Below are 56,299 nucleotides of genomic sequence, written 5' to 3'. Positions count from 1 at the left end.
CGCAACGGCTGGCGATTGCCGAGTCGCTGGTCGCGGCGGTCGACCTGCGGGCCGAACCCGATTCCCCCCCGACCCGCGCCATCGCCGTCGCCCGCATCCTGTCGCGCCTTCTGGACAGTTGGAACATGACCGACATCGCGTCATTGCCAAGGGACCTGACCCTTGCCCTCACGCTGCTGGAGCGGTGCCTGAACGCCGAGCCCGGTGAGGCGGGGCGGATCGCCCAGATGTTTCAGCGTCCCGACGTGGTGCTCGGCCTGCGTCAGGAAATCGACGCCATTGCCCAAACCCGCGCCACATACGACCGCGCCTTCGCCGCCTTTCAGGCGACGCGGGTGGTGCAGGCCGCCGACCCGGTGCCCCGCAATCTTGTCGAAGCCTTGCAAAGCCTGAACACGCCTGACGTTGATCTGTGGCATCGCATCATGACCGACCACGACCCGGCGGACCCGGCCCAGCGGGACGCCGCGCTGTGGTGCGCCGCGCAGCCCGATTGCGACAAGGCAAGCGTGGCCGTCTTCCTGTCGCGCCTTGCCGATGGTGCACAGCTTCAGAACGCGTATATCGACGGCGACTCGGCGTTCCTTGATCGGGTCCGCCGGATCATCGCCAATTGCAACGCGGGCGTTTACCGGCACCACGGGCTTGCTTTTGTCCCCGCCCCGGACGCGGCCCGGCGGCTGACTGTCGAACTGGATGCGCTGGCCAGCCTCAGCGACACCGCCCGCTGGCCCGATCCGCAATGTGTGTTCACGGTGCTGGAGGGCCACAAGCCCCGCCCGCGCCCGGCCTGGGATCTTGCCAAGGGGCACCCCGTCGCGGCCCCCAACCGCTCTGACTATCTCTGACGCCGTCTGCTTGCCCCCCGCCCTTGCCTCGCGGTAACAGGGGCGGAACAGCAGGACTTCGCATGTCAGACAAGACACCTCCCAGCCGGTCACACGGCCGCAAGACCATCCGCCCCACGCTGCAACCGCGCGATCTGATGGATCAGGATCCGGAACTGGCGCGCGCCTTTCGGGCGCAGATCATCACGCTTTTCCCTGAGGCGTTTCCCGGCACGCTAGGCCTGTCGCTGACCGGCAAGGCACTGAAGGAAGGCAAATGGCAGCTGAATACCGTGCCGCTGCGCACCTTTGGTGAGGGCAAGCACAGGAACGTCGACGACACCCCTGCCGGTGGCGGGGCGGGCATGGTCCTGCGCCCCGACGTCATGGCAGCCGCCATCGCCACCGCCCGCGCCAGTCAGCGCGCGGGCGCGCCGCTGATCTACCTGTCCCCGCGCGGGCGCCCGTTCACGCAGGACATGGCGCGCGATCTGGCCACCCGGCCCGGTGTCACGCTGATCTGCGGGCGCTTCGAAGGGCTGGACCAGCGCGTGATCGATCATTTCGGCATCGCCGAGGTGTCGATCGGGGACTATGTCCTGACCGGCGGCGAACTGGCCGCGCAGGTCCTGCTGGACTCGGTGGTGCGGCTGTTGCCCGGCGTGCTCGGGAATGCGGACTCGACCGAAGAGGAAAGCTTTTCCGACGGTCTGCTGGAGCATCCGCAATACACCCGTCCCGCCGAATGGCAGGGCCTGCCGATCCCGCCGGTCCTGATGTCTGGCAATCATGGCGCGGTGGCCGACTGGCGCCGCGACCAGAGTGAGGCGCTGACGCGCGAGCGGCGCCCCGATCTTTGGCAGGCGTACAAGGACCGCAAGGACTGACCCCGCATTTCCGACAAGAAGGATTTTCCCGAATGGCCATTCTCAGAAAGTTGCTGTGTGCGCTGACCCTCTGTTTGCCAGTCTGTTTGCCAGTCGCCGCCGCCGCGATGGACGCCGAAAAACGCCCCGACCTGATCCCGCGCCTGATGCAGTTGAAGTCGATCTATTCGGGCAACTGGGGACCGGACAGATTAAACGAGGGCATTCGCGACGCGACAGTTTTTCACCTTTCGGGGCGGATCAATCCCGGCGACACCGACCGCATCCGCGCGGCGCTGGAAACCACATGGGGCAAGCTGATCGTGATCGACAGCCCCGGCGGCAGTTTTGTCGAGGGCATCGCCCTTGGGCACTACCTCAAAGGCATTCTCGAAAGTCAGGACCCGGATCTCTACGGCATATTCGTGCTGCGCGACGCACCGTGCCTGTCCGCCTGCGCGCTGGCGGTGGCGCTGGCGACCTCGACCCGCGACATCGCCTATGGCGACGACGCCCGCTTTATCGAACATGGCGCAGAACTAGGCTTTCACATGGGGCTGTTGCCAGAGGCGCAGGCCACGCAGGCCGTCGAGGCGCGGCAGATGATGAACGTCACCTACGACATCGTGCAGGCGTATACCTCGTTGATCATGGGCGGCGTCGCCCCGCCGATCCTGCTGTCCGAGGCGCTGGAGCATCGCGACGCCAACAGTTTCTTCTACCTGCGCGGCGGTATCCGCACCCATGCCATGCGCCTGACCCCGGTGGGCCCGCCGATCCTGTCGCGCCCGATCCACAAGTCGGCACTGATGATGGATACGGTGGCCGGGCTGTGCCGCACCGCCTTTGTGGCCGCGCCGGACATCCGGCGGTCCTTTGTCGATTATGAATTCGGCTACATTGACGGCATCACTCCGGACCCGGCCAAAACCAGCCTGGAGGACATGACCGCCCTGCTGGGCAGCCGCCGCATCGCGGGCAGCCTGAACGGGGCCGCGCATTGCGTGGTGGAATTGTTCGATGACGGCACCATCGGGCTCGACATGCGGGCAGGGTCGCCGCCCTGTCAGGCCGATGGGCGGCAGTTCTGCGCCGTGCCGGTGGACAGGTTCCGGCCGCCCGCCGCGCCGGTGGCGCTGCTGGCCGACACCTATGGCTGCCATTCCGGCAGCCTGACCAAGCAGGGGCAGTTCTGGTCCGGCGATCTGAACGGGGCCTCCGACTATGTCGATGACAACGACCTGACCCAAACCGCTGTCCGCGAAGTCAACATGCGGGCGCAACCCTCGTTGAATGCCGCCATTGCCGGGCGGCTCCGCGCCGAGCAAAAGATCGAGATCAGCGACTGCCGCATCGTCGACGACGTTCAGGGCGTCTGGATGCAGGTGCGCGCGGACGGTCAGACAGGATGGGTCAGCGCGCGCTTTCTGTCCTCATATTTTTGGTCCGACATGCGCCCGCGGGTCGACGGCCCCGCCCGCTGACGCCGGGGCGGGACACGGCCACAGGCCGCCTCTGCCGGGCGCGGCCTGTGGCGCGTTGCGGGTCTGGCCCGCCGTGCGGCGCGCTATACACGGGTGTCCCCGTGTGCAACGCTTGCCCACCTCAAACGGAGCAAAAGCGTCATGAAGCCGATCCTTCCCCTTTGCCTTGCGGTCCTGATGACCGCCACCCCTGCCCTCGCGTGGGAGCGCGCCACTCAGGGCAGTTATGTGACATGGACCTTTCAGGGGCATGAAATCGTTTCATATTCTGTCACAGAGCCGGCCTTCGACGAAGACCCCGAGGTCCTGAATGTCTCTTTGTCAGACCCTCAATCCGGGTCCGTCATCGTTATGATCGAGGCAGATCTGGGCGTTGGGGACTGCCTCCGAAAACTCGGGTCTGCTATGGGCAATACCCGGACAAACGTGACGCTTGTGGCCAATCTGAACGCCACCACGCTGAACGGCGTCACGCTGGATGCGTGTTCGACCCACTAAAGGCGCGCCGTCTTGCGAACGGTCCACCGCCGCGTGGGCGGGCAAGGCGGGGCCAGAGCCAATGGATACAGGCGAATGACGGCTGATCCGCCCCCGTCTTTGCCCTTGATTTGCGGCGCGCCCACCCGTACACACGCGCATCTTTCGGTGCCGGGGCGACTCGGTGCCGATTGAGTTTGTGGGACCGTTCACGGGACCATCTAAGAACAAACAAAAGCTGGCGCATCTCTTTTCCCGGTTGGGAGGAAAGCAATCGCCAGACATCTCCGCGGGAAAACCGCGACGCACATAGGAGAAGGTCAGATGAACCTGATCGCACAGCTCGAGGCCGAACAGATCGCCTCGCTCGGGAAGACCATTCCCGATTTCAAACCCGGCGACACCGTTCGCGTGGGTTACAAAGTGACCGAAGGCACCCGCACACGGGTCCAGATGTACGAAGGCGTCTGCATCAGCCGCAAGAACGGCAAGGGCATCGCTGCCTCGTTCACGGTCCGCAAGATTTCCTTCGGTGAAGGCGTGGAACGTGTGTTCCCGCTGTTCTCGACCAACATCGAAAGCATCGAAGTCGTCCGTCGTGGCCGCGTCCGCCGCGCCAAGATGTACTACCTGCGCGCGCGCCGTGGCAAATCGGCCCGGATCGCAGAGGACACAACCTACAAGGCGCTCAAGACCAAGACCGCCGGCGCAGACGCGTAAGGAACCCGTGACATGAAAAAGAACCTGCACCCCGAATACCACATCATCAACGTCAAGATGACCGACGGGACCGAATACCAGACACGTTCGACCTGGGGCAAGGAAGGCGACACGCTCGTCCTCGACATCGACCCCACGGTGCACCCGGCATGGACCGGCGGCACCGGTCGCATCCTTGACCAAGGTGGCCGCGTTTCGAAGTTCAAGAAAAAATACGAAGGCCTGGGTTTCTGATCCAACGCCTTTCGGTATCGAAACGCCGCCCCTCGGGGCGGCGTTTTTCGTTTGCGCTGCCGGTTTCGTGCCAGATCAGCGACAGGTCGCGCGCGGCGCGTCCAGCATCCCGAAAAGTGCCGCGTCACTGACCTCAGGCTGCGCCACCACCCCCCGGTTGCCCTTGCTGAAGGCGCGCAGGGCGCGACGACTTTTCGGCCCCCATTTTCCGTTGGGCGTGTCGTTCAGACAGCCCCGCGCCACCAGTTCCGCCTGAAGGCTGTAGTGCCGGACCATCTCCTGCAAGGCCCCCGCTTCTTTCAGGATATGCGTGCCGGGGCAGGAGGTGGCGGCGTGGTGTTTGTGTGGCTGGATCTGCGCGGTCGGCACCCGGTAGGCGCGCTGCGCCTCTGACATGACCCGCACATAGGCCAGCCGCCCCGCCGGGGTCAGGGTTTCGTAGTTGAAATCGCCCAGCGCCATCACCGCGAAATGCCCGTCGAAATCCGCCAGTTTGCGCGATCCGATCTCTGTCGACCGGGTCGAGGGTTTCAGCGACACGGGCCGCCCCTTGGCGATATTGCCCGCCTTGTCGACCGCGTAGTGATAGGCAAACATCCCCAGCCCCGCCTCGCCGGCGTGATAGGCATGAATGTTGCGGACCCGCTGGTCGATGGTCTGCCGGTCGCGCGCGGCACTGGCCCGGCGGAACAGATCGGCATCCGCCCCGGCAAAGCCTTCGTGATGAAAGGTGATATGCGTGATCCGGTCCTGCGCAAACCCGCGCAATGCGGACTGATCCACGCCTTTGAATGGCACGACGATCTCTCCGGGGACAGAGAGCGGCGCGGGCTCGGCCAGTGCCGCGGCCGACCCTGCCAGCACCGAGAGAAACGCAAGAACAAGGCGCATGAGGTCACTCCTGAAAGCCTGTGCAGGGCGACCCTAACACGGCACCTGTTCATTCGCCCAAACCGTTTGCCATCCGGTTCGCGCCATTTCCCCGCCGCCCTCTGGACAGCCCCCGCCTGCCCTGCCAGATTTGATCAAAATTCTCAGCGGAGTCGCGCCATGAAGGACGAGAACTTTCTCAAGGAAAACAATGCCCGTCAGCTATGGCACCCGATGGGACATCCCGGCGATGCGCAGGTCACCCCGCCCAAGATCATCAAGGGCGCGGCAGGCAGCACCATCACCGATATCGACGGCCACAGTGCGGTGGACGCGGTGGGCGGGCTCTGGTGTGTCAACCTTGGCTATTCCAACGACAAAGTTAAGCAGGCCATCGCGGATCAGCTGTTTGAACTGCCGTATTACTCGGCCTTTGCGGGCACCTCGAACCCGCCCGCGATTGAAGCGGCCTACAAGGTGCAGGAGTTCTTTGCCCCCGACGGGATCGAACGGGTGTTTTTCACCTCCGGCGGGTCGGATTCGGTTGAAACCTGCCTGCGGCTGTCGCGGCAATATCACCGGCTACGGGGCGAACCGACGCGCACCAAGTTCCTCAGCCTGAAAAAGGGCTATCACGGCACCCATTTCGGCGGCGCATCGGTCAACGGCAACAATCGCTTTCGCATTGGCTATGAGCCGCTGTTGCCCGGCTGTTTCCATCTGCCCGCGCCTTACACCTATCGCAACCCGTTCAATGAGACGGACCCCGCGCGGCTGGCGCAACTCATCGCCCAGTCGATGGAGGACGAGATCCAGTTTCAGGGCGCAAACACCATCGCCGCCTTCATCATGGAGCCGATACAGGGTGCGGGCGGCGTGATCGTGCCGGATGCCAGCTTTATGCCGCTGATGCGTGAGATCTGCGACCGTCACGGTATCCTGATGATCTCGGACGAGGTCATCACCGGTTTTGGCCGCACCGGCGACTGGTCGGGCGCGCGGCATTGGGGCGTCAAGCCGGACATGATGTGCACCGCCAAGGGCATCACCTCGGGGTATTTCCCTGTTGGGGCCGCGCTGATTTCCGGCAAGGTGGCGGAGGTGTTCGAGACCTCCGGCGCGGAGGGGGCCATTTACCACGGCTACACCTATTCCGCGCATCCGGTGGGCGCGGCGGCGGTCATCGCCTGCCTTGAAGAGACCCTGCGGCTCGATACGAAAACCAATGCCGCCGCGCGGGGCACGCAACTGCATGAAGGCGTTTTGAAACTGGCCGAGACACACGACATCGTCGGCGATGTGCGCGGCGGGCACGGGCTGATGACCGGGATCGAGATTGTCAGCGACCGGACCGCCAAGACGCCGATGGACAACGACACCATGAAGCGCATTCACCAGACCGCCTATGAGGCCGGCGCGATGGTCCGCCTTGGCGCGCACAACATCCTGATGTCCCCGCCGCTGACCATCACCGCAGAAGAGATCGACACCATCCTGAGCGCGCTGGACAAGGGGTTTGCGGCGGCCTGATCACGCTTGAAGCTCCGGGCAAGACCGGGGCCTCACATTCCCCTCAGACGCAACCACCTTCCGTTTTCAAGCCGCGTCTGAACGCGCCGCCTGTAGCTTAGCGGATCGAGCGGGTTATGCGCCGAATGGCGCGTCCGATTGCAGTAAAGGCAGGCGGCGACGATGTTGGCAGCAGCATCGCTGCCTCCCTCCGACCGGGCTTTCAGATGCTCTGCGGTGCTCTGAAACTTTTTGGCCAGCCCGGGAGTCACGCCGTGTTCCCGCTGAAAGGCGTCCGCGTCGGTCTCCCACATGGGTTGCCCACAATAATAGCACCGCCCTTTCTGGGCCGCCCACTTCTGCTTTCGTAGTCTCTTGATCGTGTTTTTCATCCAAACGCATCCTTGTTTTGGGTTTCATTCCAAAACGAATGCGCACCGGACTAATCCCGGCCCCGGATAGGAGGCAAACGCCCGCGCAGGAGAATGGTCGAGTTGAACTCTTTCCACCGCCCCGCATTTCCATGGTTGGACCTGACAATTCCTGCCAAGACCATCGCGACACCTACCGCCGCGACCGTGCCTTACATCAATGAAGGCACCACCTTCTTCAAGCTTAGCAAGACCCGGATCGCATTGCCAAGCCGAATTTCCACAAAAAAAGGGCCACCCAACAGGCGGCCCCTTTCCGTTTCACATGACCCCGATCATCACTCGGTGAACTTCTTGATCTCGCCCGACTTCAGCCGCGACAGGTAGCTGTCGACCTCACGCTTGACGATTGGCATCAGGAAATACAGGCCAAAGACGTTCACAACCGCCATGGCAAAGATCGCCGCGTCCGAGAAGTCAATCACCGGGCCAAGGTTGGCCGAGGCACCGATCACGACGAAGACGCAGAAGATGACCTTGAAGGTGATTTCCTTGGTCTTGCCCTCACCGAACAGGTAGGTCCAGGCCTTCAGCCCGTAGTAGGACCAGCTGATCATGGTCGAGAAAGCAAAGAGGATCACCGCAACGGCAAGCACCGTCGGGAACCAGCTGAAGGCACTGCCAAAGGCCGCCGCCGTCAGACCAACGCCGGACGTGTCGCCAACTGTCCTGATCGCCGTTCCGGCCTCGTTCAGCAGGTAGATGCCCGTGGCCTCATCGATCACCAGTTGCTGGGTGATGATGATGACCAGCGCCGTCATGGTGCAGATCACAACCGTATCGATGAACGGCTCCAGCAGGGACACAAAGCCCTCTGTGATCGGCTCTTTGGTGCGCACGGCAGAGTGCGCGATCGCCGCCGAGCCGACGCCCGCCTCGTTCGAAAAGGCCGCCCGCTTGAACCCCTGGATCAGCGCGCCGACCATACCGCCCGCGACGCCCAGCCCGGTAAAGGCCCCGGCAAAGATCTGGCCAAAGGCCCAGCCGATCATGTTGGCGTTCATGATCAGGATGATCACCGCCGAACCGACATAGATCACGGCCATGAAGGGCACGACCTTTTCCGTCACCGAGGCGATGGACTTCAAACCGCCCACGATCACGACAAAGACGATGACCGCAAAGATCAGCCCGGTAACGAAACCGGGGTATTCGCCGACGACACCGGTGATCGCCTGATGCGCCTGGTTGGCCTGGAACATGTTGCCGCCGCCAAAGGCCCCGAGGATACAGAAGATCGAGAACAGCACGGCGAGGATCTTGCCCCCCGGCAGACCGCGCTCTGCAAAACCCTTGGTCAGGTAATACATCGGACCGCCCGACACGGTGCCGTCCGGGTATTCATTGCGGTATTTCACGCCCAGCGTACATTCGGTGAACTTTGACGCCATGCCCATCAGCCCGGCGAGGATCATCCAGAACGTCGCCCCCGGTCCGCCGATGCCGACGGCCACCGCGACCCCGGCGATATTGCCCAGACCCACGGTGCCCGACAGCGCCGTTGCCAGCGCCTGAAAGTGGCTGACCTCACCCGCGTCGTTCGGGTCGGAATAGTCGCCTTTGACCAGTGCGATGGAATGCCCGAAGCCGCGGAACTGGATAAACCCGAAATACAGGGTGAAAACCGTTGCCGCGACCACCAGCCAGGCCACGATCCACGGAAAACTGGTGCCCGGAAACGGGCTGAAGATGAAATTCACGAACCAGCCGGTCGCCCCGGCAAAGATGTCGTTGACCTTCTGGTCGATCGAGGTTTCCTGCGCGGAGGCTGCGCCTGCCAGCAGGATCGGGGCCAGAGCGGCAAGCGTCAGGCGAGATGTAAATCGTTTCATGAGATTGTCCTGTTCTGGTCGGCGCTTCAGGGGACGATGGTGCAGGGCACCGGCGCGGTCTGTACCAGCGATCCGGCGACCGATCCAAACACCCGGCTGCCCAAGGGCGAATGGCCGTTGCGTCCGATGAACAGCTGCGCGGCCCCCTGTTTTTTGGCGACATCACACAGCGTGTCGGCGATGTGGCCATAGCGCAGAACCGTCTCGACCGGGACACCCCGACCCTCGACAGCCGCCTTGGCCGGCGCGATCAGCGATTTTTCGGCGCGGTCCAGTTCCTCTGTTCGGCGCTTGTGGCGCTCTTCGAGTTCTGTCGGCGTCAAAAACGAATAGGGCGACCATTCCAGCACATGAACGATGACCACCATGGCCCCCTGTGCCGCCGCGCGTTCCAAAGCGAAATCCAGCGCGCGTTGCGCCGCTTCGCTGCCGTCGAATCCGACGACAAACCTGTCCGTCATTCCTGATTATCCTTCTTCCCTGTTCCGCCTTTCGGCTGGAAGAAGGCTAGCAGCAGCGTCGCGGGCAATTTTACCGAATTGCCCCGGCTGACCTCCCGGTTTTCCCGGATTTCCGCATGAGATGTAATATTTTCGTCAAAATTGCACAAAGGTGCGGAAATTCGCGCTTAACGGAAACCTCCCGCGCGCCTCCGGCTTATGACGCGTTCAGCCGCTGGAATGCTTCTTTTCGCCGACACTGGGTCCTGCCTGCCGGTGGGGCGCGGCTGCGCGGCGAGGAATGGATGGCCGAACCCGGAAATCTTTGCGCCCGCCGATCCAATGAGATGGCGGCGGCCGGGTCTGCGTGGAAACGGGTCTTTCAAATTCCGATTTGTGAATATATAAAGCGCTCAACCGCGACTCGGGGGCCCTCCCCGAGCCTGATCCAGGATACGCCATGCCCCGCATTTCGGCCCAGACCCTTACGCAGTACCTGCCCATCCTGACATGGGCAAAAGCGTACACCCGCGACACCGCCTCGTCCGACATCCTTGCCGCCGTGATTGTCACCATCATGCTGATCCCGCAGTCGCTGGCCTATGCGCTGCTGGCCGGGCTGCCCGCCGAGATGGGGCTTTATGCGTCGATCCTGCCGCTGGTGGCCTATGCGATCTTTGGCACCAGCCGCGCGCTGGCGGTTGGCCCGGTGGCGGTCGTCTCGCTGATGACCGCCGCCGCCATCGGCAACCTTGGCCTGTCGGACCCGGCCCAGATCGCGCTGGCCGCCGGGACACTGGCCTTTATCTCTGGTGTGCTGCTGCTGGTGCTGGGGGTGCTAAGGCTGGGCTTTCTGGCCAACTTCCTGTCACATCCGGTGATTGCCGGGTTCATCACCGCATCGGGCGTACTGATCGCCGCCGCGCAGCTGAAACATATCTTCGGGATCGAGGCGCATGGTCACACGCTGATCATGGTCATCGGCTCGCTGTTCGAGAACCTGTCGCAGACCAGCCTCATCACCCTCGTGATTGGCACTAGCGCGACGGCCTTTCTGTTCTGGGTCCGCAAGGGGCTAAAGCCGCGCCTGCTGGCTGCGGGCCTGAAACCGCGCCTTGCGGACGTGCTGGCCAAGGCCGGGCCGGTCGCTGCCGTGGCTGTCACAACGCTGGTTACATGGCTGTTCGGTCTGCAAAACGCGGGCGTCAAGATTGTGGGCGAGGTGCCCACCGGCCTGCCGCCGCTGACCATGCCGTCGCTGTCGCCGGACCTGTGGAACCAGTTGTTCCTGTCGGCTGTGCTGATCTCGATCATCGGCTTTGTCGAATCCGTGTCCGTCGCCCAGACACTGGCCGCCAAAAAGCGCCAGCGCATCCTGCCCGATCAGGAACTCATCGGCCTAGGCGCGTCGAACGTCGCCGCCGCCGTGTCGGGCGGCTATCCGGTCACCGGCGGTTTTGCCCGGTCGGTCGTGAACTTCGACGCCGGTGCCGAGACCCCGGCGGCGGGGGCCTTTACCGCCATCGGCATCGCCTTTGCCGCGCTGTTGCTGACCCCGCTGCTGTTCTTCCTGCCCAAGGCCACGCTGGCCGCCACGATCATCGTCGCGGTTCTGGGCCTTGTCGATTTCTCGATCCTGAAAAAGACATGGGGCTATTCAAAGGTCGATTTCGCCGCCGTCTTTGCCACCATCGCCCTGACGTTGGTCTTTGGCGTTGAACTGGGTGTGTCGGCGGGGGTGCTGATCTCTATCGGGCTGCATCTGTACAAGACATCGCGCCCGCATGTGGCCGAGGTCGGCCTTGTTCCCGGCACCCAGCATTTCCGCAACATCAACCGCCACAAGGTTGACACCCGGCCGCACCTGATCACCCTGCGCGTCGACGAAAGCCTGTATTTCGCCAATGCCCGGTTCCTTGAGGATTACGTGCTGGGCCGCGTCGCCTGCGATGAACCGATAGAACAGGTTGTGCTGATGTTCCCTGCGGTGAACGAGGTCGACATGAGCGCGCTGGAAACCCTAGAGGAATTGAACCGACGCCTGTCGGAAATGGGCATCAAGATGCACCTGTCAGAGGTCAAGGGTCCGGTGATGGACCGCTTGCAACGGTCGCATTTTCTGGATGAACTGACAGGCCGGGTGTTCCTGTCGCAGTACGACGCATGGCAGGCGCTTGCCAAACCGCAGACGTCCGCCCCGAAACCCTCAGAGACGGACGCGGCCTGAGGCCTCCAGGGCAAAAATCTCATCCGCTTCAAAAACGGCGATGGACATCGGGCGGCCATAGCCCGCCCCGGTGTCCAGATTAAGCCGGTTGGGCTTCAGGTCCGGCGCATCGACCGGCGTATGCCCATGCACGATCAGCGCGCCGTGGTCGCGCGTGTCCTTGAGGAATTCCTGCCGTATCCACAGCAGGTCGTCCTCATCCTGATCGACCAGTGGCACGCCGGGGCGCACCCCCGCATGGACAAAGAACTTTCCCATTTCGCGGTGGGACAGTTGCAGGTTTTGCAGGAACTCCAGATGCCCCTCGGGCAGCGCCGCGCGAAACTCGGCGGCCAGTTCTTTCTGGCGGATTCGTTCCGGCACATCGACACCGTAGGACTGCGCCGTTTCCAGCCCGCCGATCCGTTCATGAAACCAGTGATACCCCACCAGCAGATGCGAATCCTGACGCGGCTCTGGCGGGGCCACGAACCATTCGAACAACCGGTCATGGTTGCCTTTCAGGCAGATCCAGTTGTTCCCCTCGGCCAGCCCGGCCCGCAGCAGGTCTATCACCCCGCGCGACTCCGGCCCCCGGTCGACATAGTCGCCCAGAAAGACGATGCGCGCGCCGCCGCCGCTGTCCCGCTCGATGCGGGTCAGCGCGTCTTCCAGCATGGCCAACTGGCCGTGAATGTCGCCGATGGCGTAGATCGTGTCCGTCATGCCTGCCGCCTAGCATGATCCCCGCCGCGCGGCCATACCGCGCCGCCGCCCGGCTGCCGCCCGTTGCCGCCAGTGCCGTTATTCCGGGCAACCGGCGCAACGCCACTGGATCGCGTGCAGCACCGGGCCTAGGTTGGCGGCATCAGACCGCCAAGGAGCCTCACATGCCTGCGCCTTCCCTACCCCTCAACGGGTCGTGCCGTTGTGGCCGCGTCCATATCCGCATCACCGCACCGCCGCTGATGACCGCCGCCTGCCATTGCCGCGGCTGTCAGAAAATGTCCTCCAGCGCCTTTTCCCTGACCGCGATGGTGCCCGCCGGTGCGCTGGAGGTCACGAAAGGTGAACCCGTCGAATGCGGCACCCATGGCCCCGACCAGGATCACATGGGGTGTCCGCATTGCATGACATGGATGTTCACCCGCATCACCGGGGTCGACACCTTCGTGAATGTCCGCCCGACCATGTTCGACGACACATCGTGGTTCGCGCCCTTCATCGAGACCATGACCAGCGCCAAACTGCCTTGGGTCGATGTCCCTGTGCGGCACAGCTATACCGAGTGGCCGCCGATGGACCGGTTCGAGGAGTTGATCTCCGAATACGCCGCACAGGGCTGACCGGCGCAAAGAAAAACCCTCCCCCGCTTGCACGGAGGAGGGTTGATACACACCCGACAGGATGCGTCAGGCTCAGGCCACGTCGAATTGCAGCGGCTTGATCTGGTTGAACAGACCGGTTTCGGCCAGTTGCGCCCGCGCCTCGGCCGGGACCGGCTCATCGACATACAGCAGCGCGATGGCCTCACCGCCCGCGTCCTTACGACCAAGAGTAAAGTTCGCGATGTTCACGCCGTTGCGGCCCATGGTCTGACCCAGCGCGCCGATGATGCCGGGTTCATCGTTGTTGGTGGTGTACAGCATATGCGCGCCGACCTCGGCGTCGATGTTGATGCCCTTGATCTGGATAAAACGTGGCTTGCCGTCGCTGAACACCGTGCCCGCGATGGACCGCTCCCGCTTGCCGGTCACAACCGTCACCTTGATATAGCCCTCAAACGCGCCGGATTGCGCCTGATTGGTGGTCGAGATCTTGATGCCGCGCTCTTTGGCGATGATCGGCGCAGAGACCATGTTCACGTCAGAGCTGATCGGCTTCATGATACCCGCGATGGCGGCGCAGTTCAGCGCCTCAAGGTTCATCGTCGCGGCCTCACCATCGTAAAGGATGTTGATCGCCTTGATCGGCTCATCGGTCATCTGGCCGATAAAGGCCCCCAGATGCTCTGACAGCTTGATCCACGGGCCCATGACCTTGGCCTCTTCGGCGGTCACCGACGGCATGTTCAGCGCGTTCTGCACGGCACCGGTCATCAGGTAATCGGCCATCTGCTCGGCCACTTGCAGCGCCACGTTTTCCTGCGCCTCCGAGGTCGACGCACCAAGATGCGGGGTGCAGACCACGTTCGGCAGACCGAACAGCGGGTTCTCCTTGGCCGGCTCCTCGGCAAAGACGTCAAAGCCTGCGCCAGCCACATGACCGGACTTGATCAACTCGGCCAGCGCAACCTCATCCACCAGACCGCCACGGGCACAGTTGATGATCCGCACACCCTTTTTGGTCTTGGCAAGGTTTTCCTTGGACAGGATGTTGCGGGTCTGGTCGGTCAGCGGCACGTGCAGGGTGATGAAATCTGCACGCTTCAACAGCACGTCCAGATCGTCGACCTTTTCGACCTGCATCTGCTTGGCCTTTTCCTCGCTCAGGAAGGGGTCATAGGCCACGACCTTCATTTTCAGACCGCGCGCGCGGTCACAGACGATGCCGCCGATGTTGCCCGCACCGATCACGCCCAGCGTCTTGCCGGTCAGTTCCACGCCCATGAACTTGGACTTTTCCCACTTACCGGCGTGGGTCGAGGCGCTGGCCTCGGGGATCTGGCGCGCCACGGCGAACATCATCGCGATGGCGTGTTCGGCGGTGGTGATCATGTTGCCGAAGGGCGTGTTCATCACGATCACGCCCTTCTTGCTTGCGGCTTCCTTGTCGACGTTGTCCGTGCCAATCCCGGCGCGGCCCACGACCTTGAGGTTTGTGGCAGCCTCAAGGATCGTCGGCGTCACCTTGGTGGCCGAACGGATGGCAAGGCCATCATACTGACCGATGATCTCGGCCAGCTTGTCCTTGTCCTTGCCCACGTCGGGCAGGAAATCCACGTCGATGCCGCGATCGCGAAAGATCTGAACGGCGGCGTCAGAGAGTTTGTCGGAAATGAGAACCTTGGGTGCGGTCATGTGCTACGCGCCCCGGACCTGATCCGGGGCCTCCTGCTGGAAGGATGGGAAAGAGGCTCCGGGTCAGGCCCGGAGCATGTGGTGTCAGGCCGCTTGCGACAGCGCCTCGATCTCGGCGTGGAAGGCGTATTCCAGCCACGGCAGCATCGCCTCGACGTCCGAGGTTTCAACCGTGCCGCCGCACCAGATCCGCAGACCGGCGGGCGCGTCACGATAGGCGCCAACGTCCAGCGCCACGCCTTCGGCCTCCAGCCGCTTGGCCACAGCCTTGGCAAAGACCGGACCGTCGGTGATGCGCGCATCGGTGAACTTCAGGCAGACAGAGGTGTTCGACCGTGTCGCCGCATCGACGGCAAGGTTGTCGATCCAGTCGCGCGCCGCGCAGAAATCCCAGATGGCTTTCGCATTGGCATCGGCCCGCGCGATCAGCCCCTTCAGGCCACCGACAGAGCGCGCCCAGTCCAGCGCCACAAGGTAATCCTCGACCGCCAGCATCGACGGCGTGTTGATCGTCTCACCAACAAAGATACCCTCGATCAGCTTGCCGCCCTTGGTCAGGCGGAAAATCTTGGGCAGCGGCCATGCGGGGGTGTAGCTTTCCAGCCGCTCGACGGCACGGGGGCTCAGGATCAGCATGCCATGCGCCGCTTCACCGCCCAGCACCTTCTGCCAGGAGAAGGTGGTCACATCCAGCTTGTCCCACGGCAGATCCATCGCAAAAGCGGCAGAGGTCGCGTCGCAGATGGTCAGACCTTCGCGGTCTGCCCGGATCGCGTCGCCCGACGGCATCCGCACGCCGGAGGTGGTGCCGTTCCATGTGAACACAACGTCGGTGTTGTAATCCAGCGCCGCCATATCGACGATCTGACCATAGTCGGCGGTCTTCACCTCGGCGTCGATCTTCAACTGCTTGACCACATCCGTGACCCAGCCCGCTCCAAAGCTTTCCCAAGCGACCATCGTCGCCTTGCGTGCGCCCAGCAGCGACCACATCGCCATCTCGACGGCACCGGTGTCCGAGGCAGGCACAATGCCAATCCGGTAGTCGGCGGGAATGTTCAGCAGGGCGCGCGTCTCTTCGATCGCGGCCTTCAGCTTGTCCTTGCCGATCTTCGCACGGTGCGAGCGGCCAAGGGCGGCATCCGCCAGCTTTTCAAGCGTGAATGTGGGGATCTTGGCGCAGGGGCCAGAGGAAAAACGCGGATTAGCCGGCCGCGTTGCCGGTGCAGTCATGGTCATATCTGCTAACCTTCCAGATAGATGCCCCTCGTTGGGGAGGGGTGTCCCACGGACGCATCTACGCCACGGTCCCGTCGGCGGCAAGTCGGATTCACGTCGGATTTCGGGCCCATTGCGTCGGATTTCAGCGACAGCGCCCCGCGCGCGACGCGCATCGGAAACAAACCGCCCGCCCCGGCGCGCCATCAGCGAATCCCTTATCGAACGCGGCTCTTGTGTTAGGCTGTGGTCCTATGCCCTTCCCGGAGGTCTTCATGACTCGCATTTTTCTTGCCCTATTGTTCTCAACCCTTGCCGCCTCGGCGCAGGCCTTTTGCGGCTTTTACGTCGCCAAGGCGGATGGATCGCTGTTCAACGAAAGCTCCAAGGTGGTCTTTGTCCGCGACGGCGACCGGTCCGTGATCACCATGTCCTCGGACTATCGCGGTGAGCCGAAGGACTTTGCCCTGATCGTGCCCACGCCCCGCGTGCTGCTGCGCGACCAGATCCGCACCGTCGAGGCGGAAACCGTCAAACATCTGGACGATTACACCGCGCCGCGCCTTGTCGAATACCACGACCGCGACCCTTGCGCCCCCGTCCCCCTGCCGATGATCGCCATGACCGCCGTCGTGAACGAGGCAGCGCCGCCGCTGGCCGTCCGCGCCCGCGCGCTGGGCGTCACGATCGAGGCGGAATACGCCGTCGGCACCTATGACATCCTGATCCTTGGCGCTGAACAATCCGACGGTCTGGTCACTTTCCTGACCGGAGAGGGCTACAACATGCCCGAGGGCGGAGAGGCGACGCTGCAACAGTACATCGACGGCGGGATGAAATTCTTTGTCGCCGGTGTGAACCTTGAACGGCATGAGGCCGCCGACACCAAGGAATTGCCGCCGCTTCAGATCGAATTCACTTCCAAGGATTTCATGCTGCCGATCCAACTGGGCAAGCTGAACGCCGACGGCCCGCAGGATGCGCTGTTCTTCATGCTGTCGCGCACCGGCCGTGTGGTGCCGACGAATTATGTCCCCGTCCAACTGCCCAGCAACATGGATGTCCCGCTGTTTGTCGAAGACGAATTTGGTGATTTCTACCGCGCGCTCTTTGCGCAGGCCGCCCCGGATGAGGGCGGCATCGTGGTCGAATACGCATGGGACATGGCATGGTGTGACCCCTGCGCCGCCGATCCGCTGACCAATGCGCAACTGGCGGAACTGGGGGTCGACTGGCTGCCCGAAGAGACCGGCACCGGGCCGCTGTCCGGCCAGAACGTCTATGTCACCCGGCTGCATGCCCGCTATGAGGGCGACCAGATGGCCGAAGACGTGTTCTTTCGCGCCACCGAAGACCGGCAGAACTTTCAGGGCCGCTATGTGATGAACCACCCCTACACCGGGGAAACCACCTGCGAGGCGGGCAAGGACTATGTCCTGCGCACCCGCGCCCGCGTGTTGGATGAGGCGCGCGCGCTGGCGCGCCTGACCGGCTGGGACGAGGCCGAATTGCTGGAAAAGGCCCGCATGTCCGTCTCCGAAGAGTTCCGCTGAACCAGAGTATCGGCGCCCCGGTCCGCGGGGCGCCGACCCCTTATTCCTTGGGGCGGTTGTCGACGATCCGCACCGCCTTGCCCTGACTGCGTTCCACGCCACCCGGCGCGGCCACGTCCACCTTGACCGAGACACCGACCACCTGTTTGACCCGCGCCGCCAGATCGCGGCCCGCCTGATCGCCCAGTTCAACCGTGTCGGGCAATGTCTCGACCTTGACGCGCATTTCATCCTTGTGACCGACGCGGTTCAACTCCAGCTGGAAATGTGGGGCCAGTTCGCGCACCGTCATCAGCTGTTCCTCGATCTGGGTCGGGAAGACGTTGACGCCACGCAGGATGATCATGTCATCCGACCGGCCTGTCACTTTTTCCATCCGCCGCATCGTGCGCGCCGTCCCCGGCAACAGCCGGGTCAGATCGCGCGTGCGGTAGCGGATCACCGGAAACGCCTCTTTGGTCAGCGAGGTAAAGACCAGTTCGCCCAACTCGCCGTCCGGCAGCACCTCTCCGGTCTCGGGGTGAATGATCTCAGGGTAGAAATGGTCTTCCCAGATGTGCAGGCCATCTTTGGTCTCGACGCATTCGCTGGCAACGCCCGGCCCCATCACCTCGGACAGGCCGTAGATGTCGACCGCGTGCATATCAAAGGCGTCTTCGATTTCCAGCCGCATGGCGTTGGTCCACGGCTCCGCCCCGAAGATCCCGACCTTCAGAGGCGATTTGCGCGGGTCCAGACCCTGCGCGGCGTATTCATCAATGATCGACAGCGAATAGGACGGCGTGACGGTGATCCCGGTGGCGCCGAAATCCTCGATCAGCCGCACCTGCCGCTGTGTCATCCCGCCAGAAATCGGCACCGTCGCCAGACCCAGCTTGTCCGCGCCCAGATGAATGCCCATGCCGCCGGTGAACAGCCCATACCCATAGGCGTTGTGCAGCACATCGCCGGGCTTTAGTCCCGCCGCGCGCAGCGACCGCGCGACAACCGTGCCCCAACTGTCCAGATCATTGGCGGTATACCCCACAACCGTCGGCTGCCCGGTGGTCCCGGATGAGGCATGAATGCGCCGCACCTGATCGCGCGGGACGGCAAACATGCCAAACGGATAAGTCGCGCGCAGATCGGATTTCACCGTAAACGGAAACTTCGCCAGATCCGCGAGGCTGGTCAGATCGTCCGGATGCACCCCCGCCGCGTCAAAGCTGTTGCGATAATGCGCGACATTGTCATAGGCGTGGCGCAGCGACCATTTCAGGCGATCCAGCTGAAGGGCAGAAATTTCATCGCGCGAGGCGATCTCGATTGCATCGAGGCTGTGCTTGGACGGGGTGAGGTCTTCCATCGGGTCTCCTCCGGGATGGGAACGGCGGGCGCGTCAGGCGCCGTCTTGCAGGGTCGATTCGTCTTCGGGGAACAGCTGGCCCTTCACGGTGCGCGACAGGCCGCGCATCAGCGCCACCTTGCGCCCGTCGCCGCCGGTCACGGTCACGTCATAAACGCCGGACCGCCCGGTCAGCGCCTGTTCCTGCGCCGTTGCGGTCAGCCGTTCGCCGGGCTGGCCGGGGGCCAGAAAGGTGATCTGGTTTTCCTGCGCGACGGTCAGGCGGTTGTAGCTGTTACAGGCAAAGGCAAAGGCGCTGTCGGCAAGGGTAAAGATGAAACCGCCGTGACAGATCTTGTGCCCGTTCAGGTGATGCGGCTGCACCTCCATCGACAGGACGGCGCGACCGGGCGCGATCTCTTCGATGCGCATGCCCATCTGCTGGCTTGCGGCGTCACCGGCCCACATGGCCTCTGCCGCGCGTGTGGCGCGTTCCTGCGGTGTCATGGCGCTCCTCCCTCGATGGCGCGACACTGCCTAAAACCGACCGCGCGGTCAAGTAAATTGAAACCCCTCCTCTACCCCCTTGATTTATGGGCCGAAGAGCGCAACTCTGAGGTCATGAACAGCTTGACGCCCTTTCCCGGTCAGGGGTCCGCGCCAGAGGTGACAGCCTTTCAGCGGGCCGAGCTCAACGTGATCCTTTCGCTTTACGGACGTATGGTGGCCGCCGGTGAATGGCGCGACTACGGCATCTCTTCGCTGCGCGAGGTGGCGGTGTTTTCCATCTTTCGCCGCACCGCCGAAAACCCGCTGTACCGGATTGAGAAACGCCCCAAACTGCGCAGCAAACAGGGCGAGTACGCGATTTTCGGCATGGAGGGTCAGGTGCTCAAACGCGGGCACGACCTGCGCGCCGTGCTGCGTGTGCTGGAACGCAAGCTGATCCGCTCGGTGCAGTGAGAGACGATTTTTCGACGAAAAATCGCCCCAGAAGTAAGCCCTGTGTCCGCGTCAACCGTCAACCGGGGACAGCATCGCGCAAAGCATCTCGAACATGATCGACACGCCAAGAAAGGCGGTGGTGCCGCTTTGGTCGAAGGGCGGCGACACCTCGACCAGATCTGCCCCGACGATGTTCAGCCCGGTCAATGCGCGGCACACCTGCAAGGCCTGATAGCTGTTCGGCCCGCCCACCTCCGGCGTGCCGGTGCCGGGCGCAAAGGTCGGATCGACAAAGTCGATGTCATAGCTGACATAGGTCGGCGCAGCGCCCACGATGGCGCGCGCCTCCTGCATTACGTCGGTGATCCCGCGTTCAAAGAACTCTTCGATCGTCACGATGCGGATGCCATTGGCGGCGGCGAAATCGCGATCCTCGGTGTCGTACATGGTGCCGCGAATGCCGATCTGGATCACCCGTTTCGGGTCCAGCAGCCCCTCTTCCACCGCGCGGCGGAAGGGGGTGCCGTGGGTGTACATGGTGCCGCCGAAATAGCTGTGAAACAGGTCCGTGTGGCTGTCAAAGTGGATCATCCCCAGCGGCCCGTCCTTGGCCAGCGCCCGCAGCACCGGCAGCGAGGTCAGGTGATCGCCGCCCGCCGTCAGCGGACGGATGCCCGCCGCGACGACCTGCGCATAAAACGCGGTGATGCGCGCCATACTGTCCTGAATATCCGCCGGGTTCGGCCCGACATCGCCCAGATCGGCGCAATTGACCGTCTCGAAGGGGCGCATCCCGCTGACCGCATGTTGCGCGCGAATCATGGTCGAGGCATCGCGCAACTGGCGCGGGCCATGTCGCGGACCGGGGCGGTTGGTGGTGCCGCTGTCCCAAGGCACCCCGATCAGCCCCACCTGCACATCTTTGAACCGGGGATGATCCGCAGGAACATAGGGCAGGCGCATAAAGGTCGGCACGCCGGCAAAACGCGGCAGATCGAACCCGGAAACCGGGTGAAAGAACGGATCAGACAAGGCTTGCTCCTGCGGTTGCGGGTGCGAGGGGCCAGCCCCTCGCGCTCCCCGGGGATATTTTCACAAAGAAGAAGACAGGCGCGCGTGGCGGATGACCGGCCCGTCCCCTTGTTTTTCAATACGGGCCACGGCCTGATTGATCGGCTCATAGGCCACCGCCATGGCGTGTGCGTTGGCGTGCAGGATGGTGTCAGGGTCCGCGACCCAGGCCACATGGCCTTTCCAGAACAACAGGTCGCCGCGCTGTGGCGGCGTGCCGGGGGGCAGCGCCCTGCCCAGCGCCTCTTGCATGTCGCTGTCGCGCGGGCAGGTCTGCCCGCAGGCATGCATCGCGATCTGCACCAGCCCGGAACAATCGATGCCAAAGCTGCTGTCCCCGCCCCACAGATACGGGGAGCCGACCAGCCGCTCTGCCACGGCGACCGGGTCACTGTCCTGCGTGTCAATGGGCGCAAGATGCTGGCTGGGCACAAATATGTCCTGTGGAGCCGTGCCGCGTGACCAGTCGGCGCGCGCCCAGCCGTCCACCACGTCGAGAACCGTCAGTTTCGTCCCCAGAGACAGGGGGGTGATCCGCCCCATCGCCTTGAGACCCGGCGTGGATTTTCCGTAGCTTTGCGCCGCGCTCACGCGATGCGTTTCTGCCGCGTCCGGCGTGGCGATCAAGGCCGCCGCCGCCATCCAGCCGACATAGCCGTCCTGTTCCGCGAATCCGAACGCCATGCTGTCTTGCAGATCCAACACGCGAACCCCCTCTCCGCGCAGCAATTGCCGGTCGCGTCCGCCGTCCGGTTTCGCCAACATGTCGGCGACTGGGCAAACGACCCTGTACCGCTCACCTTCGACAAAGCGGTCTGCCGCGACCTGCCCGCGCAGCGAGACATGGGCCACCCGGCCATTGAAGGCTGTCAGGCGGCGGTCCATCATAGCCCCAGCATCTTTGGCAACGCTGCAACGATCGCGCGCGGCCCCTGCATCAGACCGCCTTTGGAGCGACCCGGAGCGGCGGCGGGTTGCCATGCATAGATGTCGAAATGCGCGTATCGCGCGGCCTGCCCGGTGAAGCGGCGCAGGAACAGCGCGGCGGTGATCGACCCGGCAAATCCGCCCGAGGGCGCGTTGTCCAGATCGGCAATCCCCGGCTCTATCATCGGCTCGTAGGGGTCATGAAACGGCATACGCCAGACCGGATCAGCCGCACCGGGCGCGGCCTGTGTCAGCGCGGCGGCAAAATCCTCGGCATCGGTGTAGAAGGGCGCAAGGTCGGGGCCGACCGCCACCCGCGCGGCCCCCGTCAGCGTCGCCATCGAGATCATCAGATCCGGCTTTTCCTCATCGGCATAGGCCAGCGCATCGGCCAGCACCAGCCGCCCCTCGGCGTCGGTGTTGTTGATCTCGACCGTCAGACCCTTGCGCGAGGTCAGGATGTCGCCGGGGCGGAAGCTGTTGCCCGCAACGCTGTTTTCCACGGCCGGGATCAGCAGCCGCAACCGTACCGGCAAACCCAGCGCCATGATCATCTGCGCCAGACCCAGCGTGTTCGCCGCCCCGCCCATGTCCTTTTTCATCAGCCCCATGGAGGCCCCCGGCTTCAGGTTCAGCCCGCCGGTGTCGAAGCAGACCCCCTTGCCGACCAGCGTCAGCATCGGGCCGGTGTCGCCCCAGCGCAGGTCGATCAGGCGCGGGGCCTGTTCGGCCGCGCGCCCGACCGCGTGGATCATGGGAAAGTTCCGGTCCAGCAGGGCCTCGCCGGTGATCACCTCGATCGACGCGCCGTGCGTCGAGGCCAGCGCGCGCGCCGCCGCCTCCAGCGCCACGGGGCCCATGTCCGAGGCGGGCGTGTTCACCAGATCGCGGGTCAGCGCCTCGGCCGCGGCCAGAACCTCGATCCGCGGCGCGTCCACGCCTTCGGGCGCGACCAGTTGCCTGGTCACCGCACTGTCGGCGACGTAGCGGGTGAACCGATAGCCTGCCAGCAACCAGCCCAGCGACTCAGTCCCGGCGCAGTCGTCCGGCAGGCCAGAGGCAATCCGGTACGTCCCCGGCGCCAGCCCCGGCAGCGCCCCGGCCAGCACAAACCGCTGGCGCGCGCGCTGCGTCGCGGTGCCATAGCCCGCAAGTGCCGCCTCGGGCGTGCCATCCGCACCGGGCAGCATCAGCGCTGTGTTCAGCGCGCCGGTGAACCCGCTGGCCTTGACCCAGGCGCGCACCCGCGCGTCCTGCCCGTCCAGCCAGGCTTCCAGCCCGTCGGGGTCGATCAGATGCAGCGGCAGGGCGGGTGCGTCGGGGGCGGCGAAACTGGCGGACATGAAGGCTCCATTGACAAGGTGCCTTTACCGTATTGCCTGCACGTCCCGCCGCAAGCGGATTTCACCGCCCGCCCTGCCGGCCCGGCTCAGACAGAGAACTCATTGATGTCCCATAGCGCCGTGAGCGAGCGTTCGCCGATGCGCGCCAGACGCGCCAATGTCGCCGCCTCCGCCACCGCGTCGCCCATTTCAATGCAGGCGGCCACGTCATGCGCCACCATGCTGAGCGAACACAGGCCGATCTGGTCCGCGATGGCCGCAAGTGCCCGCAATCCCTTGTGCATATCCTCACGCGGCCCCGTCTGTGCCTGCGCCTGCAACTGGCACATCCGCTGGGCCAATTCCTCCATCGCGCGGCAGACCACCCCTTCGGCGGCATTCCGTCCCAGATCGGTACACAGCGTCTCTATCTGGGCCGTGTCCATCGCTGGACGTTCGGCCGGTGCCAGATACGTAACCTCTATCACGTTTCACCCCATTCATGTGCTCCCACGCTGGGGCAACATGAACCGGGTGGGTTCCCAAAAGGTTATCCCAGAGTGGTGTTTTCGCTCGAATTTCCTCTGAATTCGTCGTACTTGGGGCAACCCAACCTGACGACCGGAGACTTAGATGGAATTCGCTCGCCCCTTGCCCGGCTTTCTGACGCAACGCTACCATGGCTGGAAAGCAACGACGCACGCCGAAAACAGCGCCTGGTATCGCCGCCTTGCGACCGAGGGCCAGCGCCCGCGCGCCATGGTGATTTCGTGCTGTGATTCCCGCGTGCATGTCACCTCGATCTTTGGCGCGGACCAAGGCGAATTCTTTATTCACCGCAACATTGCCAACCTTGTCCCGGTCTATGAGCCCGACGGCCAGCACCACGGCACCTCGGCGGCGGTGGAATATGCGGTCATGGCGCTGAAGGTGGCGCATCTGATCGTGCTCGGCCATTCCAACTGCGGCGGCGTGCAGGGCTGTCTCGACATGTGCGAAGGCCGCGCGCCCGAACTGGAGGAAACCGCCTCTTTTGTGGGCCGCTGGATGGACATCCTGCGCCCCGGTTATGAGGCGGTGAAGGGCCACGCGGACATGCCGCACGCGCTGGAAAAAGAGGCGGTGTCCGTGTCGTTGCGCAACCTCATGACCTTCCCCTTTGTGCGCGAGGCGGTCGAATCCGGCCAACTCAGCCTGCACGGCCTCTGGGTCGACATCGGTGAGGGTGGATTGCACATGCTGGACGGCAAAACCGGGACATTTGGCCCGGTCTGACAAAAATTCAGGCTAATGGAAAACACGGCAGGCCGGGGTCAGCCCTGGGCCTGCCTCTGCCACACCGTCGAGGCAAGCTCACCGGCCTGCCCCTCGCGGTGCGCCCGCACGCGGGGACGCCCGATGCGTTCCGCCAACCGGGCCAGCGGCACGCCCAGATCGCTGCCGGTACACAGCCCTTCGCCGGAATCGTTCAGGATCACCATATGACCCAGCCGAAAGGTCACCCGAAACCCCTTACACGCCAATTGCTCGGACAGGGTTTGCCAGCTTTTGGCCCCTTCAAGGATCGGCGACAGGAACAGCCGCAACAGCGCAAGCGCCTCGCTATCGAGCGGCCTTGGAAGGCCCGACGTTTTGGGAACATTTGGCCAATTGGCCCGGGAAATTGCAGCATGAAGCATCGCCGCCTCCTTACCGATTTTTCAAGCGTGGCACGCAAATGCGGCAAAACTGCGGCAGCCCCGCGCCCTTGGTAAGGATTTCCCGTAAAGCGGTAAAAGACCCTTAACCGCGCGCGCGGTCAGCCGGGACAGGGCCCCGCGCGGCCTCTTGGCGCCCCGCCAAAAACGACAACAGGCCCGCGCCGGGGGACACGGGCCTGTTGCAGGGTTTTCTCACGTCGCGCCGCTGTGCCGCGCGGATGCGGGCAATCAGCCCTTTTTCAGCGCCTTCTGGCCCAGCACTTCGGCGATCTGCACCGCGTTCAGCGCCGCGCCCTTGCGCAGGTTGTCGCTGACGCACCACAGGTTCAGACCGTTGTCGATGGTGCTGTCCTGCCGGATGCGGCTGATGAAGGTGGCGAAATCGCCGACGCATTCCTTGGGGGTGACGTAGCCACCGTCCTCACGCTTGTCGATCACCATGACGCCGGGGGCCTCGCGCAGGATGTCGCGCGCCTCGTCCTCGTCCAGATGGTCCTCGAACTCGATGTTGATCGCCTCGGAGTGGCCGACAAAGACCGGCACCCGCACGCAGGTCGCCGTGACCTTGATCTTGGGGTCGACGATCTTTTTCGTCTCCGCCACCATCTTCCACTCTTCCTTGGTAGAGCCGTCTTCCAGAAAGACGTCGATGTGCGGAATCACGTTAAAGGCGATTTCCTTGGTGAACTTCGACGGCGGCACGTCTTTGGTCGGGTTGTAGACCGCTTTGGTCTGCTCCCACAGTTCGTCCATGCCCTCTTTGCCCGCGCCGGACACCGACTGATAGGTCGACACGACGACGCGCTTGATCCGGGCGCGGTCGTGCAGCGGCTTCAGCGCGACAACCATCTGCGCGGTCGAACAGTTGGGGTTCGCGATGATGTTCTTCTTGGTGTAGCCCATGACCGCATCGGCGTTCACTTCCGGAACGATCAGCGGAACGTCCGGGTCGTAGCGATAGAGCGACGAGTTGTCGATCACCACACAGCCCGCCGCGGCGGCCTTGGGCGCGAATTCCTTGGTCGGGCCAGAGCCGACGGCAAACAACGCCATGTCCCAGCCGGTGAAATCAAAGGTAGCAAGGTCTTTGGTCTTGAGGGTCTTGTCGCCAAAGCTCACCTCTGTGCCCAGCGATTTGCGCGAGGCGAGTACGGCGATCTCGTCGACGGGGAATGCCCGTTCGGCGAGGATGTTGAGCATCTCGCGGCCCACGTTACCCGTGGCACCAACGACGACAATACGGTAGCCCATATGGCCCTCCTTAGGGGTTGCGCCGCCACCCACACGCGGATCGCGCAGCCAGCGGAATGGCGCGGTTCATATCGCAGGCGCAGCATGGACGAAAGCCCCCATTCGTTTCGGCGCAGCCACTTCAGCGGGCAAACCGCGCAGTTCACGCTCAAATCCGCCCTAAATTTTGGCATCTTGCCCCGGTGATAATCCGCCGGTACTCGCAACCGCAGAAATAAGCGGCTTGCCTGCTTGCGGTTGAGTAACCTAAGACATGATTAAGCGGAGCAATCCAAAGGGGCAAACGGTCTGGTTTCGCGCAAAACCGGTGACGTTTCGTTTTCCTGCGGACAAGCTCCCGCATAGTATCTGCGAGGGACAAGGCAGAATGTTCTACAAACTCGTGATGGCGTTGTCCCGGACGCAAAAGCAGATGCTTTTCATCCTGATGGATGCCACGGTGGTTCCCCTTACCATGATCGCGGCGCTGGCGCTGTTGGCGCCGGGCACCACGGACAGAACCGCCCTGCTGGCGATCCTGCCGATGGTGATCCTGCTGACCGGCACCGCGGTCGGCGCGGGCTGGTGGCTGGGGCTGACACGCATCACGCTGAATGCCTACGAAATGCGCGGCGTGATCCGCACCGCGACCTATGCCGCGCTTCTGGGGGTGTTGGGGCTTGCCCTGAATATGGTCATGGGGATCGGACTGCCGGTCGGCGCCTTTGTGATCTTCGCGCTGCTCTTGCTGGTGGTCTCCGCCTCGTGGCGGATCATCCTGCGGCAGGTCACGCTGAACATCTACCGTCACGGCAAGGACCGGATGCGCGTGCTGATCTACGGTGCCGGACAGACCGGCCAACAGCTTGTCGCGGCGCTGCGCCATGACGACGCGATCCTGCCGGTGGCCTTCATCGACGACAACCCGACCCTGCAAAGCCTGATCGTGTCGGGCCTGCGCGTCCACGCGCCCTCCAGCCTCAAAAAGCTGGTGCTGGAAAAGGACGTCGACCGCGTCGTGCTGGCCATGCCCTCGATCAGCCAACCCGCGCTGGCGCGCATCGCACACAAGCTGCGCCACATCGGCTGTGAGGTCCACGCCCTGCCGTCCTTCGCCGCCATGGTGGGTGAGGGGGAAATCCGCAAACAGGTCACCCCCGTCTCGATTCAGGACCTGCTGGGCCGCAGCCGTCTGGAAAGCGAACTGCCCGGCGTCAGCCACGTCTATTCCGGCCGCCGCATCCTTGTGTCCGGCGCGGGCGGCTCCATCGGGTCTGAGCTTTGCCGCCAGTTGATCGCGTGCAAGCCCGACTGCGTCGTGCTGGTCGATCACTCGGAACTGGCGCTGTACAACATCGACAAGGAACTGCGCGACATCGGCGACGGGCTGCACATCGTGCCGGTGCTGGGGTCGGTGCTGGACGAACGCCTGATGCGCGACGTGCTGGTTGCAAACGACATCGACGTTGTGCTGCACGCCGCCGCCTACAAACACCTGCCGCTGGTCGAAACCAACGTGCTCTCCGGCCTGCGCAACAACGTGCTGGGCACCAAGATCCTTGCCGATTCCGCGCGCTCCGCCGGGGTGGACCGGTTCATCCTTGTCTCGACCGACAAGGCGGTGCGCCCGACCAACGTCATGGGCGCATCAAAGCGGCTGGCCGAGCTGGTGATTCAGGACCTTGCCGCGCGCACCCCCGGCACCCGGTTCTCGATGGTGCGGTTCGGCAATGTGCTGGGGTCGTCCGGCTCTGTCATTCCGCTGTTTGAGGAACAGATCCTGCGCGGCGGCCCGGTCACGCTGACGGACCCGCAGGTCACCCGCTATTTCATGACCATCTCCGAGGCGGCGCGGCTGGTGCTGTTGGCTGGCTCCTTTGCCCGTGGCGGCGATGTCTTTGTGCTCGACATGGGCGACCCGGTGCCGATCCGCAAACTGGCGCGCCAGATGATCGAGGGCGCGGGCTTTGCGGTGCGCGACGACGACACCCCCAATGGCGAGATCGAAATTCAGATCACAGGTTTGCGCCCCGGTGAGAAACTGCACGAAGAACTGCTGATTTCCCCCGACATGCTGACCACGCCCCACACCAAGATCTTGCGCGCGCAGGAAAGCTTTCTGTCAGAGTTTGAGATGGCCACGGCGCTCAAGGACCTGCGGCAGGCGATCGAGACCCATGATGAGGGCGCGGCCCGCGCGGTGATCTCACGCTGGGTCGAACAGGCAGAACTGGACGAAGCGGCCCAGTCAAACTGACCCAACTGGCCGAGACGAATTTTCGCCGAAAATTCGCCTCTCCCCTCAGCGCTCAGCGGTCCGGCAAATCGGTCCGCGCAACCGCAGGCCCCCAGTTCTCGACCAGATCCGCCGCCTCTGCCGCGCTTTCGACGTAGCGGAACAGGTCCAGATCCTCGGGGCTGATCGTGCCCGCATCCGCCAGCGCGTCCCAGTTGATGATCTTTTCCCAGAATTCGCGCCCGAACAGCAGCAGCGGCACCCGCTGCATCCGTCCCGTCTGGATCAGGGTCAATGTCTCGAACAACTCATCCAGCGTGCCGAACCCGCCCGGAAACACGCAGATCGCCCGCGCGCGCATCAGAAAATGCATCTTGCGGATGGCGAAATAGTGAAAGTTAAACGCAAGTTCCGGCGTCACATAGGGGTTCGGGGCCTGCTCGTGCGGCAGCACGATGTTCAACCCGACCGACTTGCCGCCCTCATCATGGGCACCGCGGTTGCCCGCCTCCATGACACCCGGCCCGCCGCCGGTCACAATCACAAACTCGCGGTTGCCGCTCGCCTTGGACTTGACCGTCATCAGCCGGGCGAATTCCCGCGCCTCGTCGTAGAACCGTGACAGATCGGACAGCGTCTTGGTCCGCGCCGTGTCCTTGTCCGCAGGCGCAGGGATACGCGCCCCGCCAAACAGCACGATGGTCGAATCGATGCCGTGCGCGTCCATCAGCATCTCGAACTTCAGCAGTTCCAGTTGCAGGCGCACCGGGCGCAGCTCATCCCGAAACAGGAACTCGTCGTCCGCAAAGGCCAGCCGATAGCTGGGCGACAGCGTCTGAGGGGTCTGTGGAATCTGCTTCGCGGTATCCCGGTCCGTATGCGCGTTGCGCAACGGGCTGCGGCGGTCGTCTTTCATGTCGCGGCTCCTTGTTCGCCTTTCCCCAGAACTATAGCCTGCCGCTCCGAAGCGCCAGTTGCCGCGAACACACGCCGCCCCACAGCCCCACTTCCGCAGGACACGCCGATGAATTGGAAAGCCGAGATCGAGAAAGCCGCCGACAGGACCCGTGGCCACACCGTGACAACCCCTGTCATGACCTCGGACGTGCTGTGGGAGCGTCCCGTCGCGCTGAAACTGGAACACCTCCAGCACACCGGCAGCTTCAAGGCGCGCGGCGCGTTCAACACCCTGCGTGCCGTTGATGTGCCCGCAGGCGGGGTGGTGGCGGCCTCGGGCGGCAATCACGGCGCGGCGGTGGCCTATGCCGCGCACCGGCTGGGTCACAAGGCGCGCATCTTTGTCCCCGAGATCGCAGGCCCGGCCAAGATCGCCCTGATCGAACGCACCGGGGCCGACCTGACGGTGGTGCCGGGCGAATATGCCGACGCGCTGGACATGGCCAAACGCTATGAGCAAGAGCAGGCCGCCATGCAGGTCCACGCCTACGACGCCCCGCTGACCGTCGCGGGCCAAGGCACCCTGATGCGCGAATGGGAGGCGCAAGGGCTGGAGGCCGACACCGTGCTGATTGCCGTGGGCGGCGGCGGGCTGATCGGCGGCGCGCTGGCATGGACCATGGGCGGGCGCAAGATCGTCGCGGTCGAACCCGCCGCCTGCAACACGCTGGGCGCGGCGCTGACCGCAGGCGCGCCGGTGGATGTCAGCGTCTCCGGCGTGGCCGCCAACGCACTGGGCGCACGCCGCATCGGTCAGATCTGCTTTGACCTTGCGCAGGCGCAGGCCACGCCGGTCATCACCGTCAGTGACGCGGCCATCACCGACGCCCAGCGCCTGCTGTGGCAAGCGCACCGCCTGCTGGTCGAACCCGCCGGGGCCTGCGCGCTGGCCGCGCTGACCAGCGGCGCTTATGTGCCCGCCCCCGGTGAACGGGTGGCGGTGCTGCTCTGCGGCGGCAACATCGCCCCCGATCCATTGGGCTAGCGTTCAGGACCACAGCTTTTCGGCCATCTGCCGGTGCAATTCCTTGCGCATCCGTGCAATCTGATCCTGCACGTCGGGGTCCGGGTTCTCTTTCCCGTCCTTGTCGTAATACAGGTTGTGATACTCGATCGCCGTCTTGCCAGTTCCGGGCACCGGCACCGGCGTGTCCAGATCATACAGTTCATACTGCGGCGCATAAGTGGAATCGGCGCTGAAATACTCGGCGTATTTCCAGCGCTTGCCGCGCACACAGCGGATGCGATCGGGCGCATGGACCACCACCTCCTGCGTGGCCGATGAGGCGCGGATGTCGTCAAAGGTGAACAACACGTTTTCCTGCACCCGCGCCTTGGGATCGTCCAGCAAAGCGCTGCAATCGGTCCCGGCAAAGCTGCCCTTGGTATAGGCCTCCATCGCCCAGCCCAGCTGTGAGCCGACCAGCGTCGGCAGCACGTCCACCAATGAGAACAGCTCATCGGTGACGGCGGGCGTCTCGAACAGCTCGGGGTTCGCCCAGATCATCGGCACGCGCATCGTTTCTTCGTAGACGTTATAGGCCTTCTGCCGCAGGCCGCCGTGGCTCATCCCCATCTCACCATGGTCCGAAGTTCGGATGATGATCGTGTCCTTGAACAGGTCGTTGGGATCGTCACCGTCAAAGAACAGGTCCAGCAACCCGTCGATCTGACTGTCGATCTTTTCGCACAGATGAGCGTAGAAGCGCAGATAGTTCTCGCGCTTTTCGTCGGTCTCCAGCGGCCCCAGCCCCGCCGCCGACACCGCCAGCAATTGCGCCTGTGCGGTGGGTTTGTTGTTGGTGCGCAGATCCTCGTGCACCGTCGCGGGCAGTTCGACCAGGCCCTTGTGGAAGTCCTTGACCGTATAGCCGTATTCCCAGCGCGACGGGTAGGCCAGCACGTCATGCGGATTGACCAGCGACAGCACCATCAGAAACGGATCGTCCCGCCCGCTGTCGCGATACGCCTCGATCCACGCCCGCGCCTCCGAGATATAGCGCGCGTCCTGATCCGGCCAGCCGCCGCCGAAATGCTCTGGCTCGGCATCCTCGCCCGCATCGGGCGGCACCCACCCCTTGAACCCGAACAAGGCCACCTCCGCCGCGGTCAGCGCATTGGGGTTTTCCGGGTGGTTCTTGGCCTTGGACAGATGCCACTTGCCCCGGTACTGCACGTCATAGCCCGCCTTGGCAAAGATATTGCCCATGTTCGGCAACGACGGGTCCAGCGAATGCTGCCCCACCGCATAGATCCCGCCATAGCTCAGCGTCTGCGTCACCCCATGGGTGGCCGGATAGGTGCCGGTAAACAGGGTCGACCGGCTGGGCGAGCACATGCAACTGTTGCACACCGTATTGCGGAAACTCAGCCCATGCTTGCGCAGCCGCCGCATCGCCGGCAGGTCCAGTATCTCTTCTTCGCGAAACAATTCCGTGGCCCGCTGCTGATCCGTCATGATCAACAGGATGTTCTTGCGCTGGCCCGCCATAGGCGTCCCCTCCGTGAAAAATACCAATACGTGTAAACGTCAATGTCGAATCAACCCTACAGGTGTGCAGCCTCCCCGCCGCGCCGCGCCCTGTCAATCGCCGCCCCAACGCGCCGGACCATTGTCGCCCCGAAGCGGGACCGCTATAGCCCACCCCAACCGACAACCCGAGGGGAGAGGGCATCATGTCCAACGCACAGCTTGAAACCGCCATCGAGGCCGCCTGGGAAAACCGCGCCGAGATCACGCCAACCACCACCGGAGAGGCCCGCGACGCCATCGAGGACACGCTGAACGCCCTCGACAGCGGCAAGCTGCGGGTGGCCGAACGCGGCGACGACGGCACATGGCATGTCAACCAGTGGGCAAAAAAGGCCGTGCTGCTGGGCTTTCGCATCAAGGACATGGAACAGCAGGACGGCGGCCCGCAGGGCGCGGGCTGGTGGGACAAGGTCGACAGCAAGTTCAAGGGCTGGGGCGACAACCAGTGGCGCGCCGCCGGTTTCCGCGCCGTCCCCAACTGCATCGTGCGCAAATCCGCCTACATCGCGCCCGGCGTGGTGCTGATGCCGTCGTTTGTGAACCTCGGGGCCCATGTCGATGAGGGCACCATGGTCGACACATGGGCCACCGTCGGCTCCTGCGCCCAGATCGGCAAGAACGTCCACCTGTCCGGCGGCGTCGGCATCGGCGGCGTTCTGGAACCGATGCAGGCCGGACCTACCATCATCGAGGACAACTGCTTCATCGGCGCCCGCTCCGAGGTGGTCGAGGGCTGCATCGTCCGCGAAGGCTCGGTGCTGGGCATGGGGGTCTTCATCGGCCAGTCGACCAAGATCGTCGACCGCGAAACCGGCGACGTCATGTACGGCGAGGTGCCGCCCTACTCCGTCGTCGTCGCAGGCTCGATGCCCTCCAAGAACGGCATCAACCTCTATTGCGCCGTGATCGTGAAACGCGTGGACGCGCGGACCCGCTCAAAAACCGGCATCAATGAACTGCTGCGCGACTGACCGCCACAACCGACCGGCCAGACGGGGGCCCCGCCCCCCGTCCCTTCCCCACACCGCCGGGACGCGCACCGGCCCTGGGTTTCTTCTCTGTCCAAATACCCCAAAACCGCGGCCGCAGGCCGCGACATACAGGCGGGCCACTTACCCCCGGCATGACGCCCGCCCTGCTGCGCTGACCGGATCAGCGTTCCTCGAACCAGTCATCCACCAGCGCACCGTATTCGCCGGATTCGCGCAGTTGCAGGATGGCCTGATTGATCGATTCGCGCAGCGGGCTGCCGGTCGGCAGGGCAATGCCGTAATCCTCAGACCGGAACACCCGGTCCAGCAGGTAGGCATCGCTGTGCGGCGACCGCAGCAAGTAGTATTTCAGCAACGGCCCGTCAAAGACCAGCACCTCCACCTCGCCTTCCTCGAAGGCGGTGATCATTTCGGCGAAACCGGGATAGGCGCTGTGGCGCACCTCGCGCCCCTCCAGAAACAGCGCGGCGGTCGATCCTTCCACGCTGCCCACCCGCCGCCGGTCCAGATCGCTGATCGAATCGATGGTGCTGGTCAGGGCGGTCACGGTCATGGCGGCGGTGATCCGCGCCACAAAGATCGACACGCCAAACAGGCTTGCCACCACCATCACCACCCCCAGCACACGACCAAAGGCCGAGCGCGGCATGCGTTCCTCGAACCCGCCGTTCACCACAAGGTTCAGCGCCCACCAGAAATTCGGGAACATCGATTCCCGTGCGGGCCGCTCGAAATAGGGCTGCGCGCGCCGCTCGAAGACCCACATCAGCATCCCGCCGCCAAACAGAACCGCAAAGGCCAACAGCACATAGGCCGCCACCTCCAGCGTGAAAATCTGCTGCCAGAAAGAGTTTTCGGCGGTGCCGGCGACCAGAATCTGCACGCCGCTTTCAAAAATCGGCAGGGTGAAATCCATTGTCGCCTCACGCCCGGCGGTGATCGAGATATTGGCGATGGCCCCGTCAACTTCACCGTCCCGGACGCGGTCCAGCATCTTGCCGAAACTTGTCGCGGTCTCGAACTCGACATCCTGGCCCAGCCGCCCGGCAATCATCCGCATCAGCGCGATGCTGAACCCGTCATGCTCCGGCGCGCCCATCGAAAACGGGGGCCGCTCCACGGTGGAAAACACCAGCGTTTGCGCTCCGGCGGACATCGGCATCAGAACCAGTGCCAGAAACAGGGCAAAGCTACGGAACATTGCGGTCATCATTTCTCCGGACTGCGCGATCCCTGCGAACCGCCGGGCGCACGCATTTGCCACGCCATGCACAGGGCAAGCAACATTCAATCGGTGCGATATCAAAAGAGTTGCCCTTCGGCTACGCTGACCATCACGATACCGGACATTCGTGGCCGCCGGGCGTTACTCGGCGGCCACGGCCGACACTGGCTCATGTATCAGGCCCGCCGCGGTCGCGGCGGCCTGCGGGTCCTGTGCGTTTGCCAGCAACCAGCCCTGCAATGCGGCGGGGGCCATGCGCCGCGCGCCCAGCGCCTCGGCAAAGCAGCGCGCATGGGCCTCCTCACCGGGAAAGAACCGCAGGAACAGCTCTGCCGCCACCCGCGCCGGAACCGGACCCAGCTCCACATGCAGATCGGCGCGGCCCGGTCGGATCAGCGCCGGGTCCAGCCGGTCGGGGTGGTTGGTGGTCATCACCAGCACCCGCCCCTCCTGCGCCGCCACCCCGTCGATGGCGTTCAACAGACCGGAAAAGCTGATACCGGTCTTGGTCTCACCCTCTGCCCGCCCGGCAAAGGCCGCGTCGATGTCCTCCAGCACAAGGAACGCGCCTTTGGGAGCAGAGGACAGCCCGCTGCGCAGGTCCTCATCGCTCAGGCCCGCGCTGGCAAGGCTGACGCTGGCCAGATCCTTGCCAAGGTCAGAGGCCAACGCCCGGATCACACTGGATTTGCCGGTGCCCGGCGGGCCAAACAGCAGATAGCCCCGCCGCCACGGCACGCCGCGCGTGCGATACCAGTCCTCGTTGTCGTAGAACCACGCCATATCGTCGCGCAGCCGTTCGATCCTGTCGTCCTCGGCCACAATCGTGTCCAGCGCACGCCGCGACAGGTCACAGACGTGATCCCACCAATCGCCTTTCAGCACATACAGATCCGGGGCCTCCTCGTCCTCGACGGCGCACAGGGCGGCCCCCTCGTCGATCCATGCCCGCAGCCGCTCTGTCCGTCCAAACAGCATGGTAATGGTCAGCACCTCCATCGGGCCGCCGCCACCGCCAACGCGGGTCTTTTCGCGCAACGTCCGCTCAAACGCGCACAGCCGCCCGCCGTGAAAGAACCAGTGCCGCCCCTCGACCGGGGCAAAGATCTCGGCCCCGCCCGCCGTCACGCCGGTGGTCTGCACTTGCCGGATGCGCCGCAACGCGCCCTTGCGGTCCAGCCACAGGTAAAGGTGGCGATAGGCATCGGACCGGTTGTCGACCGTCAGCGACACCGCCCACCGGCGTCGCGCCTGCGCCCGCGCCAGTCCGTAAACCATGCGCAACACGCCGATGGCGGCCCCGAAGACGCCCAGCGCCAGACCACCGGCAAAGAAATCGCTGCCCACCGCACGGGTGAGCATATCGCTCAGGAAATTGTCCATAAGTCCATCGGCGCATCTCGCGCCGCTCTTGGGAAATCTGCCCCTTGTCAGGGGCGGGCGGGGTTATCCGTGGATGCCGCGAAGGGCGTTTAGCTGATCATGGTTCGTCATTGTCGCCCTCCTTTCCTCTGAGGTTCTCTGGGTGCCGCCTGATACGGCCCATCCCCGATTCGCGCCAAGTCGGGAATTCCGGACGCCGCCGCCCGTGGCCGATATGCCACGCAGCCCGCTTGACAGGCGGCACGCAAAAGCGCATCGCTCGCGCCGCAACCAAAGGGGGGTGCCGTCATGGCCGACAAAAAGCCCAAAGCCGACAAGAAGCCACAACAGGTCTACACCCTGCTGGTCGAGGTCGGGCGCAAGAACGGCGACGGCCTGCCCGCCAAATCCACCGGTGCTGCGCTGATGTGCTACGCCTCCGGCGTGGATGAGGCAGAGGCCGTGCGCGAAACCGTGGCGATCCTGAAACAGGCCGACATGGCCCCGCTGGACGTCACCGGCTACGGCACCCGCGAAGAGCGTGAGGCCCAAGGCCACGAAATCGACGAGGAAGAGGCCGCGCTGATGGACCGCGCGCGCGCCGAAAACGCCGTGATCGTCGCGCAGGTGACCCCCTTCAACGACTGACCAGCCCCTCTCAGGCGGCGCGGCTTTCGGCGAGCGTCACCGCCTCGAACGGGGCCAGCACCTTGAGCGCGGTGCCACCGTGTTCCGGCATCAGCCCCGCAGGCACATCCGCCAGCAGCGTATCGCGCAGGAAATCCCGCCGCCGCCGCAACCGCCCGACATACAGGCTCTCGATGCCCGCGCCCGCCGAGACCAGCGCCTCGTGGCCCGGCAACAGCACCTGATGCCACGTGACCAGCGGGCCGCTGTCCTCGAACACCGCCGCGCGTCCGTTCACCAGCCCGGCGGCGGGCACCAGCACCGCCTCGCAGCCAAACAGGTAGGACACATCGGCCCCCGCCACCACAAGGCACTGACCGGGGGCCACGATCAGATCCTCGCGCAGCCCAAAGTAGGGCACCTGCAAGCGCACCGGCCGGAACGTCCCCTGCGCCGGAACCCGCCGCGACACCTGCGCCAGCACCGGCACCACCGCGCCCGCATGGGTCACAACCGTATCGCCACAGCGCAAAGCATCCACCCGCCGCGTCCCCTGCGGCGTCACCACCTGCGTCTCCCCCGCCAGCGTCGGCACCGGCCCCAGCGGTTCAACCTCATCGGACAGCGCGCAACAGCCCGCCCCCTGCAAGGCCAGCACATCGCCCCCCGTCAGCGGCGGCGGCGCGGCGGTCTCTTGCAGCGCCAGCACGGTGCCATCCGCCCGCTCGACCGCGAACCGCCCGCGCCGCGCCGGGCTGTCCCACGCGAAACTGATGCGCAGCACCTCTTCGCGCCGCTCTGCCGGCAGCTGCAGCACGCTCTGGAACACATCCGCCCCTTGTGAGATCACCAGCGCCAGCCCCTGCCCCGACACCATGGTCAGCGACAGGCTGCCGGGCCATGGCAACACCCGGTCAATCGACACCAGCCGTTCGGGCCGCGCGCCGCCCGCCAGACGGGCCTCGACCATCACGGTGCCGCGCGGCAACAGGCGGTCCGCCGCCCCCGACGTCCAGTCCGGATCGACCCAATGCGCGCCCGCCCCCGATACCGCAATCCAGCCCATCTTGCCCCGCACCCCTTACCATTGACACAGGCCTAGCACGCCCTTTCCCCCTGCGCCATTTGCCAAGCGTCCCAAGGCGCGATAGCCCTTGCCCAAACGCCCGCCACCTCAGGAGCCGCCCGATGACCGATCCGGTCGACCTCACCGCCCGCCTCGTGCAATGCCCCTCTGTCACCCCCGCAGAGGGCGGCGCGCTGACCCTGCTGCAAGAGCTGCTGGAAAGCGCAGGATTCACCTGCACCCGCGTCGATCGGGGCGAGGTGTCCAACCTGTTTGCCCGCTGGGGCGACAAGGGCCACGCCCGCACCTTTGGCTTTAACGGCCACACCGATGTGGTCCCCATCGGCAACCCCGACGACTGGAGTTTTGATCCCTTCGGCGCAGAAATCGACGATGGCTATCTATATGGGCGCGGCTCAACGGACATGAAATCCGGCGTCGCCGCCTTTGCCGCTGCGGCCATCGACTTTGTCCGCGACACGCCCCCCGACGGCGCGGTGATCCTGACCATCACCGGCGACGAAGAGGGCGACGCCACCGACGGCACCGTGGCCCTGCTGGACTGGATGGCCGCCGAGGGCGAGCAGATGACGCACTGTCTGGTCGGAGAGCCGACCTCCCCCGACCACATGGGCCAGATGATCAAGATCGGGCGACGCGGGTCGCTGACCGCGTGGTTCACCGTGACCGGCAAACAGGGCCATTCCGCCTATCCGCACCGCGCGCTGAACCCGATGCCCGCCATGGCCCGCCTGATGGACCGGCTGGCCAGTCACACGCTGGATGAGGGCACCGACCATTTCGATCCCTCGACGCTGGCGGTTGTGACCATCGACACCGGCAACCCCGCCACCAACGTGATCCCCGCTTTGACCCGCGCCACCGTCAACATCCGCTTCAACGACACTCACACCGGGGCGGCGCTGTCGGACTGGCTGCGCACCGAGGCGGCCAAGGTAGACGCCGAATACGGCACCACCACAGAGGTCCAGATCAAGATTTCCGGCGAAAGCTTTCTGACCCCGCCGGGGCCGCTGTCGGAACTGGTCTCGCGCGCCGTGGCGCTGGAAACCAACATCACGCCGGAACTGTCCACCACCGGCGGCACCTCTGACGCACGCTTTGTCAAAAACCACTGCCCGGTGGTGGAATTTGGCCTTGTGGGCAAGCGGATGCACGCGGTCGATGAACGGGTCGAACTCGCCCATGTGCATCAGCTCAAGGCGATCTACACCCGCATCCTTCAGGATTATTTTGCATGATCCGGATCGCGCAGACCGACGACCTCCCCACCTGCCACGCGCTGCGGCGCGCCGTCTTCATCGACGAACAGGGCATCGCAGAGGCGGATGAGTGGGATGATCTGGACGCGCAGGCGGTGCATCTGCTGGCCTATGTCAACGACACCCCGCTGGGCACCGCCCGCCTGCGGCAAGTGGGCAAAGAGGGCCGCATTGGCCGCGTCTGCGTGCTGTCACAGGCGCGCGGCACCGGCCTTGGCGCGGCGCTGGTGCGCTTCGGGGTGGACTGGTTCACGGGCCAGCCCGGCGTTTCATCGGTGGTGCTGGGCGCGCAATGCCACGCACAGCCCTTCTACGAAAAACTGGGCTTTGCCGCCTTTGGCCCGGTCTATGACGACGCGGGCATCCCGCATCAGGACATGCGGGCGCAGGTGTGAAACCGACGCTGGTTGTGATGGTCAAGGAACCGCGCCCCGGTCGGGTAAAGACCCGGCTGGCGCGCGACATCGGCACCGTCCCCGCCGCGTGGTGGTTCCGCCACCAAACCGCGCGCCTGCTGCGCCGCCTGCGCGATCCGCGCTGGCATCTGGTGCTGGCGGTCAGCCCGGACAGCGCCGCCACCGCCAGCCGTGTCTGGCCTGGTGATCTGCCCCGCCTGCCGCAGGGCGGCGGCAATCTGGGTGACCGCATGGCCCGCGCCATGCGCGCCACCGCCCCCGGCCCGGTCTGCGTCATCGGCGCAGACATTCCCGGCATCACCCGCCCCGCCATCTGGCGTGCCTTTTGCGCATTGGGCGGGGCCGAAGCGGTCTTTGGCCCGGCAGAGGATGGCGGCTATTGGCTGGTCGGGGTCCGCAATGCCGCACATATCCCCGCCACACTGTTCGACGGCGTGCGCTGGTCCACCAAACACGCGCTGGCGGACACAATCGCCTCGATCCCCGGCGCGCGCATCGCGCGTGTCGACAGGCTTCGCGACGTGGACACCGCCGCCGACCTGCACCGCGCCGGACCGTCAGGGGCGCAAAAACGGGCGGCACCCCACCGCTGACCTTCCGTCCGCGAAACGTCAAGTTGCTAACGATTGGTAAAAACGCCTCTGTAACCCATTGATTTATAACACCCGAAATGTTGTCCACGCGTGGACACCACTTTTGGCCCCCCTGCCGAATCGACATGACGCCGCCACACGCCCGTGCTACCTCATCCCCATGAGCCAGATGCCCACCAAGGCGGATGTCCTCGACTGGATCTCCGCGAACCCGACCCTCACCTCGAAACGTGACATCGCCAAGGCCTTTGGCATCAAAGGGGCTGACCGCATCGATCTCAAGCGCATCCTCCGCGAGCTTGAGGACGAGGGCCACCTTGAAAAACGCCACAAGACCTATCGCGACCCCGACCGCCTGCCGCCCGTCAGCGTGCTTCAGGTCAAGGCCCCCGACGCCAATGGCGACCTCTTCGCCCGCCCGCTGGAATGGCACGGCGAAGGCGTGGAGCCCATCGTCCTGATCATCGCCCGCGCCAGCGACCCCGCGCTGGGAGAGGGCGACCGCATCCTCGCCCGCCTTCAGGTGGTCCACCACGCCGACCACAACTACGAGGCCCGGCTGATCCGCCGCATCGGCACCGCACCGCGCCGCGTCGTGGGGATCTTTCGCAAGGGGGCCGAGGGCGGCCGCATCGTGCCCATCGACAAGGGCGCGGACAAGGAATGGATGGTGGCCCCCGACGCCACCGGCGGCGCGCAAGAGGGTGAGCTGGTCGAGGCCGAACAGGCAGGACCGGCACGCGGTCGCCTCGGGCTGCCCAAGGCGCGGATCGTGCTGCGGCTGGGCGACCCCACCGCGCCGCGCGCCGTGTCCCTCATCGCGATCCATCAGCACGGCATCCCCGACGACTTCCCCGAAGACGTGATCGCCGAGGCCGACGGGATGAAGCCCGCCGGCCTCAAGGGCCGCAAAGACCTGCGCGAGCTGCCGCTGATCACCATCGACCCATCCGACGCCCGCGACCACGACGACGCGGTCTTTGCCGAACCGGACGACGATCCGCAGAACGCGGGCGGCCATGTCCTCTGGGTCGCCATCGCCGATGTGGCCCATTACGTCACCCCCGGCTCTGCTCTGGACCGCGAGGCAAAGGCCCGCGGCAACTCTTCCTATTTTCCCGACCGGGTTGTGCCGATGCTGCCCGACCGGCTGTCGGGCGACCTGTGTTCGCTGCATGAGGGTGTGCCGCGCGCCTGCGTCGCCGCGCGCATCCGCATCGACGCCGAGGGCAACAAGCTGGGCCAGCGGTTCTATCGCGGCCTGATGCGCTCCCCGGCCTCGTTGAGTTATGCAGAGGTGCAGGAGGCCATCGACGGCACCCCAAACGACAAGTGCGGCCCGCTGCTGGAGCCGGTCTTGCAACCGCTTTACGCCGCCTATGCCGCGCTGCGGTCCGCTCGCGAACGGCGTCAGCCGCTGGACCTCGACCTGCCGGAACGCAAGATCAAGCTGGACGACGACGGCAACGTGACCTCTGTCGATTTCGCCGACCGTCTGGACGCCCACAAGCTGATCGAGGAATTCATGGTGCTGGCCAATGTCGCCGCCGCCGAGACCCTGATCGCCAAGGACACACCGCTGCTGTTCCGCGTCCACGAGGAACCGCCCGTGGACAAGCTGGAAAGCCTGCGCGACACCGCCGAAGCCGCCGGTCTGACGCTGGCCAAGGGACAGGTGCTGAAAACCCGCCACCTGAACCAGCTATTGCATCAGGCCGCCAAGACCGGCGAGGCGGAACTGATCAACATCGCCACCCTGCGGTCGATGACGCAGGCCTATTACAGCCCCAAGAACTTTGGCCACTTTGGGCTCGCGCTGCAAAACTACGCGCATTTCACCTCTCCCATCCGGCGCTATTCGGACCTGATCGTGCACCGCGCCCTGATCAGCGCGCACAAATGGGACGACGATGGTCTGAGCGTGCAGGACATCGAACGGCTGGACGCCACCGCGCAGCACATCAGCGATACGGAACGCCGGTCGATGATGGCCGAACGCGACACCACCGACCGCTATCTGGCGGCCTACCTGTCGGACCGGGTGGGCGCGGAATTCACCGGTCGGGTGTCGGGCATCGCCAAGTTCGGCCTTTTCGTCAAACTGGACGAAACCGGCGCTGACGGGCTGGTGCCCATCGGCACGCTGGGCAACGAGTATTTCCACTTTGACCGCGACGCAGGCACGCTTATGGGCGGCAGCACCGGGCGGATCATCGGTCTGGGGATGCGCGCGCGGGTGAAATTGGTCGAGGCCGCGCCCGTGACCGGCGGCATCGCCTTTGAACTGCTGGAACTCGACGATGAGGAATACCAGAGCGTTCAGGGCGGGCGTCAGGCGCGCGGGCGGGGGCGCGGCAAGCCGGGGACGTCGCCCCGCCGCAAACTGGCCAAGGCCAAGGCCAAGGACGCCAAGACCAAGCGCAAGGTGTCGCGCAATCGACGGGAAAAGAACTGAACCGTTGCACAGGTGACCTGACACGCGGGGGATCGGCTGTTGCGGCCGACCTTTGGGTGAGGCCGCACTCAACCGGCCATGGCTCCGGTCCAGACGCGAAAGTACAAGGGGCCGGTGCGGCAGGAAATCGCAAACCCTGCGTGTTCCGACTTCGCAAGCCGCCTTGCCCGCGTTAATCTGCTATAAAACAAAAGAGCAGCAGGATCGTAACCATGAAGTGTCGCGCGTTTTCCGGGCTGATCGCCCTGCTTCTGACGGCCAACGCGGCTTCGGCAGAGGCGGTGGACATGTCGCTGCGCCCGGTCGCCCGCGGTGAGACTCGCCTGACGCCCGCAGATGCCCCGCCCGAGGTAGAAGAAGAGGTGGTCGCCCGCGCGGCCACCCTGACACCCAGCGCGCTGGCCCCGGCACTTTCGCTGCGCCCGACGCTGCGCCCCGCAGGCGTCAAGGTCGAGGCCCTTCTTTCGAAAGAGATCACCGGCACGCAGGCCGGTTTCCGCGCCTGGGTCAAAGACTTTCGCCCCCGCGCGCTGGAACAGGGCATCCGCGCCGAAACCTTTGATCGCGCCTTCAAGGATGTCGATTTCGACCGCAAGGTGGTGGAACGCGACCGCAACCAATCTGAGTTCACCAAGACGATCTGGGTCTATCTCGACAGCGCCGCCTCGGACGCGCGGGTGCGCAACGGCAAGGCAGCCCTGCGCAAGAACGCCAAGCTGCTGGAGCGGATCGAGGCGGACTACGGCGTCCAGAAAGAGATTGTCGTGGCGATCTGGGGGCTGGAGTCCGCCTATGGCACCTTTCGCGGATCGACCCCGGTCATTCAGAGCATGGCGAGCCTTGCCTATGACGCGCGACGTGCGGAGTTCTTTGAGGAACAGCTGATCGACGCGCTGAAGATCCTGCAACAGGGCGACACGACGCCGGACAAGCTGCAAGGATCATGGGCCGGGGCCATGGGACACACGCAGTTCATGCCCGGCTCTTTCCAGCGGCTTGCCGTCGATCACAACGGCGACGGGCGGCGCAACATCTGGGACGACGATCCCGCCGACGCGCTGGCCTCGACCGCGAATTACCTGAAGTCCAACGGCTGGAAAACCGGCGTGCCCTGGGGCGTCGAGGTGACGCTGCCCAAGGGGTTCGACTACCTTGAGGCCAAGCGCGAGGTCACCCGGCTGCCCTCTGCCTGGGCGCGCAAAGGGGTTGTCGGGCTGGACGGCCAGCCGGTCAAGGATTTCGGCCAAGCCTCTGTGCTGCTGCCTGCCGGGCATCAGGGGGCCGCGTTCCTGATCTTTGACAATTTCGAGGTGATCGAGACCTATAACACCGCAGATGCCTATGTGATCGGGGTTGGCCATCTGGCCGACCGGATTGCGGGCGGCGCGCCGATCAAGGGCAACTGGCCCCGCGCGGACCGGGCGCTGACCTTTCAGGAGCGGGTCGAACTGCAAAAACGTCTGACCGCCGCGGGCTTTGACACTGAAGGGATCGACGCCAAGATCGGCCCGCTGACCGTCGAGGCGGTGCGCAATTTTCAGCGGTCCAAGGGGCTTGTGCCGGACGGCTATGCCTCGCCTGCGATTCTGAAGCGGCTGCGTTAGGCGGATCGCCGCGCCTGCGGCCCGGCGATCCGGCGGGGGCGCTGCCCCCCGGACCCCCCCGGGATATTTCCAGACAGAAGAAACTGACATGCGCCCGCCGGTCAGGGCATCGGAAAGCCGCGCTCTTTGCAGGGGCCGCCGACGAGGCATTTGTGAACCCGGTCCAGATCCTCAGGCCGCGGATTGAAATGCAGCCAGTTGCCGCAAGGATCCGCCTGAACGACGCGTTTGCCGTTCTCATGTTTGATGAAGGCAAGGTAGCGCGCGCCGCTTTTCGGGCTGGCGCACCACGGGCCAAAGCAGAGCACCCGCAAGGTTACATTTGCCTGAAACACCGTGTTGTACCCGCTGGGGTCCAGCGCGTGGCCCACCATCGTCGCCCGCAGATCGGTCTGCGGCGGCACCGCGTCCTGACGGTTCCAGTCGACCTTGGGCACGCGCCCCTCGTCGAAGTCCAGCCGTCCGACCGCAATGCCCCATCGGGCGTCATCCGCCTCTGCCGTCTGGAAATCCCGCACCGGGTCCGGCCGCTGGCAGGACAGCGACAGTGCAGGGTTTGCCAAAAGGGTCAGCGCAAGAGCCAGCCAGCGCATCACAGGTGCCCCCGGAACGCGGCGATCACCCGTTCGTAAACCGGGCGTTTGAACGGCACGATCTGCGCGACAACCTCATCCGCGGGCAGCCAGCACCATTCGGAAAACTCCTGATGGTCGTCCGCGTCCAGCCGCACCTGATCATCGGTCCCGTGAAAGCGCAGCAGGAACCATTTCTGTTCCTGCCCTTTATAGCGGCCTTTCCAGATCCGTGGCACGATGTCATGCGGCAGGTCGTAGGCGATCCAGCCATCGGTCTCAGCCTCGACGGTGACCAGATCGCGGGACACGCCGGTTTCCTCTTCGAGTTCGCGCAGCGCCGCCTCTTGCGGGTCTTCGCCCTTGTCGATCCCGCCTTGGGGCATTTGCCATGCGGGAATCTCGCTGTCGATCCGCTGGCCGACAAAGGCGTGGCCGTGGGCGTTGACCAGCATGACGCCGACGTTGCGACGGTATGGCAGGGCGGCAATGTGTTCGGGGGTCATGCGGGGTCTCATGGGGTTGGGGTGCCCGGACGCTAACGCAGGGGCGCGCATTTTGGAAGCCGGCAGCGGGCAAAGCAAAACCGGCGACCCTGGGGGCCGCCGGTTTCCGGACGATCAGTGATGTCGATGTCGCCTCAGTCCTTGGGCGCCAGTGCGGCAAGGCCCTTGAGGATGTCGATGGCATAGGCCAGCTGGTAATCCTCTTCGCGCAACTTGGCTGCGGCCTCTGCCTTGGCCCGGTCGGCCTGAATCTGCTCAATTTCCTCGGGCGTCAGCGAATCGTTGTCGAGGCTGCCGCGCAGATCCGCCTCGGAGCGGCGGAAGGGGTTCGCCGGTTCCTCTTCGACCTCCGCGTTGGGGTCGCGGCGCGGCTGTTCGACCACGATGTCGGGCGAGACGCCCAACGCCTGAATCGACCGGCCCGAGGGCGTGTAGTAGCGCGAGGTCGTCAGACGCATCGCACCGTTGCCACGCAGCGGCATCACCGTCTGGACAGAGCCTTTGCCAAAGGATTTCGTGCCGACGACGATGGCGCGGCGATGATCCTGAAGGGCACCGGCGACAATCTCGGAGGCCGAGGCAGAACCGCCATTGATCAGCACAACCAGCGGCTTGCCCTGTGCCAGATCGCCGGGCTGGGCGTTATACCGGTCGCCATCGGCCGGATCGCGGCCTCGGGTCGATACGATCTCACCTTTGTCGAGGAACGCGTCAGAGACCATGATCGCCTGATTCAGCAGGCCGCCGGGGTTGTTGCGCAGATCGACGACAAAGCCGTTGACCTTGTCGATGCCGCCCGCTTCTTCGACCTGTTTGGCCAGTCCGTCCGCAAGGTTGGGAAAAGTCTGGTCGTTGAAGGTGGTGATGCGCAGCACCACGGTCTCTCCCTCTGTCCGCGAGCGGACGGCGGTCAGCTTGATGGTGTCGCGGATGATCGAGACGTCAAAAGGCTCATCAACGCCTTCCCGCACCACGGTGATCACGATCTCAGAGCCGACTGGCCCGCGCATCATGTCCACGGCTTCGTCCAATGTCAGGCCCAGCACGCTTTCGCCGTCAACGTGCGTGATGAAATCGCCCGCTTCCATGCCCGCCGCGTCCGCCGGGGTGCCGTCCATCGGCGAGACCACCTTGACGAAACCGTCTTCCTGCGTGACCTCGATGCCCAGACCGCCAAATTCGCCCCGTGTTTGCACGCGCATGTCGGCGGCGTCATCGGGGGCAAGGTAGCCAGAGTGCGGATCAAGCGAGGTCAGCATCCCGTTGATCGCCGCCTCGATCAGATCCTTTTCATCGACTTCCTCGACGTATTGCGCGCGAATACGCTCAAAGATATCGCCGAACAGGTCGAGCTGCTCATAGACGCTTTGCGGGCGGGCCCCTTCCTGCGCCAGCAGCGGCCCCACCAATTGGGTGGTCGCCACGACGGACGCCAGCGTGCCGCCCACCGCGGCCATCACGAATTTCCTCATACCTCAATCATCCCTTGTCGGTTGTGAACCACCGCAGTGGATCTTCGGGCACGTCGCCCTCTCTGACCTCTATATAGAGCGTTTCAGACCGGCCTGCGCCAGCCCCCTCACCCGAAGGTGACATATTATTGCCTGCCGTTCCTCCCATCAGCCCGACCGGCGACCCGGCAGGCAGGACCTGACCGGTTTCGCCAAAGGTCGTCTCCAGTCCGGCCAGAACAAACATCAGGTCGGCCTGCGGTTCAAGGATCACGACAAGACCGTAGTCCAGCAGCGGCCCGGCATAGCGGACTGTCGCGGCGGTGGGCGTTGTGACCAGCGCGCCGGGGCGGGTGGCCAGCACGATGCCGGGGCGCGACACCCCGGCGGCATCTCGGTCCCCCGCCTCATGCAGGACCACCCCCCGTGCCGGCAGCGGCAGCATGCCTTTGCGGTCCTCGATCGGCGGCAGCGGCGGCGCGCCATCGTCCTCGGAAATTTCCGCCAGACCAGAGGCAAAGCCCTGCAACGTCTCGGTGGCCGAAATCAGGATGGCGGTGCGGATCGGGTCCTCTGTAAAGCGGCGGGGCAGATCGGTGCGGTCGGCAATGGCCTGACTCAGCGCGGTGCGGGCGGCCTGTACGCCGGTCAGCCCCTCTTGCAGCTTGTCGGCGGCGTTCTGTTGCAGCGCGCGCAGGGCCGTCACCTCTTCAAGGTCGGCGCGCAGGGCGGCGGCCTTGTCGGCCAGCCCCGGCGTGACAGAGGCCACCAACATGCCGGACCGTGCCGCGCCCAGCGGACCCTCGGGGTGGACAAGCGTGCGCGCGGCGGCCCTGTCCCCCACCGCCATGAGCGCGCCCAGCAGGCGCGCCACTTCGGCCTCCTGCGCGGCCAGCTTGCGGGAAAGTTCGGTCTCTCGGATTGTCGCGGCGCGCAGCCCCTCGCGCATTGCCGCCATGCCGTCCTCATAGGCGCGCACCGTGTCGGTTAATGCCGCCACACGGTCCTGCGCCTCTTCAGCCGTGCCCAGCAGGACAGAGGCGGCTTCCAGCGCCTCGGCCGCTGCGCGCGCCTGTGCGCCCGCGTCCTGCGCGACCAGCGGCGCGGCCCAAAGCCCAAGGATCAGCGCAAGGCGTCTCACTTGATCAGGCTCACCCCGGTCATTTCCTCAGGCTGCGGCAGGTCCATCAGTTGCAACAGCGTCGGCGCAACATCCGCCAGCCGTCCGTCGCGCAGCGCCGCGCCCTCGGGGCCGCCGAACAGGATCACCGGCACAAGGTTGGTGGTATGCGCCGTGTGCGGCCCGCCGGTTTCGGGGTCCACCATGGTTTCGCAGTTGCCGTGATCGGCGATGACCAGCAGCGCGCCGCCGGTCTGTTCCAGCTTGGCCACCACCTGCCCCAGCCCCGCATCCACCGCCTCGCAGGCCTTCATCGCGGCCTGTAGATCACCGGTGTGGCCGACCATGTCGGGGTTGGCATAGTTGACGACAATCAGGTCATAGCCGTGATCGATGGCCTCAAGGAATTTCGCCGTCACCTCGCCCGCCGACATCTCTGGCTGCATGTCGTAGGTCGCCACCTTGGGCGACTTGGGCATAAAGCGGTCCTCATGTGGCTCCGGGGTTTCCTTGCCACCGTTCAGGAAGAAGGTGACATGCGGATACTTTTCTGTCTCCGCCAGCCGGAACTGCGTCTTGCCTTGCTTCGCCACCCATTCGCCCAGCGTGTTGACGATCTTCCGCTTGGGATAGGCGGTGGTCATGTAGGCGTTGTGGGCATCCGAGTATTCGACCATGCCCAACAGCGCCGAGAAGTCCTTTTTCTTGCGCGTGAAGCCGTCGAAATCCGGCGCGCCGATGGCGGCGAGGATCTCGCGCGCGCGGTCAGCGCGGAAGTTCAGGAAAAAGAGGCCGTCATTGGGCGCGATGCCTTTGTAGCCATCGACGACGAAGGGCAGGATAAATTCGTCCGCCGTGTCGTCGGCATAGCTGGCCTTGATCCCGGTCACGGCGTCGGGCTGGGCGGGGGCGTCGCCCTCGACCATGCTGCGATAGGCTTTCTCGACCCGCTCCCACCTGTTGTCGCGGTCCATCGCATAATAGCGCCCGGTGACGCTGGCGATGCTTGCGCCTTCGGGAAGGGCGGCCTCGAAGGCGGCAATCTGCTCGGCGGCAGAGGTGGGGGCCACGTCGCGGCCATCGGTGATGACGTGGACGGCCACCCGCAGGCCCTGATCGGTCAGCGCCTTGGCGGCGGCAAGCGCATGGCTGCTGTGAGAATGGACCCCGCCGTCCGAGGTCAGCCCCATGATATGCGCCGTCCCGTCGGCCTGTTTCACCGTCTGGGCAAAGCTGACAATGGCCTTGTTCTGGAAAAACGATCCATCCTCGATGGCGAGGTCGATCTGGCCGAGGTCCATGGCAACCACCCGGCCCGCGCCGATATTGGTGTGGCCCACCTCGGAGTTGCCCATCTGGCCGGTGGGCAGGCCGACGTCGGGGCCGTGGGTGATCAGTGTGGCATGCGGACAGGTGGCGCTGAGGCGGTCCATCGTGGGGGTCTTGGCCAGCTTGGGGGCGTTGTTGGCCGCGTCCTCGCGCAGGCCCCAGCCGTCGAGAATGGTGAGGATGACGGGTTTCATGGGATGGGCCCTCCGGGAATGCTGCTGGGATCGGTTTAGCAGCGCGGCGATCAGATGTGGAGAGGGATAACATCCGGGCTGTCCACGCGTGGACAGGGTGGCGCATACGCAAAATCAATGGGTTACAGAGACGAATTTACCAAGCGTTAGGATTTGGGCGGCGATTTGCCACCCGGCATTGGTGGATTTCGCCGGTTTGGCTGATAGTCTGACAGCGGTCACGGGCCGACGCCCGACCCTCTGGATTTCCACGACCCGCAACAGGACCGAACGATGGAGACGCGCAAACCGATCCCGCTGATCGTGACCGGGCTGGTCGCGCTGCTGTTCCTTGTGCTGCTGGCGCTGATCTACAGCGCCTCGACCCGCGCCGCGCAGTTTGAGCGCGACGGGGTGGAGACGACAGCGGTCTTTGTGTCCGGGCGCACGCAGCGAACCAACACCCAACCGGACAAGCCGCCCCGCCTTCGCTACTTTGCCACGGTCCGGTTCGAGGCCGCAGGGCGCCGGATGACGGTGGAGACGCAGGTCACGCGGGATTTCCTGAGGGCGGTGGAGCCGGGCGCACGCATACCGCTGCGCTACCTGCCGGATGATCCGGAGTCCGTCTTGGTGGACCCGCTGTTCGAAAGCCGGAGCATGGCGCTGGCGTGGATGTTCCTGCTGTTCTTTGCCGGGTGTCTGATCGTTCCACTGGTGCAGCGCTGGCGAAAGACCCGACGGGTGGAGAGTGCAGCGCCGGAACCGCGCGTCCGACCCAAGGCCGGGCCATTGCCGCGCTGGGTGCGGGTGGTGTCGGTGATCCTGATGATCTGTGCAGCGGTGTCGTTCTTTAGCCTGTCGATTTGGCTGCGCTACGCGGTCGAGGCGTGGGCCTTGCCGCATATTGGATGGGTGAGCTTGCCTTTGGCGATGGCGTCGATGTTGGTGCCGCCGGTGGGGTTTGGCGTGGCGAATTTGGCGATGATCTGGGGGGTGCAGAGGTTTCGGCGTTTGGGGTGAGGGGTGGCGGAGGTGGCGGGCTGAAGCCCGCCCTACGGTTTGTGGCGGGGCATGCGTCTGACTGGCGGGGAGTATTAAGTCCGATCCTGAGACAACTCCCCCCCTCTTTGCCACTATGCACCTTGATTTGACATCGCAGTCATTACAACGTCAATCTGCCTAACGCTAGAATCAAACCAATCATCCAATCTTTGATGCGCTCTATTTATTGCGCGCTTCGCTTGATTTACTCCAGTATCCAAGCGAGGAACGTCTTTAACAGACTTATCAAAATTTGCCATTTCGTCGCGAACAGTTTCCAGAACGGCCTTCAAATTTTTCAATTCCTCAAACAAATCATCTATTTCATTTCGATTTGAAAATCCATCCTCGCCTTGAATGATAATTGCCCTACCCATCAACTCAATTGCAGTCGAAAAGTTAGCCTCAAAGCTTGGCAACGCATCCTCCAGAACGCCATTATACTCACGCATACCTGTAGACGTTTTTAGAAGAATTCTCTTTATGACCTTCCGGTTTGGAGAACCCAGAGTCTTCTCTTTAATATCTTTAAGTTCGTTTGCATACCCTTCAATCTTCACACCAAGGATTTGAATCGCATCAGCTAGAATTGCGGATTTTTCGACAAGTTCAGAAAAATTGTCTTCAATCCCATCTATCAATTCAAGTAGACCGACATCCTCTTGCTCTTCAAATCCCCGCTCATGAGTATCAATATCTATTTTTTGGGCTGCCACCGACTCGTTTTCGTGCCGGCTCCGAAGTGCATTTACAGCTGACGAAAGGTGTGAGGAGATCCGTGATCTAAATTCATCGGAGTTTTTAAATTCGCAATACACCCCTTCTTTGCCGGCTCTCCTCTTAAATTCGTCTATCTTCACCAAGTGGGAGACGTCTGGGACTTCCTTCGCGCTCCGAAAATCCTTAAAGTAAAAGAGAATTTCTAGTGGCTTTCCATTTTCATGGAGATTGCGCGCTATCTCAAACTCTTCTTCAGTTCCGGATCCAAAACCTGATGTCGGGGTGCCGAAACGAGAGCAAATAATTCCAACAAATATATCATAGTCTTCGCCGATTTGGCGATTTATTAGCGCTTGTGGCTCGTTACCGAACTCAGGCCGCACATCTCGCTCCCACATAAGTGGGCGAAGAAGAAATCCTTCCTTTAGTCCACGGATGCTGTTGAGTTCCTCTAGTACGTCAACGGCCACTTGCCTTTCGACATCCAAATCGCCAGGAGAAGAGATGAATACCCGGATAAGCTGCACAGAATGGACCATATTTTATCAGTTTCTCCATAAATTTACCCCTGAAGGCTTTTCACCACCAACTCCCCCTCTTCACGCTCTTTCATTGCCAGCGCAGCGGCGTGCGCTCCGGCGGCGGTCGTGTAGTAGGGGATCTTGTCGTACAGCGCGACAGAGCGGATTTCGCGACTGTCGGCCACGGCGGCGGCGCCTTCGGTGGTGTTCATCACCAGTTGGATGCCGCCGTCCTTCATCAGGTCGACCACGTTGGGGCGGCCTTCGTAGACCTTTTTGACCAGTTCGCAGGTGATCCCGTGCGCCTCAAGGAAGCTGGCGGTGCCTTGGGTCGCCACTATGGTGAACCCAAGGTCCACAAGGACACGCGCGGTTTCGGCGATCTGGGGGGTCTTGTCGTCGTCCTTGATCGAAAAGAACACCGCGCCAGAGGTCGGCAGATCGTTGCCCGCGCCCATCTGCGCCTTGAGGAAGGCGCGCGGGAAGGAGCGGTCCCAGCCCATGACCTCCCCGGTGGAGCGCATTTCCGGCCCAAGGATCGTGTCGACACCGGGGAAGCGGGCGAAGGGCAGCACCGCCTCTTTGACAGAAAACCACGGCATGTTCGGATCGGCCAGCGTCATCGGGTCGGCCATCGGCACATCGGTGTCGTAGTCGGTATCCTCGGGGTAACCGGCGCGCAGCGGGAAGTTGGACAGCGGTTCACCGGCCATGATGCGGGCGGCGATGGAGGCGATGGCGCTGTCGGTCGCCTTGGCGACGAAGGGCACGGTGCGGCTGGCGCGGGGGTTTACCTCGATCAGGTAGATCTCACCGTCCTTGATCGCGAATTGCACGTTCATCAGGCCGACGACGTTCAATGCCTTGGCCAGCGCGTGGGCCTGCACCTCGATCTCTTTCAGGATCGCCTTGTCCAGCGAATAGGGCGGCAGGGAACAGGCGCTGTCGCCGGAATGCACGCCGGCCTCTTCGATGTGCTGCATGATGCCCGCGACGTGGACGTTCTGCCCGTCGCAGAGCGCGTCAACGTCCAGTTCGACCGCGCCAGACAGGTAGCTGTCGAGTAGAACCGGGCTGTCGCCCGAGACCACAACCGCCTCTGAGATATAGCGACGCAGGTGGTCCATATCGCGGACGATTTCCATCGCGCGGCCGCCCAGCACGTAAGAGGGGCGGATCACGAGGGGAAAGCCGATGTCCTCGGCAATCGCCAGCGCCTGCGCGTCGGTCGAGGCGATGCCGTTGCGCGGCTGTTTCAGGCCAAGCTGGTTGACCAGCGCCTGAAAGCGTTCGCGGTCTTCGGCAAGGTCGATGGCGTCGGGCGTGGTGCCGAGGATCGGGATGCCCTCTGCCTCCAGCGCGTTGGCGAGCTTCAGCGGGGTCTGGCCACCGAACTGGACGATGACGCCGTGCAGGGTGCCGTTTTCCAGCTCGACCCGCAGGATTTCCATGACGTGTTCGAAGGTCAGCGGCTCAAAGTACAACCGATCCGAGGTGTCGTAGTCGGTCGACACGGTTTCGGGGTTGCAGTTGATCATGATGGTTTCATAGCCTGCGTCGGTCAGGGCAAAGCAGGCGTGGCAGCAGCAATAGTCGAATTCGATCCCCTGACCGATGCGGTTGGGGCCACCGCCAAGGATGACGACCTTTTTGCGGTCGGAGGGGCGGGCCTCACATTCCACCTCGCCCATCATGGGCTCTTCGTAGGTGGAATACATGTAGGGGGTTTGCGCCTCGAACTCGGCGGCGCAGGTGTCGATGCGCTTGAAGACGGCGGTGACGCCCTGCGCGTGGCGGCGGTTGCGCACGTCCTTTTCGGAGAAGCCGGTCAACTTGGCGAGGCGCGCGTCGGTAAAGCCCATCATCTTGAGCGTGCGCATGCCATCGGCGTCCTGCGGCAGGCCGTTTTCGCGAATCCCGGCTTCGGCCTCGACGATCTCGCGGATGCGGGCAAGGAACCACGGGTCGAACATGGTGACGCCGTGGATTTCATCGTCGGTCAGGCCGTGGCGCATGGCCTGCGCAATGGTGCGCATGCGGTCGGGGGTCTGCTGGCCGATGGCCTTGATCACGGCGGATTTGTCTGGCGCAAGGGTCCATGCGTCGACCCCGACGCCGGGGATTTCGACCTCATCAAAGCCGGTCAGGCCGGATTCCATCGAGGCAAGCGCCTTTTGCAGCGATTCGTGGATGGTGCGGCCAATGGCCATCGCCTCACCCACGGATTTCATCGCGGTGGTGAGATAGGGCTTGGAGCCGGGGAATTTCTCGAAGGCGAACTTGGGGATCTTGGTGACGACATAGTCGATGGTCGGCTCGAACGAGGCCGGTGTGACCTTGGTGATGTCGTTGTCCAACTCATCCAGCGTGTAGCCGACCGCCAGCTTGGCCGCGATCTTGGCAATCGGGAAACCGGTCGCCTTCGACGCCAGAGCCGAAGAGCGCGAGACACGCGGGTTCATCTCGATCACGACCATGCGGCCGTTTTCGGGGTTCACCGCCCACTGCACGTTAGAGCCGCCGGTTTCCACGCCGATCTCACGCAGCACGGCAATCGAGCCGTTGCGCATGATCTGATATTCCTTGTCGGTCAGCGTCAGCGCCGGGGCGACGGTGATCGAATCGCCGGTGTGGACGCCCATCGGGTCGACGTTCTCAATCGCGCAGACGATGATCGCGTTGTCCGCCTTGTCGCGGACGACCTCCATCTCGAACTCTTTCCAGCCCAGCAGCGACTCGTCCACAAGGATCTGGCCCACCGGCGAGGCATCCATGCCCGTGCGGCAGAAGTGAATATAATCCTCACGGTTGTAGGCCACGCCGCCGCCGGTGCCGCCAAGGGTAAAGGCGGGGCGGATGATGGCGGGCAGGCCGACATATTCCAGCGTTTCCAGCGCGATCGACACGCCGGCATCAAGGTCGAACTTGCCCTTGGCGTTCTTGGGCGCGGTGACGATGGTGGCCTTGGGGTTCTCAAGGCCGATGCGGTCCATCGCCTCGCGGAACAGTTTGCGGTCCTCGGCCATTTCGATGGCGGCGCGCTTTGCGCCAATCATCTCAACGCCGAACTTTTCCAGCACGCCCATTTCCTCAAGCGCGAGAGAGGTGTTCAGCCCGGTCTGGCCGCCCATCGTGGGCAACAGCGCGTCGGGGCGCTCTTTTTCGATGATGCGGGCGACAACCTCGGGGGTGATCGGTTCGATGTAGGTGGCGTCGGCCAGACCGGGGTCGGTCATGATCGTGGCCGGGTTCGAGTTCACGAGGATGACCCGGTAGCCCTCTTCGCGCAGCGCCTTGCAGGCCTGTGCGCCGGAGTAGTCGAATTCGCAGGCTTGCCCGATGATGATGGGGCCTGCTCCGATGATCATGATGGACTGGATGTCAGTTCTCTTGGGCATCGGGCGCTCCATTTTAGCCCCGGCATGCGGGGGTCGCGGGGGGGTCTCGTGGCAAATTGTCGGCGTTATACGCGGCGCGCCTTTGAGCGCAAGCCTCGAACGGGGTGGTACGCCGCAGCGTCGCACCTATCTGTGGCAGGCGACCAGAGCAAGGAGCGGCCCGCGTGTCCATTGTGTCAGAGGAAAGCAGCCCTGCCCTGAGGCGGCTGCGGCTGTGGGTCGAGTTCATTGGTCTGTATGCGGTGATCCCGCTGGTCATCGCCGTGGCCTTTCCGCCAAACGTGATGTTTCCGCTGTTGTTCGGCTTTACCGCGCTGGGGCTGGTGCTGCTGCATCTGACACCGGGATTCGAGTGGCGGTCACTGGCCCTAGGTGCGGGGCGGATCGACTGGCGTCTGGTCGCGGGGTTCGGCGTGCTTACCGCCACCATCGGGCTGGCCGTGGTTCTGTTGACCGCGCCAGAGGCGGCCTTTGCCCTGCTGCGCATCAACCCGTTGCTGATGCTGATGATAGCCCTGCTGTATCCGCTGCTGTCGGCCTTGCCGCAGGAACTGGTGTTCCGGCCGCTGTTTTTTCGCCGCTATGGCGGGTTGCTGCCGCGCGGCGACTGGCCGCCGCTGGTGCTGAACGCCGCGCTCTTTTCCTTTGCGCATCTGATGTACTGGAACTGGATCGTCGCGGCGATGACCTTTTCCGGCGGGCTGGTCTTTGCATGGGCCTATGAGCGGCGCGGCAGGTTCGCCGAGGCGGTTGTGCTGCACGCGCTGTCCGGTGTGATCCTGTTTGCGCTGGGTCTGGGGGTTTATTTCTATTCGGGCAACGTGGTGCGCCCGTTCTAAGCATCCGGGCCGTTGACCCTGCGGGATCGGCCCCGGTTTTGCGCCTTTTGCGGCCTGTGCGCCGGTCCGCGCGGGTGTCGGGGTCTTCCGATTCTCGCCAATTAAAGCCTGCTCCCTTGACTTCCTGCGCCCCTCGGGATGTATCGCGCCTGTCTTTTGCGCATATCCAAAGGGGCCCGACATGCACGCCTATCGCAGCCACACCTGCGCCGACCTGACCAAGGACCAAGTGGGCGAGACCGTCCGTCTGGCTGGCTGGGTACATCGCATCCGCGACCACGGCGGCGTGCTTTTCATCGACTTGCGCGACCATTACGGCATCACGCAGGTGATCGCCGACGCGGACAGCCCGGCCTTTGGCGCACTGGAAAAGGTGCGCTCGGAATGGTGTATCCGCATCGACGGCACCGTGCTGGCGCGCGACGCCAGCCTTGTGAACGCGAACCTGCCCACCGGCGAGATCGAGGTCTTCGTGCGCGAACTGGAGGTGCTGGGCAGCGCCGACGAACTGCCGCTGATCGTGTTTGGCGATCAGGAATACCCAGAGGAAACCCGCCTGAAGTACCGCTATCTGGACCTGCGTCGCGAGGCGATGCAATCGTCGATGACGCTGCGGTCCGATGTTGTTGCCTCCATCCGCAAGCGGATGTGGGGCAAAGGGTTCCGCGAGTATCAAACGCCGATCATCACCGCGTCGTCGCCTGAGGGTGCGCGCGACTTTCTGGTGCCGTCGCGCCAGCAGCCGGGCAAGTTCTATGCCCTGCCGCAGGCCCCGCAGCAGTTCAAGCAGTTGATCATGGTCAGCGGGTTCGACAAGTATTTCCAGATCGCGCCCTGTTTCCGCGACGAAGACCCGCGCGCTGACCGCTCTCCGACCGACTTCTACCAGTTGGACATGGAGATGAGCTTTGTCACCCAGCAGGACGTGTTCGACACGGTTTCGCCGGTGATTGCCGGTGTGTTCGAGGAGTTCGGCGGCGGCAAATCGGTCGATGCGCCCGAAAGCTGGCCGCAGATCCCCTATGCCGAGGCGGCGCTGAAATACGGCACCGACAAGCCCGACCTGCGCAA

General features: G+C 64.2%; 51 protein-coding genes (1 of these 51 cut by a window edge). 24 read left to right on the top strand and 27 right to left on the bottom strand.

Annotation, left to right across the window (positions count from 1 at the left end):
* From ACN0S5_RS14295 to rpmE, 6 genes are all read left to right on the top strand, one after another.
* Positions 1-848 carry the 3' portion of a hypothetical protein gene (locus tag ACN0S5_RS14295; protein ID WP_417209326.1) on the top strand. It extends 238 nt beyond the left edge of the window, so only the last 848 of its 1,086 coding nucleotides appear in the window; the start codon falls outside the window, past its left edge; its stop codon occupies positions 846-848.
* A gap of 62 nt (positions 849-910) precedes the next feature.
* Positions 911-1,714: a tRNA (guanosine(37)-N1)-methyltransferase TrmD gene (trmD, locus tag ACN0S5_RS14290; RefSeq protein WP_417209324.1), complete on the top strand. Its 804-nt coding sequence runs from the start codon at positions 911-913 to the stop codon at positions 1,712-1,714.
* 32 nt (positions 1,715-1,746) lie between these two features.
* Positions 1,747-3,177: an SH3 domain-containing protein gene (locus tag ACN0S5_RS14285; protein ID WP_417209323.1), complete on the top strand. Its 1,431-nt coding sequence runs from the start codon at positions 1,747-1,749 to the stop codon at positions 3,175-3,177.
* Positions 3,178-3,318: 141 nt separating this feature from the next.
* The gene (locus tag ACN0S5_RS14280; RefSeq protein ID WP_417209322.1) at positions 3,319-3,675 is read left to right on the top strand and encodes a hypothetical protein; all 357 of its coding nucleotides are present in this window, start codon (positions 3,319-3,321) and stop codon (positions 3,673-3,675) included.
* Between the two features lie 303 nt (positions 3,676-3,978).
* Positions 3,979-4,374 carry a 50S ribosomal protein L19 gene (gene rplS, locus ACN0S5_RS14275; RefSeq protein WP_417209321.1) on the top strand — a complete coding sequence of 132 codons (396 nt, stop codon included), beginning with the start codon at positions 3,979-3,981 and terminating at the stop codon, positions 4,372-4,374.
* A 12-nt stretch (positions 4,375-4,386) separates the two neighbouring features.
* A complete protein-coding gene (gene rpmE, locus ACN0S5_RS14270; protein ID WP_323767270.1) occupies positions 4,387-4,608 on the top strand; it encodes a 50S ribosomal protein L31 in 222 nt (73 codons plus the stop codon).
* Positions 4,609-4,683: 75 nt separating this feature from the next.
* On the opposite strand, the gene ACN0S5_RS14265 is transcribed toward rpmE, so the two are convergent.
* Positions 4,684-5,499, bottom strand: a complete 816-nt coding sequence (locus ACN0S5_RS14265; protein ID WP_417209319.1) for a hypothetical protein — start codon at positions 5,497-5,499, stop codon at positions 4,684-4,686.
* 159 nt (positions 5,500-5,658) lie between these two features.
* Here ACN0S5_RS14265 and ACN0S5_RS14260 point away from each other — a divergent pair, with 159 nt between their 5' ends.
* The gene (locus tag ACN0S5_RS14260; RefSeq protein ID WP_417209318.1) at positions 5,659-7,008 is read left to right on the top strand and encodes an aminotransferase class III-fold pyridoxal phosphate-dependent enzyme; all 1,350 of its coding nucleotides are present in this window, start codon (positions 5,659-5,661) and stop codon (positions 7,006-7,008) included.
* A gap of 32 nt (positions 7,009-7,040) precedes the next feature.
* On the opposite strand, the gene ACN0S5_RS14255 is transcribed toward ACN0S5_RS14260, so the two are convergent.
* The 3 genes from ACN0S5_RS14255 to ACN0S5_RS14245 all read right to left on the bottom strand — a co-directional run bounded on the left by ACN0S5_RS14255 (position 7,041) and on the right by ACN0S5_RS14245 (position 9,711).
* Entirely contained in the window at positions 7,041-7,379 is a 339-nt protein-coding gene (locus ACN0S5_RS14255) for an HNH endonuclease (RefSeq protein ID WP_417209317.1), read from the bottom strand.
* Between the two features lie 317 nt (positions 7,380-7,696).
* On the bottom strand, positions 7,697-9,250 hold the full coding sequence (locus ACN0S5_RS14250; RefSeq protein WP_417209315.1) for an alanine/glycine:cation symporter family protein: 1,554 nt from the start codon (positions 9,248-9,250) through the stop codon (positions 7,697-7,699).
* 26 nt (positions 9,251-9,276) lie between these two features.
* Positions 9,277-9,711, bottom strand: a complete 435-nt coding sequence (locus tag ACN0S5_RS14245; RefSeq protein WP_417209314.1) for a universal stress protein — start codon at positions 9,709-9,711, stop codon at positions 9,277-9,279.
* A gap of 439 nt (positions 9,712-10,150) precedes the next feature.
* Between ACN0S5_RS14245 and ACN0S5_RS14240 the strand changes: the two genes are divergently transcribed.
* Entirely contained in the window at positions 10,151-11,917 is a 1,767-nt protein-coding gene (locus ACN0S5_RS14240; RefSeq protein ID WP_417209313.1) for a SulP family inorganic anion transporter, read from the top strand.
* On the opposite strand, the gene ACN0S5_RS14235 is transcribed toward ACN0S5_RS14240, so the two are convergent.
* On the bottom strand, positions 11,897-12,622 hold the full coding sequence (locus ACN0S5_RS14235) for a metallophosphoesterase family protein (protein WP_417209312.1): 726 nt from the start codon (positions 12,620-12,622) through the stop codon (positions 11,897-11,899). The two genes, ACN0S5_RS14240 and ACN0S5_RS14235, sit on opposite strands and share 21 nt — an antisense overlap.
* Before the next feature lie 164 nt (positions 12,623-12,786).
* On the opposite strand from ACN0S5_RS14235, the gene ACN0S5_RS14230 reads away from it, so the two are divergent.
* Positions 12,787-13,242: a GFA family protein gene (locus ACN0S5_RS14230; RefSeq protein WP_417209311.1), complete on the top strand. Its 456-nt coding sequence runs from the start codon at positions 12,787-12,789 to the stop codon at positions 13,240-13,242.
* Between the two features lie 72 nt (positions 13,243-13,314).
* Here ACN0S5_RS14230 and serA read toward each other — a convergent pair whose 3' ends face one another.
* The gene (gene serA, locus ACN0S5_RS14225) at positions 13,315-14,916 is read right to left on the bottom strand and encodes a phosphoglycerate dehydrogenase (RefSeq protein WP_417209310.1); all 1,602 of its coding nucleotides are present in this window, start codon (positions 14,914-14,916) and stop codon (positions 13,315-13,317) included.
* An 84-nt stretch (positions 14,917-15,000) separates the two neighbouring features.
* A complete protein-coding gene (locus tag ACN0S5_RS14220; protein ID WP_417209309.1) occupies positions 15,001-16,155 on the bottom strand; it encodes a phosphoserine transaminase in 1,155 nt (384 codons plus the stop codon).
* A 254-nt stretch (positions 16,156-16,409) separates the two neighbouring features.
* On the opposite strand from ACN0S5_RS14220, the gene ACN0S5_RS14215 reads away from it, so the two are divergent.
* Positions 16,410-17,687 (top strand): DUF2330 domain-containing protein, encoded by a 1,278-nt coding sequence (locus tag ACN0S5_RS14215; protein WP_417209308.1) that lies wholly within the window; start codon positions 16,410-16,412, stop codon positions 17,685-17,687.
* Between the two features lie 40 nt (positions 17,688-17,727).
* Here ACN0S5_RS14215 and paaK read toward each other — a convergent pair whose 3' ends face one another.
* On the bottom strand, positions 17,728-19,032 hold the full coding sequence (paaK, locus tag ACN0S5_RS14210) for a phenylacetate--CoA ligase PaaK (protein WP_417209307.1): 1,305 nt from the start codon (positions 19,030-19,032) through the stop codon (positions 17,728-17,730).
* A gap of 33 nt (positions 19,033-19,065) precedes the next feature.
* A complete protein-coding gene (paaI, locus tag ACN0S5_RS14205) occupies positions 19,066-19,518 on the bottom strand; it encodes a hydroxyphenylacetyl-CoA thioesterase PaaI (protein WP_417209306.1) in 453 nt (150 codons plus the stop codon).
* Positions 19,519-19,632: 114 nt separating this feature from the next.
* Here paaI and ACN0S5_RS14200 point away from each other — a divergent pair, with 114 nt between their 5' ends.
* Entirely contained in the window at positions 19,633-19,974 is a 342-nt protein-coding gene (locus ACN0S5_RS14200; protein ID WP_417209305.1) for a DUF2794 domain-containing protein, read from the top strand.
* Between the two features lie 51 nt (positions 19,975-20,025).
* On the opposite strand, the gene speB is transcribed toward ACN0S5_RS14200, so the two are convergent.
* The 4 genes from speB to ACN0S5_RS14180 all read right to left on the bottom strand — a co-directional run bounded on the left by speB (position 20,026) and on the right by ACN0S5_RS14180 (position 23,764).
* Positions 20,026-20,988: an agmatinase gene (speB, locus tag ACN0S5_RS14195; RefSeq protein WP_417209303.1), complete on the bottom strand. Its 963-nt coding sequence runs from the start codon at positions 20,986-20,988 to the stop codon at positions 20,026-20,028.
* A 60-nt stretch (positions 20,989-21,048) separates the two neighbouring features.
* Positions 21,049-21,915: a C40 family peptidase gene (locus ACN0S5_RS14190; protein ID WP_417209302.1), complete on the bottom strand. Its 867-nt coding sequence runs from the start codon at positions 21,913-21,915 to the stop codon at positions 21,049-21,051.
* Positions 21,912-23,297 (bottom strand): leucyl aminopeptidase family protein, encoded by a 1,386-nt coding sequence (locus tag ACN0S5_RS14185; RefSeq protein WP_417209300.1) that lies wholly within the window; start codon positions 23,295-23,297, stop codon positions 21,912-21,914. The genes ACN0S5_RS14190 and ACN0S5_RS14185 overlap by 4 nt, the downstream gene beginning before the upstream one ends.
* Positions 23,298-23,383: 86 nt before the next feature.
* Positions 23,384-23,764: a hypothetical protein gene (locus ACN0S5_RS14180; RefSeq protein WP_417209298.1), complete on the bottom strand. Its 381-nt coding sequence runs from the start codon at positions 23,762-23,764 to the stop codon at positions 23,384-23,386.
* Positions 23,765-23,909: 145 nt separating this feature from the next.
* Here ACN0S5_RS14180 and ACN0S5_RS14175 point away from each other — a divergent pair, with 145 nt between their 5' ends.
* Positions 23,910-24,551, top strand: coding sequence for a carbonic anhydrase (locus tag ACN0S5_RS14175; protein WP_417209297.1), 642 nt, complete (start codon positions 23,910-23,912; stop codon positions 24,549-24,551).
* A gap of 38 nt (positions 24,552-24,589) precedes the next feature.
* Here the strand turns inward: ACN0S5_RS14175 and ACN0S5_RS14170 are convergent, their stop codons facing one another.
* On the bottom strand, positions 24,590-24,955 hold the full coding sequence (locus tag ACN0S5_RS14170) for a hypothetical protein (protein WP_417209296.1): 366 nt from the start codon (positions 24,953-24,955) through the stop codon (positions 24,590-24,592).
* Between the two features lie 249 nt (positions 24,956-25,204).
* Positions 25,205-26,227, bottom strand: coding sequence for an aspartate-semialdehyde dehydrogenase (locus ACN0S5_RS14165; RefSeq protein ID WP_417209294.1), 1,023 nt, complete (start codon positions 26,225-26,227; stop codon positions 25,205-25,207).
* A 367-nt stretch (positions 26,228-26,594) separates the two neighbouring features.
* On the opposite strand from ACN0S5_RS14165, the gene ACN0S5_RS14160 reads away from it, so the two are divergent.
* Positions 26,595-28,463 (top strand): polysaccharide biosynthesis protein, encoded by a 1,869-nt coding sequence (locus ACN0S5_RS14160; RefSeq protein WP_417209292.1) that lies wholly within the window; start codon positions 26,595-26,597, stop codon positions 28,461-28,463.
* A 52-nt stretch (positions 28,464-28,515) separates the two neighbouring features.
* Here the strand turns inward: ACN0S5_RS14160 and ACN0S5_RS14155 are convergent, their stop codons facing one another.
* On the bottom strand, positions 28,516-29,358 hold the full coding sequence (locus tag ACN0S5_RS14155) for an LOG family protein (protein ID WP_417209290.1): 843 nt from the start codon (positions 29,356-29,358) through the stop codon (positions 28,516-28,518).
* 108 nt (positions 29,359-29,466) lie between these two features.
* Between ACN0S5_RS14155 and ACN0S5_RS14150 the strand changes: the two genes are divergently transcribed.
* Entirely contained in the window at positions 29,467-30,384 is a 918-nt protein-coding gene (locus ACN0S5_RS14150; RefSeq protein ID WP_417209288.1) for a threonine/serine dehydratase, read from the top strand.
* Positions 30,385-30,387: 3 nt separating this feature from the next.
* Here the strand turns inward: ACN0S5_RS14150 and ACN0S5_RS14145 are convergent, their stop codons facing one another.
* Entirely contained in the window at positions 30,388-31,890 is a 1,503-nt protein-coding gene (locus ACN0S5_RS14145) for a sulfatase-like hydrolase/transferase (RefSeq protein WP_417209284.1), read from the bottom strand.
* A gap of 185 nt (positions 31,891-32,075) precedes the next feature.
* Here ACN0S5_RS14145 and dapD point away from each other — a divergent pair, with 185 nt between their 5' ends.
* Positions 32,076-32,903: a 2,3,4,5-tetrahydropyridine-2,6-dicarboxylate N-succinyltransferase gene (gene dapD, locus ACN0S5_RS14140; protein ID WP_417209282.1), complete on the top strand. Its 828-nt coding sequence runs from the start codon at positions 32,076-32,078 to the stop codon at positions 32,901-32,903.
* Between the two features lie 181 nt (positions 32,904-33,084).
* Here dapD and ACN0S5_RS14135 read toward each other — a convergent pair whose 3' ends face one another.
* Entirely contained in the window at positions 33,085-34,125 is a 1,041-nt protein-coding gene (locus tag ACN0S5_RS14135; RefSeq protein ID WP_417209280.1) for a transporter substrate-binding domain-containing protein, read from the bottom strand.
* A 165-nt stretch (positions 34,126-34,290) separates the two neighbouring features.
* Positions 34,291-35,532, bottom strand: coding sequence for an AAA family ATPase (locus tag ACN0S5_RS14130; RefSeq protein WP_417209278.1), 1,242 nt, complete (start codon positions 35,530-35,532; stop codon positions 34,291-34,293).
* A 288-nt stretch (positions 35,533-35,820) separates the two neighbouring features.
* Here ACN0S5_RS14130 and ACN0S5_RS14125 point away from each other — a divergent pair, with 288 nt between their 5' ends.
* A complete protein-coding gene (locus ACN0S5_RS14125; RefSeq protein ID WP_417209276.1) occupies positions 35,821-36,159 on the top strand; it encodes a hypothetical protein in 339 nt (112 codons plus the stop codon).
* Between the two features lie 10 nt (positions 36,160-36,169).
* On the opposite strand, the gene ACN0S5_RS14120 is transcribed toward ACN0S5_RS14125, so the two are convergent.
* Positions 36,170-37,204 (bottom strand): Hint domain-containing protein, encoded by a 1,035-nt coding sequence (locus ACN0S5_RS14120; RefSeq protein ID WP_417209275.1) that lies wholly within the window; start codon positions 37,202-37,204, stop codon positions 36,170-36,172.
* Between the two features lie 122 nt (positions 37,205-37,326).
* Between ACN0S5_RS14120 and dapE the strand changes: the two genes are divergently transcribed.
* The 5 genes from dapE to ACN0S5_RS14095 all read left to right on the top strand — a co-directional run bounded on the left by dapE (position 37,327) and on the right by ACN0S5_RS14095 (position 43,555).
* A complete protein-coding gene (gene dapE / locus ACN0S5_RS14115) occupies positions 37,327-38,466 on the top strand; it encodes a succinyl-diaminopimelate desuccinylase (RefSeq protein WP_417209273.1) in 1,140 nt (379 codons plus the stop codon).
* Positions 38,466-38,882: a GNAT family N-acetyltransferase gene (locus ACN0S5_RS14110; RefSeq protein WP_417209435.1), complete on the top strand. Its 417-nt coding sequence runs from the start codon at positions 38,466-38,468 to the stop codon at positions 38,880-38,882. The genes dapE and ACN0S5_RS14110 overlap by 1 nt, the downstream gene beginning before the upstream one ends.
* Positions 38,879-39,496 carry a TIGR04282 family arsenosugar biosynthesis glycosyltransferase gene (locus ACN0S5_RS14105; RefSeq protein ID WP_417209270.1) on the top strand — a complete coding sequence of 206 codons (618 nt, stop codon included), beginning with the start codon at positions 38,879-38,881 and terminating at the stop codon, positions 39,494-39,496. Before ACN0S5_RS14110 ends, ACN0S5_RS14105 begins: the two co-directional genes overlap by 4 nt.
* Positions 39,497-39,656: 160 nt before the next feature.
* Positions 39,657-41,951 carry a ribonuclease R gene (gene rnr, locus ACN0S5_RS14100; RefSeq protein ID WP_417209268.1) on the top strand — a complete coding sequence of 765 codons (2,295 nt, stop codon included), beginning with the start codon at positions 39,657-39,659 and terminating at the stop codon, positions 41,949-41,951.
* A 212-nt stretch (positions 41,952-42,163) separates the two neighbouring features.
* Positions 42,164-43,555 (top strand): lytic murein transglycosylase, encoded by a 1,392-nt coding sequence (locus ACN0S5_RS14095; protein ID WP_417209266.1) that lies wholly within the window; start codon positions 42,164-42,166, stop codon positions 43,553-43,555.
* A gap of 101 nt (positions 43,556-43,656) precedes the next feature.
* Here ACN0S5_RS14095 and ACN0S5_RS14090 read toward each other — a convergent pair whose 3' ends face one another.
* The 5 genes from ACN0S5_RS14090 to gpmI all read right to left on the bottom strand — a co-directional run bounded on the left by ACN0S5_RS14090 (position 43,657) and on the right by gpmI (position 48,727).
* Positions 43,657-44,148 (bottom strand): hypothetical protein, encoded by a 492-nt coding sequence (locus ACN0S5_RS14090; RefSeq protein WP_417209265.1) that lies wholly within the window; start codon positions 44,146-44,148, stop codon positions 43,657-43,659.
* Positions 44,148-44,633 carry an RNA pyrophosphohydrolase gene (locus ACN0S5_RS14085; RefSeq protein ID WP_417209263.1) on the bottom strand — a complete coding sequence of 162 codons (486 nt, stop codon included), beginning with the start codon at positions 44,631-44,633 and terminating at the stop codon, positions 44,148-44,150. The genes ACN0S5_RS14090 and ACN0S5_RS14085 overlap by 1 nt, the downstream gene beginning before the upstream one ends.
* 134 nt (positions 44,634-44,767) lie before the next feature.
* Positions 44,768-46,105 carry a S41 family peptidase gene (locus tag ACN0S5_RS14080; protein WP_417209261.1) on the bottom strand — a complete coding sequence of 446 codons (1,338 nt, stop codon included), beginning with the start codon at positions 46,103-46,105 and terminating at the stop codon, positions 44,768-44,770.
* 7 nt (positions 46,106-46,112) lie between these two features.
* Entirely contained in the window at positions 46,113-47,225 is a 1,113-nt protein-coding gene (locus tag ACN0S5_RS14075) for a murein hydrolase activator EnvC family protein (RefSeq protein WP_417209258.1), read from the bottom strand.
* Positions 47,222-48,727 (bottom strand): 2,3-bisphosphoglycerate-independent phosphoglycerate mutase, encoded by a 1,506-nt coding sequence (gene gpmI / locus ACN0S5_RS14070; protein WP_417209256.1) that lies wholly within the window; start codon positions 48,725-48,727, stop codon positions 47,222-47,224. The genes ACN0S5_RS14075 and gpmI overlap by 4 nt, the downstream gene beginning before the upstream one ends.
* A 273-nt stretch (positions 48,728-49,000) precedes the next feature.
* Between gpmI and ACN0S5_RS14065 the strand changes: the two genes are divergently transcribed.
* Complete coding sequence (locus tag ACN0S5_RS14065; protein ID WP_417209253.1) at positions 49,001-49,729, top strand: DUF3592 domain-containing protein; 729 nt, start codon at positions 49,001-49,003, stop codon at positions 49,727-49,729.
* Between the two features lie 113 nt (positions 49,730-49,842).
* Here the strand turns inward: ACN0S5_RS14065 and ACN0S5_RS14060 are convergent, their stop codons facing one another.
* Positions 49,843-51,009, bottom strand: a complete 1,167-nt coding sequence (locus ACN0S5_RS14060; protein ID WP_417209251.1) for a DUF4062 domain-containing protein — start codon at positions 51,007-51,009, stop codon at positions 49,843-49,845.
* A 23-nt stretch (positions 51,010-51,032) separates the two neighbouring features.
* Positions 51,033-54,389, bottom strand: coding sequence for a carbamoyl-phosphate synthase large subunit (gene carB / locus ACN0S5_RS14055; RefSeq protein WP_417209249.1), 3,357 nt, complete (start codon positions 54,387-54,389; stop codon positions 51,033-51,035).
* Positions 54,390-54,553: 164 nt separating this feature from the next.
* On the opposite strand from carB, the gene ACN0S5_RS14050 reads away from it, so the two are divergent.
* Complete coding sequence (locus tag ACN0S5_RS14050; RefSeq protein WP_417209246.1) at positions 54,554-55,228, top strand: CPBP family intramembrane glutamic endopeptidase; 675 nt, start codon at positions 54,554-54,556, stop codon at positions 55,226-55,228.
* 181 nt (positions 55,229-55,409) lie between these two features.
* Positions 55,410-56,299: aspartate--tRNA ligase (aspS, locus tag ACN0S5_RS14045; protein WP_417209244.1), on the top strand; the 890-nt coding region annotated here is incomplete at its 3' end.

This window comes from Antarctobacter sp., from assembly GCF_048262615.1.
Taxonomy (GTDB): Bacteria; Pseudomonadota; Alphaproteobacteria; order Rhodobacterales; family Rhodobacteraceae; genus Antarctobacter.
This window is presented reverse-complemented; position numbering and strand designations above follow the sequence as displayed.

Excerpts from the sequence above, each read along its gene's own strand:
- trmD (WP_417209324.1), top strand. The coding sequence starts at position 911 with ATGTCAGACAAGACACCTCCCAGCCGGTCACACGGCCGCAAGACCATC.
- ACN0S5_RS14285 (WP_417209323.1), top strand. The coding sequence starts at position 1,747 with ATGGCCATTCTCAGAAAGTTGCTGTGTGCGCTGACCCTCTGTTTGCCA.
- ACN0S5_RS14280 (WP_417209322.1), top strand. The coding sequence starts at position 3,319 with ATGAAGCCGATCCTTCCCCTTTGCCTTGCGGTCCTGATGACCGCCACC.
- rplS (WP_417209321.1), top strand. The coding sequence starts at position 3,979 with ATGAACCTGATCGCACAGCTCGAGGCCGAACAGATCGCCTCGCTCGGG.
- rpmE (WP_323767270.1), top strand. The coding sequence starts at position 4,387 with ATGAAAAAGAACCTGCACCCCGAATACCACATCATCAACGTCAAGATG.
- ACN0S5_RS14265 (WP_417209319.1), bottom strand. The coding sequence starts at position 5,499 with ATGCGCCTTGTTCTTGCGTTTCTCTCGGTGCTGGCAGGGTCGGCCGCG.
- ACN0S5_RS14260 (WP_417209318.1), top strand. The coding sequence starts at position 5,659 with ATGAAGGACGAGAACTTTCTCAAGGAAAACAATGCCCGTCAGCTATGG.
- ACN0S5_RS14255 (WP_417209317.1), bottom strand. The coding sequence starts at position 7,379 with ATGAAAAACACGATCAAGAGACTACGAAAGCAGAAGTGGGCGGCCCAG.
- ACN0S5_RS14250 (WP_417209315.1), bottom strand. The coding sequence starts at position 9,250 with ATGAAACGATTTACATCTCGCCTGACGCTTGCCGCTCTGGCCCCGATC.
- ACN0S5_RS14245 (WP_417209314.1), bottom strand. The coding sequence starts at position 9,711 with ATGACGGACAGGTTTGTCGTCGGATTCGACGGCAGCGAAGCGGCGCAA.
- ACN0S5_RS14240 (WP_417209313.1), top strand. The coding sequence starts at position 10,151 with ATGCCCCGCATTTCGGCCCAGACCCTTACGCAGTACCTGCCCATCCTG.
- ACN0S5_RS14235 (WP_417209312.1), bottom strand. The coding sequence starts at position 12,622 with ATGACGGACACGATCTACGCCATCGGCGACATTCACGGCCAGTTGGCC.
- ACN0S5_RS14230 (WP_417209311.1), top strand. The coding sequence starts at position 12,787 with ATGCCTGCGCCTTCCCTACCCCTCAACGGGTCGTGCCGTTGTGGCCGC.
- serA (WP_417209310.1), bottom strand. The coding sequence starts at position 14,916 with ATGACCGCACCCAAGGTTCTCATTTCCGACAAACTCTCTGACGCCGCC.
- ACN0S5_RS14220 (WP_417209309.1), bottom strand. The coding sequence starts at position 16,155 with ATGACCATGACTGCACCGGCAACGCGGCCGGCTAATCCGCGTTTTTCC.
- ACN0S5_RS14215 (WP_417209308.1), top strand. The coding sequence starts at position 16,410 with ATGACTCGCATTTTTCTTGCCCTATTGTTCTCAACCCTTGCCGCCTCG.
- paaK (WP_417209307.1), bottom strand. The coding sequence starts at position 19,032 with ATGGAAGACCTCACCCCGTCCAAGCACAGCCTCGATGCAATCGAGATC.
- paaI (WP_417209306.1), bottom strand. The coding sequence starts at position 19,518 with ATGACACCGCAGGAACGCGCCACACGCGCGGCAGAGGCCATGTGGGCC.
- ACN0S5_RS14200 (WP_417209305.1), top strand. The coding sequence starts at position 19,633 with ATGAACAGCTTGACGCCCTTTCCCGGTCAGGGGTCCGCGCCAGAGGTG.
- ACN0S5_RS14190 (WP_417209302.1), bottom strand. The coding sequence starts at position 21,915 with ATGATGGACCGCCGCCTGACAGCCTTCAATGGCCGGGTGGCCCATGTC.
- ACN0S5_RS14185 (WP_417209300.1), bottom strand. The coding sequence starts at position 23,297 with ATGTCCGCCAGTTTCGCCGCCCCCGACGCACCCGCCCTGCCGCTGCAT.
- ACN0S5_RS14175 (WP_417209297.1), top strand. The coding sequence starts at position 23,910 with ATGGAATTCGCTCGCCCCTTGCCCGGCTTTCTGACGCAACGCTACCAT.
- ACN0S5_RS14170 (WP_417209296.1), bottom strand. The coding sequence starts at position 24,955 with ATGCTTCATGCTGCAATTTCCCGGGCCAATTGGCCAAATGTTCCCAAA.
- ACN0S5_RS14165 (WP_417209294.1), bottom strand. The coding sequence starts at position 26,227 with ATGGGCTACCGTATTGTCGTCGTTGGTGCCACGGGTAACGTGGGCCGC.
- ACN0S5_RS14160 (WP_417209292.1), top strand. The coding sequence starts at position 26,595 with ATGTTCTACAAACTCGTGATGGCGTTGTCCCGGACGCAAAAGCAGATG.
- ACN0S5_RS14155 (WP_417209290.1), bottom strand. The coding sequence starts at position 29,358 with ATGAAAGACGACCGCCGCAGCCCGTTGCGCAACGCGCATACGGACCGG.
- ACN0S5_RS14150 (WP_417209288.1), top strand. The coding sequence starts at position 29,467 with ATGAATTGGAAAGCCGAGATCGAGAAAGCCGCCGACAGGACCCGTGGC.
- ACN0S5_RS14145 (WP_417209284.1), bottom strand. The coding sequence starts at position 31,890 with ATGGCGGGCCAGCGCAAGAACATCCTGTTGATCATGACGGATCAGCAG.
- dapD (WP_417209282.1), top strand. The coding sequence starts at position 32,076 with ATGTCCAACGCACAGCTTGAAACCGCCATCGAGGCCGCCTGGGAAAAC.
- ACN0S5_RS14135 (WP_417209280.1), bottom strand. The coding sequence starts at position 34,125 with ATGTTCCGTAGCTTTGCCCTGTTTCTGGCACTGGTTCTGATGCCGATG.
- ACN0S5_RS14130 (WP_417209278.1), bottom strand. The coding sequence starts at position 35,532 with ATGGACAATTTCCTGAGCGATATGCTCACCCGTGCGGTGGGCAGCGAT.
- ACN0S5_RS14125 (WP_417209276.1), top strand. The coding sequence starts at position 35,821 with ATGGCCGACAAAAAGCCCAAAGCCGACAAGAAGCCACAACAGGTCTAC.
- ACN0S5_RS14120 (WP_417209275.1), bottom strand. The coding sequence starts at position 37,204 with ATGGGCTGGATTGCGGTATCGGGGGCGGGCGCGCATTGGGTCGATCCG.
- dapE (WP_417209273.1), top strand. The coding sequence starts at position 37,327 with ATGACCGATCCGGTCGACCTCACCGCCCGCCTCGTGCAATGCCCCTCT.
- rnr (WP_417209268.1), top strand. The coding sequence starts at position 39,657 with ATGAGCCAGATGCCCACCAAGGCGGATGTCCTCGACTGGATCTCCGCG.
- ACN0S5_RS14095 (WP_417209266.1), top strand. The coding sequence starts at position 42,164 with ATGAAGTGTCGCGCGTTTTCCGGGCTGATCGCCCTGCTTCTGACGGCC.
- ACN0S5_RS14090 (WP_417209265.1), bottom strand. The coding sequence starts at position 44,148 with ATGCGCTGGCTGGCTCTTGCGCTGACCCTTTTGGCAAACCCTGCACTG.
- ACN0S5_RS14085 (WP_417209263.1), bottom strand. The coding sequence starts at position 44,633 with ATGACCCCCGAACACATTGCCGCCCTGCCATACCGTCGCAACGTCGGC.
- ACN0S5_RS14080 (WP_417209261.1), bottom strand. The coding sequence starts at position 46,105 with ATGAGGAAATTCGTGATGGCCGCGGTGGGCGGCACGCTGGCGTCCGTC.
- gpmI (WP_417209256.1), bottom strand. The coding sequence starts at position 48,727 with ATGAAACCCGTCATCCTCACCATTCTCGACGGCTGGGGCCTGCGCGAG.
- ACN0S5_RS14065 (WP_417209253.1), top strand. The coding sequence starts at position 49,001 with ATGGAGACGCGCAAACCGATCCCGCTGATCGTGACCGGGCTGGTCGCG.
- ACN0S5_RS14060 (WP_417209251.1), bottom strand. The coding sequence starts at position 51,009 with ATGGTCCATTCTGTGCAGCTTATCCGGGTATTCATCTCTTCTCCTGGC.
- carB (WP_417209249.1), bottom strand. The coding sequence starts at position 54,389 with ATGCCCAAGAGAACTGACATCCAGTCCATCATGATCATCGGAGCAGGC.